This window comes from Fructilactobacillus sanfranciscensis, from assembly GCF_029023685.1.
GTDB lineage: Bacteria > Bacillota > Bacilli > Lactobacillales > Lactobacillaceae > Fructilactobacillus > Fructilactobacillus sanfranciscensis.
This window is the reverse complement of sequence record NZ_CP118925.1, coordinates 1153430-1209882: the sequence shown is the minus strand read 5'-3', so window position 1 is coordinate 1209882 and position 56453 is coordinate 1153430. Positions and strand designations below refer to the sequence as shown.

The 56453-nt window shown below is 36.0% G+C and carries 64 protein-coding genes, 6 pseudogenes and 1 riboswitch (2 of these 71 running past the window's edge); of the genes and pseudogenes, 49 read left to right on the top strand and 21 right to left on the bottom strand.

All coding sequences use genetic code 11. The features are described 5' to 3' along the window. A protein-coding gene (locus tag PY770_RS06370; RefSeq protein WP_275045879.1) for an MFS transporter crosses the window boundary here: on the bottom strand, positions 1-718 show its 5' portion. Its footprint begins 518 nt before the window's first position; 718 of the gene's 1236 nt are visible here — the first part of the coding sequence; the start codon lies at positions 716-718; its stop codon lies beyond the left edge, outside the window. Positions 719-1000: 282 nt separating this feature from the next. On the opposite strand from PY770_RS06370, the gene pyrF reads away from it, so the two are divergent. From pyrF to adhP, 3 genes are all read left to right on the top strand, one after another. Beyond that, the gene (gene pyrF / locus PY770_RS06365; protein WP_056958397.1) at positions 1001-1717 is read left to right on the top strand and encodes an orotidine-5'-phosphate decarboxylase; all 717 of its coding nucleotides are present in this window, start codon (positions 1001-1003) and stop codon (positions 1715-1717) included. Between the two features lie 10 nt (positions 1718-1727). Beyond that, a complete protein-coding gene (pyrE, locus tag PY770_RS06360; RefSeq protein ID WP_056958395.1) occupies positions 1728-2360 on the top strand; it encodes an orotate phosphoribosyltransferase in 633 nt (210 codons plus the stop codon). A 106-nt stretch (positions 2361-2466) separates the two neighbouring features. Continuing rightward, the gene (gene adhP / locus PY770_RS06355; RefSeq protein WP_275045878.1) at positions 2467-3498 is read left to right on the top strand and encodes an alcohol dehydrogenase AdhP; all 1032 of its coding nucleotides are present in this window, start codon (positions 2467-2469) and stop codon (positions 3496-3498) included. Between the two features lie 90 nt (positions 3499-3588). Here the strand turns inward: adhP and PY770_RS07180 are convergent. From PY770_RS07180 to PY770_RS06335, 5 genes and pseudogenes are all read right to left on the bottom strand, one after another. Then, a pseudogene (locus PY770_RS07180) lies at positions 3589-3702 on the bottom strand (IS3 family transposase); the annotation flags it as partial. A gap of 15 nt (positions 3703-3717) precedes the next feature. Then, a complete protein-coding gene (locus tag PY770_RS06350; RefSeq protein WP_275045877.1) occupies positions 3718-4443 on the bottom strand; it encodes an IS3 family transposase in 726 nt (241 codons plus the stop codon). After that, positions 4443-4592 (bottom strand): hypothetical protein, encoded by a 150-nt coding sequence (locus PY770_RS06345; protein WP_202813172.1) that lies wholly within the window; start codon positions 4590-4592, stop codon positions 4443-4445. Before PY770_RS06345 ends, PY770_RS06350 begins: the two co-directional genes overlap by 1 nt. A gap of 12 nt (positions 4593-4604) precedes the next feature. Continuing rightward, positions 4605-4748, bottom strand: a pseudogene (locus tag PY770_RS06340) (helix-turn-helix domain-containing protein); the annotation flags it as partial. Between the two features lie 6 nt (positions 4749-4754). Further along, complete coding sequence (locus tag PY770_RS06335) at positions 4755-4946, bottom strand: hypothetical protein (protein WP_275045876.1); 192 nt, start codon at positions 4944-4946, stop codon at positions 4755-4757. A 182-nt stretch (positions 4947-5128) separates the two neighbouring features. On the opposite strand from PY770_RS06335, the gene PY770_RS06330 reads away from it, so the two are divergent. From PY770_RS06330 to PY770_RS06300, 7 genes are all read left to right on the top strand, one after another. Further along, positions 5129-7303, top strand: a complete 2175-nt coding sequence (locus tag PY770_RS06330) for an SH3 domain-containing protein (RefSeq protein ID WP_275045875.1) — start codon at positions 5129-5131, stop codon at positions 7301-7303. Between the two features lie 74 nt (positions 7304-7377). Next, positions 7378-8556: an ABC transporter permease gene (locus tag PY770_RS06325; RefSeq protein ID WP_103423268.1), complete on the top strand. Its 1179-nt coding sequence runs from the start codon at positions 7378-7380 to the stop codon at positions 8554-8556. Positions 8557-8601: 45 nt separating this feature from the next. Continuing rightward, positions 8602-9486, top strand: a complete 885-nt coding sequence (locus PY770_RS06320) for an aldo/keto reductase (protein ID WP_014082442.1) — start codon at positions 8602-8604, stop codon at positions 9484-9486. A 99-nt stretch (positions 9487-9585) separates the two neighbouring features. Continuing rightward, a complete protein-coding gene (locus tag PY770_RS06315) occupies positions 9586-10443 on the top strand; it encodes a hypothetical protein (RefSeq protein ID WP_056958481.1) in 858 nt (285 codons plus the stop codon). Positions 10444-10493: 50 nt separating this feature from the next. Beyond that, complete coding sequence (locus PY770_RS06310; protein ID WP_041817945.1) at positions 10494-11609, top strand: alpha/beta hydrolase fold domain-containing protein; 1116 nt, start codon at positions 10494-10496, stop codon at positions 11607-11609. A 79-nt stretch (positions 11610-11688) separates the two neighbouring features. Then, the gene (locus PY770_RS06305; protein WP_014082439.1) at positions 11689-11943 is read left to right on the top strand and encodes an acyl carrier protein; all 255 of its coding nucleotides are present in this window, start codon (positions 11689-11691) and stop codon (positions 11941-11943) included. A gap of 20 nt (positions 11944-11963) precedes the next feature. After that, complete coding sequence (locus PY770_RS06300; RefSeq protein WP_014082438.1) at positions 11964-12542, top strand: 4'-phosphopantetheinyl transferase family protein; 579 nt, start codon at positions 11964-11966, stop codon at positions 12540-12542. A gap of 53 nt (positions 12543-12595) precedes the next feature. On the opposite strand, the gene PY770_RS06295 is transcribed toward PY770_RS06300, so the two are convergent. After that, positions 12596-13858 carry an adenylosuccinate synthase gene (locus PY770_RS06295; protein ID WP_056958477.1) on the bottom strand — a complete coding sequence of 421 codons (1263 nt, stop codon included), beginning with the start codon at positions 13856-13858 and terminating at the stop codon, positions 12596-12598. Positions 13859-14137: 279 nt separating this feature from the next. Between PY770_RS06295 and PY770_RS06290 the strand changes: the two genes are divergently transcribed. Then, positions 14138-15523 (top strand): class II fumarate hydratase, encoded by a 1386-nt coding sequence (locus tag PY770_RS06290; protein WP_275045874.1) that lies wholly within the window; start codon positions 14138-14140, stop codon positions 15521-15523. A gap of 48 nt (positions 15524-15571) precedes the next feature. On the opposite strand, the pseudogene PY770_RS06285 reads toward PY770_RS06290, so the two are convergent. Next, positions 15572-16441: pseudogene (locus PY770_RS06285) on the bottom strand (YczE/YyaS/YitT family protein). Positions 16442-16732: 291 nt separating this feature from the next. On the opposite strand from PY770_RS06285, the gene PY770_RS06275 reads away from it, so the two are divergent. The 15 genes from PY770_RS06275 to PY770_RS06205 all read left to right on the top strand — a co-directional run bounded on the left by PY770_RS06275 (position 16733) and on the right by PY770_RS06205 (position 27733). After that, positions 16733-16903 carry a hypothetical protein gene (locus PY770_RS06275; protein ID WP_014082434.1) on the top strand — a complete coding sequence of 57 codons (171 nt, stop codon included), beginning with the start codon at positions 16733-16735 and terminating at the stop codon, positions 16901-16903. 244 nt (positions 16904-17147) lie between these two features. Beyond that, entirely contained in the window at positions 17148-17594 is a 447-nt protein-coding gene (gene fabZ / locus PY770_RS06270; RefSeq protein WP_163615259.1) for a 3-hydroxyacyl-ACP dehydratase FabZ, read from the top strand. Next, a complete protein-coding gene (locus PY770_RS06265; protein ID WP_014082432.1) occupies positions 17591-18571 on the top strand; it encodes a beta-ketoacyl-ACP synthase III in 981 nt (326 codons plus the stop codon). Before fabZ ends, PY770_RS06265 begins: the two co-directional genes overlap by 4 nt. 29 nt (positions 18572-18600) lie before the next feature. Continuing rightward, entirely contained in the window at positions 18601-18855 is a 255-nt protein-coding gene (locus tag PY770_RS06260; protein ID WP_275045871.1) for an acyl carrier protein, read from the top strand. Between the two features lie 14 nt (positions 18856-18869). After that, entirely contained in the window at positions 18870-19787 is a 918-nt protein-coding gene (locus PY770_RS06255; RefSeq protein WP_275045870.1) for an ACP S-malonyltransferase, read from the top strand. Then, a complete protein-coding gene (gene fabG, locus PY770_RS06250) occupies positions 19787-20524 on the top strand; it encodes a 3-oxoacyl-ACP reductase FabG (protein WP_275045869.1) in 738 nt (245 codons plus the stop codon). Before PY770_RS06255 ends, fabG begins: the two co-directional genes overlap by 1 nt. A gap of 25 nt (positions 20525-20549) precedes the next feature. Further along, a complete protein-coding gene (gene fabF / locus PY770_RS06245; RefSeq protein WP_275045868.1) occupies positions 20550-21791 on the top strand; it encodes a beta-ketoacyl-ACP synthase II in 1242 nt (413 codons plus the stop codon). Next, positions 21791-22216 (top strand): acetyl-CoA carboxylase biotin carboxyl carrier protein, encoded by a 426-nt coding sequence (locus tag PY770_RS06240; RefSeq protein WP_056958467.1) that lies wholly within the window; start codon positions 21791-21793, stop codon positions 22214-22216. The genes fabF and PY770_RS06240 overlap by 1 nt, the downstream gene beginning before the upstream one ends. A gap of 1 nt (position 22217) precedes the next feature. After that, complete coding sequence (locus PY770_RS06235; protein ID WP_275045867.1) at positions 22218-22628, top strand: 3-hydroxyacyl-ACP dehydratase FabZ family protein; 411 nt, start codon at positions 22218-22220, stop codon at positions 22626-22628. A gap of 8 nt (positions 22629-22636) precedes the next feature. After that, positions 22637-24007: an acetyl-CoA carboxylase biotin carboxylase subunit gene (locus PY770_RS06230; protein WP_103423276.1), complete on the top strand. Its 1371-nt coding sequence runs from the start codon at positions 22637-22639 to the stop codon at positions 24005-24007. Then, positions 23997-24833 carry an acetyl-CoA carboxylase carboxyltransferase subunit beta gene (locus PY770_RS06225; protein ID WP_056958463.1) on the top strand — a complete coding sequence of 279 codons (837 nt, stop codon included), beginning with the start codon at positions 23997-23999 and terminating at the stop codon, positions 24831-24833. Before PY770_RS06230 ends, PY770_RS06225 begins: the two co-directional genes overlap by 11 nt. Next, positions 24826-25596 (top strand): acetyl-CoA carboxylase carboxyltransferase subunit alpha, encoded by a 771-nt coding sequence (gene accA / locus PY770_RS06220; RefSeq protein ID WP_275045866.1) that lies wholly within the window; start codon positions 24826-24828, stop codon positions 25594-25596. Before PY770_RS06225 ends, accA begins: the two co-directional genes overlap by 8 nt. Positions 25597-25661: 65 nt before the next feature. Next, positions 25662-26423 (top strand): enoyl-ACP reductase FabI, encoded by a 762-nt coding sequence (gene fabI, locus PY770_RS06215; RefSeq protein ID WP_056958459.1) that lies wholly within the window; start codon positions 25662-25664, stop codon positions 26421-26423. Between the two features lie 2 nt (positions 26424-26425). Further along, positions 26426-27178: a biotin--[acetyl-CoA-carboxylase] ligase gene (locus tag PY770_RS06210; RefSeq protein WP_275045865.1), complete on the top strand. Its 753-nt coding sequence runs from the start codon at positions 26426-26428 to the stop codon at positions 27176-27178. Between the two features lie 15 nt (positions 27179-27193). Beyond that, positions 27194-27733 (top strand): TetR/AcrR family transcriptional regulator, encoded by a 540-nt coding sequence (locus PY770_RS06205; RefSeq protein ID WP_014082420.1) that lies wholly within the window; start codon positions 27194-27196, stop codon positions 27731-27733. A 110-nt stretch (positions 27734-27843) separates the two neighbouring features. Here the strand turns inward: PY770_RS06205 and PY770_RS06200 are convergent, their stop codons facing one another. Both PY770_RS06200 and PY770_RS06195 read right to left on the bottom strand, forming a co-directional pair. Then, positions 27844-28047 carry a cold-shock protein gene (locus PY770_RS06200; RefSeq protein WP_041817938.1) on the bottom strand — a complete coding sequence of 68 codons (204 nt, stop codon included), beginning with the start codon at positions 28045-28047 and terminating at the stop codon, positions 27844-27846. A 240-nt stretch (positions 28048-28287) separates the two neighbouring features. Then, entirely contained in the window at positions 28288-28491 is a 204-nt protein-coding gene (locus PY770_RS06195) for a cold-shock protein (RefSeq protein WP_041817938.1), read from the bottom strand. A gap of 230 nt (positions 28492-28721) precedes the next feature. Here PY770_RS06195 and PY770_RS06190 point away from each other — a divergent pair, with 230 nt between their 5' ends. Both PY770_RS06190 and PY770_RS06185 read left to right on the top strand, forming a co-directional pair. Then, positions 28722-29408 (top strand): NAD(P)H-dependent oxidoreductase, encoded by a 687-nt coding sequence (locus PY770_RS06190; protein ID WP_225361235.1) that lies wholly within the window; start codon positions 28722-28724, stop codon positions 29406-29408. A gap of 1 nt (position 29409) precedes the next feature. After that, positions 29410-29586 carry a hypothetical protein gene (locus PY770_RS06185; RefSeq protein WP_014082417.1) on the top strand — a complete coding sequence of 59 codons (177 nt, stop codon included), beginning with the start codon at positions 29410-29412 and terminating at the stop codon, positions 29584-29586. A 65-nt stretch (positions 29587-29651) separates the two neighbouring features. Here the strand turns inward: PY770_RS06185 and thiD are convergent, their stop codons facing one another. Continuing rightward, complete coding sequence (thiD, locus tag PY770_RS06180) at positions 29652-30449, bottom strand: bifunctional hydroxymethylpyrimidine kinase/phosphomethylpyrimidine kinase (RefSeq protein WP_275045864.1); 798 nt, start codon at positions 30447-30449, stop codon at positions 29652-29654. Between the two features lie 117 nt (positions 30450-30566). Here thiD and PY770_RS06175 point away from each other — a divergent pair, with 117 nt between their 5' ends. Continuing rightward, positions 30567-30689 (top strand): hypothetical protein, encoded by a 123-nt coding sequence (locus PY770_RS06175; RefSeq protein WP_014082415.1) that lies wholly within the window; start codon positions 30567-30569, stop codon positions 30687-30689. Between the two features lie 73 nt (positions 30690-30762). Here PY770_RS06175 and PY770_RS06170 read toward each other — a convergent pair whose 3' ends face one another. Further along, on the bottom strand, positions 30763-31203 hold the full coding sequence (locus PY770_RS06170) for a hypothetical protein (protein WP_103423281.1): 441 nt from the start codon (positions 31201-31203) through the stop codon (positions 30763-30765). Between the two features lie 118 nt (positions 31204-31321). Between PY770_RS06170 and PY770_RS06165 the strand changes: the two genes are divergently transcribed. The 7 genes and pseudogenes from PY770_RS06165 to PY770_RS06140 form a co-directional block, all read left to right on the top strand. After that, a complete protein-coding gene (locus PY770_RS06165) occupies positions 31322-32011 on the top strand; it encodes a ribonuclease H family protein (protein WP_275045863.1) in 690 nt (229 codons plus the stop codon). 10 nt (positions 32012-32021) lie between these two features. Further along, positions 32022-32591 carry a sugar O-acetyltransferase gene (locus PY770_RS06160; protein ID WP_041817936.1) on the top strand — a complete coding sequence of 190 codons (570 nt, stop codon included), beginning with the start codon at positions 32022-32024 and terminating at the stop codon, positions 32589-32591. Positions 32592-32724: 133 nt separating this feature from the next. Then, positions 32725-34356, top strand: coding sequence for a BCCT family transporter (locus PY770_RS06155; protein ID WP_163602287.1), 1632 nt, complete (start codon positions 32725-32727; stop codon positions 34354-34356). 164 nt (positions 34357-34520) lie between these two features. Beyond that, entirely contained in the window at positions 34521-34670 is a 150-nt protein-coding gene (locus PY770_RS06150; protein ID WP_202813172.1) for a hypothetical protein, read from the top strand. Beyond that, positions 34670-34948 (top strand): IS3 family transposase, encoded by a 279-nt coding sequence (locus tag PY770_RS07175; RefSeq protein ID WP_395392099.1) that lies wholly within the window; start codon positions 34670-34672, stop codon positions 34946-34948. The genes PY770_RS06150 and PY770_RS07175 overlap by 1 nt, the downstream gene beginning before the upstream one ends. Positions 34949-34960: 12 nt before the next feature. Further along, positions 34961-35524 (top strand): annotated as a pseudogene (locus PY770_RS06145) (IS3 family transposase); the annotation flags it as partial. Between the two features lie 55 nt (positions 35525-35579). Beyond that, positions 35580-35996 (top strand): annotated as a pseudogene (locus PY770_RS06140) (ATP-binding cassette domain-containing protein); the annotation flags it as partial. Positions 35997-36071: 75 nt separating this feature from the next. Here PY770_RS06140 and PY770_RS06135 read toward each other — a convergent pair. After that, positions 36072-36239, bottom strand: coding sequence for an SHOCT domain-containing protein (locus tag PY770_RS06135; RefSeq protein WP_081462423.1), 168 nt, complete (start codon positions 36237-36239; stop codon positions 36072-36074). A gap of 239 nt (positions 36240-36478) precedes the next feature. On the opposite strand from PY770_RS06135, the gene PY770_RS06130 reads away from it, so the two are divergent. Further along, the gene (locus PY770_RS06130; protein ID WP_275045862.1) at positions 36479-36925 is read left to right on the top strand and encodes a universal stress protein; all 447 of its coding nucleotides are present in this window, start codon (positions 36479-36481) and stop codon (positions 36923-36925) included. A 15-nt stretch (positions 36926-36940) separates the two neighbouring features. Continuing rightward, positions 36941-37570 (top strand): DNA-3-methyladenine glycosylase, encoded by a 630-nt coding sequence (locus PY770_RS06125; protein WP_275045861.1) that lies wholly within the window; start codon positions 36941-36943, stop codon positions 37568-37570. Positions 37571-37624: 54 nt separating this feature from the next. On the opposite strand, the gene PY770_RS06120 is transcribed toward PY770_RS06125, so the two are convergent. From PY770_RS06120 to PY770_RS06110, 3 genes are all read right to left on the bottom strand, one after another. Then, a complete protein-coding gene (locus tag PY770_RS06120) occupies positions 37625-38101 on the bottom strand; it encodes a hypothetical protein (RefSeq protein ID WP_275045860.1) in 477 nt (158 codons plus the stop codon). A 164-nt stretch (positions 38102-38265) separates the two neighbouring features. Then, the gene (locus PY770_RS06115; RefSeq protein ID WP_056958291.1) at positions 38266-38466 is read right to left on the bottom strand and encodes an LBP_cg2779 family protein; all 201 of its coding nucleotides are present in this window, start codon (positions 38464-38466) and stop codon (positions 38266-38268) included. A 58-nt stretch (positions 38467-38524) separates the two neighbouring features. Then, a complete protein-coding gene (locus PY770_RS06110) occupies positions 38525-40351 on the bottom strand; it encodes an FAD/NAD(P)-binding protein (RefSeq protein WP_275045859.1) in 1827 nt (608 codons plus the stop codon). Positions 40352-40439: 88 nt separating this feature from the next. On the opposite strand from PY770_RS06110, the gene PY770_RS06105 reads away from it, so the two are divergent. Together PY770_RS06105 and PY770_RS06100 are read left to right on the top strand one after the other, a co-directional pair. Further along, entirely contained in the window at positions 40440-40775 is a 336-nt protein-coding gene (locus PY770_RS06105) for a hypothetical protein (RefSeq protein WP_275045858.1), read from the top strand. 294 nt (positions 40776-41069) lie between these two features. After that, entirely contained in the window at positions 41070-42302 is a 1233-nt protein-coding gene (locus PY770_RS06100; RefSeq protein ID WP_275045857.1) for a serine hydroxymethyltransferase, read from the top strand. A 41-nt stretch (positions 42303-42343) separates the two neighbouring features. On the opposite strand, the gene pepT is transcribed toward PY770_RS06100, so the two are convergent. Beyond that, positions 42344-43576, bottom strand: a complete 1233-nt coding sequence (pepT, locus tag PY770_RS06095; protein ID WP_275045856.1) for a peptidase T — start codon at positions 43574-43576, stop codon at positions 42344-42346. Between the two features lie 121 nt (positions 43577-43697). Here pepT and PY770_RS06090 point away from each other — a divergent pair, with 121 nt between their 5' ends. Continuing rightward, on the top strand, positions 43698-44066 hold the full coding sequence (locus PY770_RS06090) for a hypothetical protein (protein WP_014082404.1): 369 nt from the start codon (positions 43698-43700) through the stop codon (positions 44064-44066). A 53-nt stretch (positions 44067-44119) separates the two neighbouring features. Here PY770_RS06090 and PY770_RS06085 read toward each other — a convergent pair whose 3' ends face one another. Next, positions 44120-44488 (bottom strand): DUF1634 domain-containing protein, encoded by a 369-nt coding sequence (locus PY770_RS06085; RefSeq protein WP_275045855.1) that lies wholly within the window; start codon positions 44486-44488, stop codon positions 44120-44122. Continuing rightward, a complete protein-coding gene (locus tag PY770_RS06080) occupies positions 44488-45333 on the bottom strand; it encodes a sulfite exporter TauE/SafE family protein (protein WP_041817933.1) in 846 nt (281 codons plus the stop codon). The genes PY770_RS06085 and PY770_RS06080 overlap by 1 nt, the downstream gene beginning before the upstream one ends. A 121-nt stretch (positions 45334-45454) precedes the next feature. Between PY770_RS06080 and PY770_RS06075 the strand changes: the two genes are divergently transcribed. Continuing rightward, on the top strand, positions 45455-46120 hold the full coding sequence (locus PY770_RS06075) for a phosphatase PAP2 family protein (RefSeq protein ID WP_014082401.1): 666 nt from the start codon (positions 45455-45457) through the stop codon (positions 46118-46120). A gap of 53 nt (positions 46121-46173) precedes the next feature. Here PY770_RS06075 and PY770_RS06070 read toward each other — a convergent pair whose 3' ends face one another. Continuing rightward, positions 46174-46914, bottom strand: a complete 741-nt coding sequence (locus tag PY770_RS06070; protein WP_275045854.1) for a LysR substrate-binding domain-containing protein — start codon at positions 46912-46914, stop codon at positions 46174-46176. 19 nt (positions 46915-46933) lie between these two features. Between PY770_RS06070 and PY770_RS06065 the strand changes: the two are divergent. Together PY770_RS06065 and PY770_RS06060 are read left to right on the top strand one after the other, a co-directional pair. Next, positions 46934-47788 (top strand): annotated as a pseudogene (locus PY770_RS06065) (APC family permease); the annotation flags it as partial. Positions 47789-47933: 145 nt separating this feature from the next. Continuing rightward, positions 47934-50537 (top strand): SEC10/PgrA surface exclusion domain-containing protein, encoded by a 2604-nt coding sequence (locus PY770_RS06060; RefSeq protein ID WP_163601544.1) that lies wholly within the window; start codon positions 47934-47936, stop codon positions 50535-50537. 54 nt (positions 50538-50591) lie between these two features. On the opposite strand, the gene PY770_RS06055 is transcribed toward PY770_RS06060, so the two are convergent. Next, positions 50592-51149, bottom strand: coding sequence for a cysteine hydrolase family protein (locus PY770_RS06055; RefSeq protein WP_275045853.1), 558 nt, complete (start codon positions 51147-51149; stop codon positions 50592-50594). Between the two features lie 105 nt (positions 51150-51254). Next, positions 51255-51427: riboswitch (Lysine riboswitch) on the top strand. Between the two features lie 98 nt (positions 51428-51525). On the opposite strand from PY770_RS06055, the gene PY770_RS06050 reads away from it, so the two are divergent. From PY770_RS06050 to phnC, 5 genes are all read left to right on the top strand, one after another. Then, positions 51526-52986 carry an amino acid permease gene (locus PY770_RS06050; RefSeq protein WP_103428884.1) on the top strand — a complete coding sequence of 487 codons (1461 nt, stop codon included), beginning with the start codon at positions 51526-51528 and terminating at the stop codon, positions 52984-52986. A gap of 81 nt (positions 52987-53067) precedes the next feature. Then, complete coding sequence (locus PY770_RS06045; protein WP_103468071.1) at positions 53068-53706, top strand: deoxynucleoside kinase; 639 nt, start codon at positions 53068-53070, stop codon at positions 53704-53706. Positions 53707-53964: 258 nt separating this feature from the next. Next, positions 53965-55254 (top strand): serine--tRNA ligase, encoded by a 1290-nt coding sequence (gene serS, locus PY770_RS06040; RefSeq protein ID WP_163600957.1) that lies wholly within the window; start codon positions 53965-53967, stop codon positions 55252-55254. Between the two features lie 226 nt (positions 55255-55480). Then, the gene (locus PY770_RS06035; RefSeq protein ID WP_263850696.1) at positions 55481-55612 is read left to right on the top strand and encodes a hypothetical protein; all 132 of its coding nucleotides are present in this window, start codon (positions 55481-55483) and stop codon (positions 55610-55612) included. Between the two features lie 175 nt (positions 55613-55787). Further along, positions 55788-56453 carry the 5' portion of a phosphonate ABC transporter ATP-binding protein gene (gene phnC, locus PY770_RS06030; protein ID WP_275045852.1) on the top strand. Its footprint extends 96 nt past the window's final position, so only the first 666 of its 762 coding nucleotides appear in the window; its start codon is at positions 55788-55790; its stop codon lies beyond the right edge, outside the window.

Sequence of the window (56453 nt, the reverse complement as noted above, 5' to 3'; positions counted from 1 at the left end):
AACCAGCGATTTGCACAGTTGTCATAATCATTAAACCAATTGAGGTCCATGCAGTACCAAGATCAGCAAACATGTATTTTTTAATTGCATGAATAATGGTGATTTTGCGATTTTCCTTAACTCGGAGAAATTCTGCGGATTCTTTAATGTGACGTCTAACGAAGAAAACTAAGATAATTGGTAGTAAACCAAAGAGGTATAGGGCGTGCCAACCGAGACTTGGAATTACGAAGGCAGCAATAATTGCCGCTGCCACCGCTCCTACTTGACCACCAATAGAAGCGATTGATGACATTCGTCCCAGTTCCTTTTTCGGAAAGGCTTCGGCAATTAAGGTAATTCCTAATCCATATTCTCCTCCGGCACCAATTCCAGCGATGAAACGGAAGATATAAATTGAAGTAATATTATTAGCAATACTCATTAAGGCAGTTGCCAAGGCAAAGACAAAAATAGTATAAGTGAACGTTTTTACTCTTCCAAAACGGTCACCCAGCATTCCAAATAAAACGCCTCCAAGTAACATTCCCCAGTTAGTGATGGTTCCAATTAAACCAGCAGCACCAGCTGAAACGTGTAGTGAAGCGATAATGGAACTCATGGTAAACGATAGAAAAAGCACATCCATATTTTCTAACCCAAACCCTAAACTAGATGAAGTTAAAACTAGTTTTTGATTTCGTGTTAATTGGATGTGCTCGTTTTTTTGATTGTCCATAGAATAATTTTCTCCAAAGTAAGGCTCACAGGCCTTGGTTATTTGTTACTTTTAGTATTGTCCCACAAAGACTAGTTACTAACAAGGTAAATTAAATCAGTTTAGTGGCTTATTAGTTAAAAATAAAATTTGTACAAGTGACAAATTTATATTATAATTCTTGCAACAAATTAATTGGTTCAGAGAAGCCAAATTATTATTAAAGTCGAATTTAATTCTATAGGACTATTCTCTGAAATCAGGGGATAGTCTTTTAATTTTACCAAAATTTTGGAGGTCGTAATGAATAAGCCAATCATGATTGCACTGGATTTTCCGTCAGTCAGCCAAGTTAATCAGTTTTTAGATCAATTTGAAGATCCTAGTCAACTCACGGTTAAAATTGGGATGGAACTTTTTTATCAAGCAGGACCAGAAGTGGTCAAGCAAATTAAACAACGCGGATGCAAGATCTTTCTTGATTTAAAGCTGTTTGATATTCCACATACTGTCGAAAAGGCAATGGAACAGTTAGGAGCTTTAGGCGTGGACTATACAACGGTTCATACGCTAGGTGGACAAGCAATGATGGAAGCTGCTAAACGAGGATTGAAAGCGGGAGCTGAAAAGGCTGGCTTGCCAGAACCTCATTTGCTAGGTGTGACTGAACTCACTTCAATTTCCCAAACAGTTTTAGAAAACGAACAAAATTGTAAATTGCCAATGAACGAACAAGTAGTTGCTTTGGCTAAATTGGCCCAAAAATCGGGTTGTGATGGGGTAATTACTTCAGCACTTGAACTAAAAGATTTAACTAGTGCTTTAGGAACTGATTTTGAATATGTTGTTCCGGGAATCAGAATGCAACAGGATGCAGCTGGAGATCAAAGTCGAGTAGCTACTCCGGCAACTGCCAAAGCGGATGGGGCATTTGCGATTGTTGTTGGCCGGCCAATCACACAAAGTCAAAATCCGATTGCCGCTTATGAAAGATACATAAAAGACTGGAATTTAAAATAGGAGAATAATTATGCAAAACTTAGAAACGCAAATTTTACACCAACTAGTTGAAGATCAAATTGTACAATTAAAATCAGAAGGTTATTTTGAATTTGCTAGTGGGATTAAATCACCAATTTACACTGATTTACGTTTAACCGTTTCTTATGTAAAACTTCGTAACATGATTGCAGAAGCCTTAGCTAAACTAATTAAAGAACAATATCCCGATGTAACTGTAATTGGTGGAGTTGCTACTGCGGGAATTCCGCATGCTGCAATTGTGGCAGATAAATTAGCTTTACCAATGGTATACGTTCGTTCAAAACCCAAAGACCATGGAACTGGTAAACAAATCGAAGGACGGATTGAAAAAAATGATCAAGTAGTATTGATTGATGATTTAATTTCAACTGGCGGAAGCGTGATTCAAGCAGCCAAGGCTGTTGAACGTGAAGGATTTCAAGTAGCTGGAGTAGTTTCAATTTTCTCTTATGGTTTTCCCGATGCAGATCAAAACTTTAAGAAAGCTAGGTTTCCTTTTAGCCCATTAGTTACCTATGCCAAATTAATTGAAGAATTATACAAGACTAAGCAAATTACAGAAGCTAAATACAAATCTTTAAATCAATGGCATCAGGATCCATGGAATTGGGAAGCTTAAAAAACTATTATTATCTTCGTCTTTGATTGCAATGTGAATTATTTCACGCTATAATGAACTTGCTAGAGAAACAATTAATAGTTTCATAAAAAAGAGGAGATTTATTATGGTTAAAGCTGCTGTTGTTAGACCTAATTCAGATGGATATGTTGATATTAAAGATGTTACTTTACGTCCCATTCGTTCAAATGAAGCATTAGTAAAAGTTGAATATTGTGGACTTTGTCACACTGATTTACACGTTGCCTCAGGTGATTTTGGTGAAGTACCTGGTCGAATTATCGGACATGAAGGTGTTGGTCGCGTTACCCAAATTGGTGAAAACGTTACTAACTTAAAGATTGGTGATCGAGTATCAATCGCTTGGTTCTACTCAGCTGATGGTACTTGTAAGTACTGTGTAACTGGTAATGAAACTCTTTGTCGTAACGTTAAGAACGCAGGTTACACTGTTGATGGTGCCATGGCTGAAGAATGTATCGTTGATGCCAAATACGCTGTTAAAGTTCCTGAAGGACTTGACCCAGTTGAAGCTACCTCATTAACTTGTGCCGGAGTTACTACTTACGGAGCTCTTAAAATTGGTGATACTAAACCTGGTGAATGGACTCAAATCGTTGGTGCCGGTGGTTTAGGTAACTTAGGTGTTCAATTAGCTCACAACGTTTTCGGTGCTAAAGTAGTTGTTACTGATGGTGATCCTAAGAAGCTTGAAGCTGCTAAAGAAAATGGTGCTGACTTAGTTGTTAACCGTCATGATGCTGATGCAACTGAACAAGTTATAAAAGGAACTAATGGTGGGGTTCACGATTCAATCGTAACCGCCGTTAGTGCTCAAGCATTTACTAATGCCGTTAACGCCTTAGAACCAAATGGTACTTTAGTTGCCGTTGCTCTTCCTAAAGGTGATATGGCACTTAATATTGATAAAACAGTTCTTGATGGAATTAAGGTTGCTGGATCTCTTGTTGGTACTCGTCAAGATTTACGTGAAACCTTTGACTTCGGTGCTCAAGGAAAAGTTAAACCAATCGTTAGAACTGATAAACTTGAAAACATCAACAAAGTTATCGACGAAATGAAAGCCGGTAAAATTGTTGGACGAGTTGTATTCGACTTCACTGGTGATAAAGACTAATTTTTAATCGATTTATTAAATATTAAAAAACATTATGAGAAACAATTCATTGATGTGAACCCATAAAGTTGGACACATTATTTAGTTTTTCTAGGAGACAAGTTTTCGATATTGAATCGGAGACTTGCCTCCTAGTTTTGTTTTAATACGAAAATTATTGTAATAATAAATCCAATTCCTAACGGAATTTATTAATTCTTCTTTCGTACTAAAATTGTTTCATATTTCAATTTTTAAAAGGTGAAAAAATGATTCAATAACCGCATTATCTAAACAGGTTGCTTTACGTGACATGCTTTGTGTAATGTGGTTTTTCTTTAGAAATTTATTTAATCGTTTATTTTGATAATGAACTCCTTGATCAGAATGGAAAAATCTTTTGAAGTGTGTTTTAGGTAGCTTTAAAATAGCTTCTTTAATTGGTAAAAAGACGGAATTAAAATCAGGATGGTTACTAATACTATATAAAATTATCTCTCCAGAAAATAAATCTAGCACTGGATTTAAATATATACGTTCATTTATACTTTGTTTTCCATACCTTAACTCTGTAGTATCTGATACTAACTTTTGAAATGGAATTGGTGTATTGAATCGACGATTCAATCTATTTTTAAATCTTTTACCAACATTACCCTTATAAGAACTATATTTTCTTTTCTTTTTTCCAAAAGCCGACGATAAAAGATTATATTTTTTCATAATACGAAGAACACGTTTGTGATTAACGTTATATCCATCATTATTGAGAGTCATCGTAACTCTTCTATAACCATAGTTAGGATTGATTTCTTTAATACTATTTATTAACCTAATTATATTTTTATCTTTGTCTATTGATTGCGACGAAGTCGCATAGTAATAGTTACTTCTAGGTAATTTAACAGCTTTTAAAATGAAGCTAAGACTGACTTTGAATTTACGCCTTAGATCATCAATTACCATTACTTTTTCTTTGCTTGTTTTTGATCTAAGGCTTTCAGTTTTTTTAAATATTCATTTTGAATTCTAAGCATTAAGTTTTCTTCTTTAAGCTGTTTAAGTTCATCATCTTTTGATAATTTAGTTTGTTTTGTTACTTTATTTTTATTCATTTTTGGATTACCTCGTTTTCTTGATAATCCGATTATACTTAATTCATCAAACTGGCGCTGCCAAAAATAGATGGTACTTTCTGAATGTATTTTAAATTTGTTACATAATTCTGATAAAGTACAATTGTGCGAATTTTTATAGCTTAATACTTTGATTTTAAATTAGACGGAATACTCTATCCGATGACGGTTTTCACTAATAACCATTTCAAAATTTTCATTTTTAATTCTATTAATCCATCTTAAAATAACTGAATTTGAAACTTTATATTTTTTGGACAACGTAGTTGACCCAGTATCATTAAAATATTCTTTTATAATTTGCTGTTTTAACTCGTAATTTATTTTTGGCATAACAAAAACCCCATAAGTTAGATTTTTGTCCAACTTATGGGATTCATATCATGTTAAATTTTTAATTTATGAAAAAACACTAATTTATGTTACTATTGGGTTATCTGCATTAATTAAGAAAAGATTAATTACATAAATTAGTTACATAAATTAGTTACATACGTATGAAAGGAATAAGATCTATGGATAATAAGTTTACTAGAGCACATAACCGGATGGCTATGGCTACTGGGGAAACCAAAACTAGAACAAAACTAACCAAGTCGAAACATGGCTGGATTAAGATTGCAATGGGAATTACATTTGCATCTACTTCATTATTCTTAATGAGTACTCCAAGTTTTGCCGATGAAAATCCAACTGCAACTGCAGATCAAACTGCAACTCCTGTTCAACCAGAAGTTCAAAATGCAGATCAAACTCAAACAGACCAATCATCTATACAAAATCAAAATAGAGTTGCTTTAAATTTAGCAGCTCAAACACAAAAACAAGCTGATTCTGATAATGTTAATTCAGCAGATAATCAAGTTGATAACCAAGCAGCACAAGCAACTACGGATGCAAATACTAATCAAACAGCAACTGATAACACTCCTAATGCTTTACAGACTGCTAAATCAACTCAATTAGATGCCCAACCTCAATCTGGAATGTATACAGCTACACAACAGCAAGCAATTCGTGATGGAGCTGGACTTGATTCTAATGTTGTTAATACACTAGATCCTGGCGAATCAATTAATTATGATAGTACAAGTAACAACGATGGCTACGAATGGTTACATTATACAAGTTATAGTGGACAGGCTCATTACGTTGCTAAATTAAATGATGCTACTCCAGCTTCTAACAGTTCTACTGGAAATATTAGTTCAGATTATCAAGACTTCATTAATCAATTAGCTCCAGGGGCACAAAATACTTGGAACGAATATGGCGTATTACCTAGTGTTTCAATGGCACAAGCAATTGTAGAAAGTGCTTGGGGTAAATCAGCTCCTGGTAATAACCTTTATGGAATCAAGGGTGATTATAATGGAAATTATACGATGCAATCTACTAAAGAATATTACAATGGTCACTATGTAACTATTCAAGATAAATTCCGTGCATATCCTGATTTGGCTACCAGTGTAGAAGATCATGGAAATTTCTTAGCAGTAAATCCTCGTTATTCAAACTTACTTTACAGTAAGGATTATGCGTACGTTTGCCAAATGTTACAAGCTGACGGATATGCAACTAATCCTAATTATGCCAATACTTTAATTAGTATTATTTCTTATAATAATTTAAACCGGTTTGACAATGGTTCTAGTCAACCAAGTACAAACCAACCAGGAGCAAATACCGGAAACAACCAAAATAATGGGAACCCGGCTCCTGCAAACAACAATGGAAATAATAACCAACCAGCTCCAAATGATACTAACGGAATGATACCAGCAAGTGGTGCATACACAACTTCAACAAGTCAATATGTTCGTAATGGAGCAAGTACTTCAGCTAGTGTAGCTGCTACTTTAGATCCTGGTGAAACCATTTATTACGATGGAACACTTAATAATGATGGCTATAACTGGATGCACTATACTAGTTATTCAGGTCAATCACACTGGGTTGCTAATTTGACTGATGTACAACCTACTACACCAGCCAGTGTCGATAGTGCAATCACACCAGCAAGTGGTGCTTATACAGCAACTGGAACTCAATATGTTCGTGATGGGGCAAGTACCTCAGCAAATGCTGTTGCTACCTTAGATTCAGGCGATACCATTTACTACGATGGAACGCTTAATAATGATGGTTACAACTGGTACCATTACACAAGTTATTCTGGTGAATCACATTGGGTTGCTGATTTAAGTAACGCTCAGCCTGTTCAACCAACTAATACTGCTGGTATGACTACAGCAAGTGGTGCATACACAACTTCAACAAGTCAATATGTTCGTAATGAAGCAAGTACTTCAGCTAGTGTAGCTGCTACTTTAGACGCAGGTGATACCATTTATTACGATGGAACACTTAATAATGATGGTTACACATGGATGCATTACACAAGTTATTCAGGTCAATCACATTGGGTTGCCGATTTAAGTAATGCTCAACCAGAACAATCTACTAGCTACACTGATGGAATGACTGCAACTAGTGGTGCTTACACAACTACTTCAAGTCAATACGTTCGCGATGCGGCAGGTTTAAATAGCAATGTATCAGTAACTCTTAACCCTGGTGAAACCATTTACTTTGATGGAACTAAACAGGCTGACGGATATACTTGGTTACATTACACAAGTTATTCAGGTCAATCACGTTGGATTGCAAAATTAAACTTAGCATTTTAAACTACGTTAAACAAAAAGAGACCCATTCGGGGTCTCTTTTTTATCTGATGAAAATAAAAGGGGAATTTTGGAATATGTCAAATCAGAAATACCACATTGAAATTCCAACAGAAGTTGCAAAAAAAATCAAACTGAAACCAAATGAAAAGCTTGATTTAAAAATTGAAAACAACGCAATTCTGCTTGAAAAACAGATTAATGCAGATAGCATCGGTTGGGATGTTTCATATTGGTGGAGTGTAATTCCGGCTGTGATAATGAGTGTGATATTTTTTGTCTACTTTATGTTGCAAAAAACACGGACCATTAAATTTACCGGTAGTTACTCAATTGCTACGGCTACAATTGTTTTGGGATTGATTTCAGGATTAATTTTGTTTTCGATCTTTTTTATCAAAGCACGTAACCAATCAGTCAATTCGATTTATCGAAATTTATATTGGCGAAATTTTCCAACTATTATTGTATCGTTTACGGCAATTTTATTGTTTAGCTTATTAGGAATTTTTTGGGTTTTAGGACGCGTCTTTATGGGAGTTTCCTTTGGAATCTATACGGCCACCTTACTTTTTTTAATCTTTCAAATGATTATTAATACGGTTATGATTTTGCTTGCTGAAAATATTACACCGACCATGTTAGTAGATGTCTTGGTAATTACTATCTTTGGTGGTGTTATGATTTCGATGCTTTCTAACAGTAATCTGCAATGGTGGAAGCATAATATTAGTTTTTTAGGAACTAATAAAGCAGTTGATAGCTGGCAATTTAACTTAACCTTTATCTTTGCGGCCTTATTAATGATGGCTTTGGTCGATTATTTATTTGTTTCAATAAAGCCGTTAAAACGGCCATTATTACAAACGCAAATTTTGCGATTTTTATTAACTATCTTAGCAATTAACGCGATGTGCGTTGGGTTAATTTCGAACAATCGTCAAATCCCGTGGATGCATTTATGGCACGATATTTGTGCTTGGTCAATGGCATTGGACGTTATTATTTTAATTGGGGGAATAAGATGGTTGTGGCCAGGAATTTCTAAAAACTTTCTACGTATTTCAGATACACTCGGAATTTTAATTGTTTTTGCTAGCGTCTTGTTTAAAGGAGTTCACTACTTCTCGCTCACAGCTTATGAAATTTTTGCGTCTGCCTTAGCTTTTTCTTGGATTATGATGTTATTCCAGTATCTTTTGAAACAAATTAATCGTGGTACTCATGAATTTGTAGTAGAAGTGAAACAAGATTAATGAAAAGTGTAATCGAGAGCCTTATACTCTAACTGAGGTGATCTTATGAAATTAAATTTAGAATCAACCGTTCAATTAAATAACGGTGTTGATATGCCACGTTTGGGATTAGGAGTTTGGCGCAGTGATAATGCTACGGCCTCTCAATCTGTTCGTTGGGCTTTAAAACATGGATATAAAGCAATTGATACAGCAAAACAATACGGTAACGAAGCCGGAGTTGGTGACGGACTTACCAAAGGATTAGCTGAAAATGGCTTAAAACGTGATGACGTCTTTTTAACCACTAAGATTTTTAATGGTGATCAAGGCTATGACTCAACAATTGCAGCTTTTGAGGGCCAATTAAAACGGCTACAAACCACCTATGTTGATTTAGTTTTGATTCATTGGCCAGTAACTGATAAATACAATGAAACATGGCGTGCTTTAGAAGATCTTTATCGGGCTGGCAAGATTCGTGCCATTGGAGTTTCTAACTTTGATATTCAAAGACTCCGTGACTTGATGAAACATGCTTCCATTAAACCAGTGATTAATCAAATGGAATTTAATCCATTAGAACAAGAAACTGATATTAAAGACTATTGTAATCGTCATAATATTCAACTTGAAGCCTGGTCACCACTTGGTCATGGTGATGCACTTAAAAATCCACAAATTAAAAAAATTGCGGATAAATATGGTAAAACAACCGCTCAAGTGATTATTCGTTGGGAATTACAACGAGGAATTAATACCATTCCTAAGTCAACTCACGAAGAGTTCATTAAGGAAAATGCCAATGTTTATGATTTTTCATTAACAGACGATGACATGAATTTGATGAATAGTTTGAATTTAGATAAACGTTCAATTTGGTACGGCGATTTCCAATGGAGTGGTAATCCTGATGGTGGCGTTGATACAGTTGATCAATGGGAAAAATAAAATAACGTAAGTCACTCATAATGAGTGGCTTTTTGCTTGGGTTTAATCAATAGTTAATTTCTGCTAGAATAATAAGTAAACAAAACGGAGGAAGTAAATATGATTATTGATGTATTAAAAGATGGTTTTAAAACTGTCAAAGAACACAAATGGGCCATCCTAGGTATGTGGATGCCAGCATTTATTGTGGGCGTAATTGCTAACTGTTTTTCAAACAACAATGCAATTACTGCAGCAATTAGTAATTTATCAATCGATCCGGTTACTGCACTTAACACTTTGCAATCATCATTTGCGTTAATGTTTATTTTTTCAATTCTTACTTCTTTATTCAGTGTTTCATTAAAAATGGGACTCTTAAAATCTGATCAAGACGGTAATTTTAATTTTAAAAATGCATTTGTAGCTTTTGACGGCATGACATGGGTTGGAGTTATTGTAATTGACTTCTTAGCTGCATTAATTGAAGCAGTATTAATAGTATTGTTTGCGGTTGTAGCATTACTATTTTTCTTTGCTGGTGTAAATCAACAAAATTCATTCTTTTTTGCAATTGCTGCTTTGGTTGCTTTGATTGGAATTGCTGTTTTCATCTACGTTTCATTAGGATTAGCTTTTATTTTCTTAACTTATTATACTGATACTAAAGATACAGATTTAAATAACGGTTTTATTAAATCCTTCCCTGAAACATGGAAATTAATGAAGGGTCACCGTTACGAATTGCTAGGCTTGATTGTTTTACAATTCTTAATTTCTTTTGGAGTATTTTTGGCATTCTTAGTAGTTGTTGTAATAGTTGCAGTGCTATTTTCATTAATGCACGGTTCTATAATTGCGATTAGTTTAGCAACTATTTTGGGAATTTTAATATTTATCGCTGCAATAGTTGCGATTGTATTCCTTGATTTATGGTTTTTGATGAGTCAAATCAAGTTCTTTGAAAGACTTAAATAATTAAAATTTAAAAATCACCTGGTTAGGTGATTTTTTTGGAGGAAATTATCATGAAAAATAATCAAGATTGGGCACCAACCACTGCCGAATATTATCACCGTTTGAAACAAATTTCACCAAATTATAGTTTGGATAACTTTAAACGTAATGCAGATAATATTTTAGTTAATAAAAAATCATTAGCAGTAGAAGATACATTAGACAGTTACACCATTAATTTCGATAAGAGTCGCCATGGTCATCATGTTGCTCGTAGTTTAGCAACTGAACGAGCTAACAATGATACTTCGTCAGCAGAAGCGCAAAAAGCCTTGGCTGAAAGAGAAACAAATGGTTGTTATGATTTAGATCTTTCTTACAATGTTGAAAAAAATGAAATTGATATTAAAGATGCAGTTTTATACCAATATAGCTTTAAAAATGATGCATTAAAGAAACCAGCCTTTATTTATTTTCACGGTGGTAATTTTTACGGCAACACTCCTGATAATACGGAAAACTTTGGAAAGAAGTTAGCCGAATTAATGCAAGGGGAAGTCTTTAACGTTGATTACCCAAGAACTCCAGAAGCAGATGTAGATAGTTTAACCAGTGCCGCTTGGCATGCCGTTGAATATGTTGTTAAACATGCTGAAGAACTTCACGTTGAGCCTAGTCGAATTTTTGTAACAGGTGATAGTGCTGGTGGTAACATTGCGGCAGTCATGAGCAACTTTGATATTCAAAAAGGCACTGGCTACATTAAAGGACAAGTTTTAATTTATCCCATGCTAGATATTGAGACAGTTCCAAATAAACAAAAGCTACCTAGTATGGATGAATTTGCTACGAAGTTAATTGAAGATATGGATGACGAAAATATTGAATCATTAACTACTTTGAAGGCTATTTATCCTGCAAAGCATCAAATGAGTGATGCAATTATTTCACCAATCAATACTAGTGAAGCTGAATTAACTAAAGTACCTCGAACCATGGTGGTTGCAGCAGAATATGACTGCTTAACTCCTCAAGGTTACACATATGCTACAAATGTCGCAAAAACACATGATGATGTTGACTACATTTGGTATGCCGGTATGATGCATGGATTCGTTACTAGAATGGGGATTATTCCTCAAGCAGAAGACCTTGCACGAGAAATGGCATTGTGGGCTAAGCGATAGAATTTTATGTAACGATTGTGGTTGTGTTAGAATTAAGATGTTACATAAGTTTATTATTAAAATAATGGAGTGAATAATTATGGCTGAAAAAGCAAACAAAGAACAAATTTTTGATGAAATTAAAGAAATCGTGGTTGACCAAACTGATTTAGACGCAATTAAAATTACTATGGACGCTAACTTCAAAGAAAACTTGGAATTAGACAGTCTTGATGTTTTCGAAATCGTTGATGCTCTTGAAGACAAATACGACATCGAAATTGATGGTGACGAAGGTATGGCAACTGTAAAAGATTTAGTTGATTATGTTGCTAAACAAATCGACGCCAAATAATTTTTGGGGAGGATTCACACTTGTTGAAATTTAAAAGTGGAAGACTCACTGATTTACAGTATCAACCATACTATCAAGAATTAGGAATTGAAGATCAACCGAAGCAACAACAGACTTTGGTAGGTAAAATTTTACTAGCCAAGTTGTTGGAATTACCAGAAAAGACTTTTCTATCTGGCAACTCAATTGCAGAAGGTGAACACGGTAAACCTTATTTTACGGATCGAAATGAGCACTTTAACATTTCTCATTCTGATAATTTGGTGACCGTTGCCGTTTCTGATCAGCCCATTGGAATTGATATTGAAAAGATTAAACCTAAACAACTCGGAAAATTAAGCCATGCTTTTAACGTAGGCGAAATTGCTTATCTCAATAAGTTGCATGATCCACGTAAATCTGAACAAATTTTACGTTTGTGGACGATTAAAGAAGCTGTCTTAAAGGAATTAGGGTTGGGGTTGACTAGTAAACCTAAAAACATTGAAATTTCGTTGCCACGGATGGATTATGCCACGCGTGACGGTGAAAAATTCAAGATTGATTTTTTAGGAATTGATCATGAATATATTGGTACGATGGCAACTAAAGTTAAGTAAACTAAAAGACAATCATTACTGAAATATCAGTAGTGATTGTCTTTTTTTATATTTTAACGTTTATGGGTTTGTTCCCGATCAGGACCAACTGAATACCAGTCAATCGGAACATTAACTAGAGTTTCAACTGTCTTAATGTAGTTTTGGGCATTTTCTGGAAGTTTATCAAATTTATCACAACTAGTTGTGTCTACTTTCCAACCAGGAAGTTCTTGGTAAATTGGCTTGCATTGGGCTAAGACATCTAAGTTAGCAGGGTAGAAATCAATGATTTTGCCATTTAATTCATAGCCAGTACATACTTTAATGGTATCTAAACCATCTAAGACGTCCACACAGTTCATTGCTAAACCGGTTAAACCAGATACACGAGCGGCATGACAAAGGGCAACTGCATCAAGCCAACCAATTCGACGAGGACGTTTCGTAACTGTTCCATATTCGTGAGCAGTTTCGCGAATGTAGTCTCCAATTTCGTTAAGTTGTTCAGTGGGGAAAGGACCTTCACCAACTCGAGAAGTATATGCTTTACATACCCCAATGACATCAGTAACCTTAGTAGGTCCAATTCCAGCTCCTACAGCAGCACCACCGGCAACTGGGTTTGAAGAAGTTACGTATGGATAAGTACCATGATCGATATCAAGCATGATTCCTTGAGCACCTTCAAACAAGATGTTCTTACCATCAGCTTTGTTTAATAAATCAGAAGTATCGATTACGTATTTTTTCATGCGTTGACCGTATTCTTTGTATTCTTCATACATTGAATCAAAGTCTAATGGTTCTACTTCATATAATTTAGTTAATAATTCATTTTTTTGACGAAGAGTTTCTTTTAAAACCTTTTTAAGGGTTTCAGGATAAATTAAATCAGCAACTCGAATTCCAACTCGTGCGATTTTATCCATGTATGCTGGGCCAATTCCCTTTTGTGTGGTCCCAATTTTGTTAGCTCTGTTCTTTTCATTAAGTTTATCCAATAAAATGTGGTAAGGCATGATTACTTGAGCACGAGAAGAAATGCGAAGGTTATCAGTTGGAACGCCGTTGTCATTTAAGTATTTCATTTCCCGAAAGAGGGCTTTCGGATTTAAAACAACGCCGTTACCAATCATAGCGATTTTGTCTGAGTAAAAAATTCCTGAAGGGAGGAGTTGAAGACTAAACTTTTGATCGTTAAATACGATTGTGTGTCCGGCATTATCGCCACCTTGATAACGAGCGATGATGTCGGAATCTTTACTTAGGTAATCAACAATCTTACCTTTCCCTTCATCACCCCATTGACTACCAACTACAACTGTAACTGACATATGTGCACCTCATTTACATTCTAATTTATTTTTGAACCACAGTTATTTTAGCAATCATCATTAAGAATTTCAAGGGGTTAGCTGAAATTGGTAAAATAAAGTTCGTGTTTTTTAATTATCTATAATATAAGCAACATTTATCAAGATTGATTGACAAAGAATACGAACAATAGGAAAATAAAGTTATTAATATGCGATTTTAGGATAATTTAAAATGATAAATGCACAGATTTAGTAATAATTAGGTCTTTTTTAGAATCATTAGAAGGAGAAAAAAGCATGACAAAGGATTATCGAATCGAAAGTGATACCTTAGGGGAAGTTAAGGTACCTAAAGACGCTCTCTGGGGTGCACAAACGGAACGGAGCCGGCATAATTTTCCGACTGGGCCATTGATGCCAGTCTGGGTTATTAAAGCACTAATTAACGTTAAATTGGCAGCTGCTAAAGTTAATGCAGCAGAAGGCGAATTAAATCAACATCGGGCTGATTTAATTGAACAAGCAGCCGAAAAATTATTAAATTTATCAGACGCTGATTTAATGAAAGATTTTCCATTACACGTTTACCAAACGGGATCAGGCACGCAAACTAATATGAACGTCAATGAAGTGTTAGCCCATGTTGCTAATCAGATTGATCCAGAAGCTAAAATTTTACCCAATGATGACGTTAATCATTCACAAAGTTCGAATGATACTTTCCCAACCGCGATGAATATTGCAGGACTAAAAGCAGTTCAACAACTTTTGCCAGAATTAGAACGATTAATTGAAGTTTTTGATCAACTTTCTCAAAAATATTGGGATGTAGTTAAAATTGGACGGACTCATTTACAAGATGCCACTCCGTTGACGTTTGGACAAGAAATTTCTGGTTGGTCAAGTACTTTGAAACATGACGTTTCCTTCATTAAAATGAACGCAAACGGTTTATTAGATTTGCCAATTGGTGGAACGGCCGTTGGAACAGGGTTAAATGCTGAAATTGGGTTCGATCAAGCGATGGTGACAGAGTTAGGCCAAATTTATGGAGAAAAATTCAAAGTTGAAAATAAATTCTATGGCTTGGCAGCTCACACAGCACTTACCAACACACACGGGGCCATCAGTACCCTGGCAACTGACCTGATGAAAATCTCGAATGACATTCGGTTCTTAGCTAGTGGTCCACGTGCTGGGTATGGTGAAATTAGTATTCCCGCCAATGAACCAGGTTCATCAATCATGCCAGGAAAAGTAAATCCAACGCAGACTGAAGCTATGACCATGGCAGCAACGAGAATCATGGGAAATAATACCACGATTGAATTTGCTAACAGTCAGGGAAACTTTGAAATGAATGTTTATAAACCAGTAATAATTGCCACTTTTATTGAATCAGTTGAGTTATTGATTGGGTTATTGCCTAATTATACTGATAAACTTGTGGCTGGAATTCAAGTTAATGAACAAGAAATGAAAAAATTAGTTGATGAATCACTCATGACAGTGACTGCTTTGTCACCCCATATCGGATACCATAATGCAGCTTCAATTGCCCAACTTGCAATGAAAGAAGGGCTTAACCTGCGTGAGGCAGCCGTTCAATCTGGTTTCCTCAGTGCTACGGATTTTGATAAGTGGGTTGACCCATTAAAAATGACCAATAATCAACGTAAATAATTGCATATAAAAGAGCCCAGCATTCGCTGAGCTCTTTTTGTTATAAATTTATTTTTGTGAATTATTTGCAGTAGAAGGACGATTATTTGTTGGTAGTTCACCGTCTTTATCACGTTTTACTAATTCTGCAATTAACATTCTGTATTGAGTCCGATATTCGTTGTAAGCACGTTGTGATTCTTTCATATTGTGTTCAGTGTCTTGAATTTTCTTCAATAATTCTTGGTTAGTGTAACCAGCTAAATGCATTTGGAAATCTAAAGTTGAATTATAAGCATTTGACAATGAGTTATATCCAGATTTAGTAGCGCTGGTAACCACATTTGCCAATGATTTGAATGATGGTTGTTCACTAAGATCATTAATGTAATCCATAGTAGGAGTACTAATGCTTCGATCCCAATATGAGATTAATGGACCAGCAAAGAATGCTACCACGATGGATGCGAATCCAATTGGACCACCGGCAATCAAGGCAGCAACTAAGAAACAAACATCTTGGCCAACCCGTGCAGTTTTATACTTAATATGGAAACGAGTAGAAATAATTGGGGCAATTGCATCGTAAGGAGCAACCCCTAAACTAGGTGCCATGTAAAGTGAACTACCGGCAGTAAACATTAATAATCCTAAGATTAAGTCAGCGATTAAAACTAAAACAGTGACTTTACCTGGGAAAATAACATGATAAAGAGATGAGAACCATTGAATTTCAAATCCAACAAGGACCATGTTCATAATCGTTCAAATTCCAATTTTCTTGCGATCAAGAAAGAGAATAAAGATGAAGATGAACAAGTTAGCACCTAATTGGTAAACACCAAGGGTTGTATGGAATTTGCTTGCCATACCAATGCTCAAAGCCGTAAAAGGATCAAGCCCTAAAATTGGAGAAGCTTTTAATAAAGCAGCTCCCATTGAAAGAATCACAATTCCGATAAATGCCATTAAAGTTCGAAGGGAAACATTAACAACTTTCCCCCGAGAGACAGGTTCTTAGTTACATCCGCCTCGCTCGTTTGTGAGTCTGTATTTTCCATATTTAATCAAATTCTTTTCACATAAAAGCAAAAGTTAATACTACAATTATAGTACATTTGGCAATTTCAAAGATTTTATTATAATTATCCAATAAACAATGATAAAATTAATCAACTATATTATAATAAAGAATAAGTAAGTTGGAAAATTCAAATAGAAGGTGTTTTTTTGAAGTTTTTTGCACTAGGTAGAAAAGAAATTAATGCTTTAAACAAATGGAGAGCACGTGAGGCACGTACTAGCCAATTACATCGTTTGATGCATCTTGGTAAAGAAACATCATTGAAATTAACCGAGAATCAAATTCATTTGTTTATGCAAATTAAATTAAAATACTAATATTGATTAATCAAAAACGAAGTTTTAATTATTAAACTTCGTTTTTTGTATATTCACAGTTTGCCTCTGTTTGTTACGCTTTAATGCATCTGTAACAGACTATTTTGGAGGGCTGTCTTACCTGATATCAAAGGATTTGACCTCAATGTTACAAACATATTTCAAACTTAAAATTGGTAAATTCAGTTAAAATTGACGAAAATTAGGTTGTTGAGTAAACGAAGAAAAATGTAGAGGTGAAAACATGGCTGTAATGAATGCAAAAGAAATCATGGATTTAATTCCAAACCGTTATCCAATTTTATTTATTGATCGAGTTGATGAAATGGTGCCGGGTGAATCAATCGTTGCTACTAAGAATGTTACAATCAATGAAGAGTATTTCCAAGGTCATTTTCCTGGAAATCCAGTAATGCCAGGAGTTTTGATTATTGAATCAATGGCTCAAGTAGCTTCAATTTTGATTCTTAAAACACCACAATTCGAAAACAAAACTGCTTATTTAGGTAGTATTAAAAACGCAAAATTCAGACGGATAGTTGAGCCAGGAGACGTTTTGACTTTCAAAGTTACGATGGATAAAATTCGTGACCGGACTGGTTCAGTTTCATGTGTTGCCTACGTTGGCGACGAGAAATGTTGTGAAACTAAATTAACTTTCATCGTTGATAAAAACGAAAGAACAAAATAGTTATGAGTAGCTTTAGAATTAAAGCGATTGCTAAGTCAGTTCCCCAAAAGGTGGTTACCAATGATGATTTAACTAAAATCATGGAAACCTCAGACGAGTGGATTAAACGACGGACCGGAATCGCACAACGACACATTGCTACGACAGAAAGTAACACGTCAATGTGTGTTGATGTCGCCAAGCAACTGGTTAATCAAGCTGGAATTGATGTAAATCAAATTGACTATATCATTGTGGCAACGATGTCAGGTGATTACCAAACGCCATCCACGGCTGCTAGTGTGCAAGGTAGCATTGGAGCAAGTCATGCGGTTGCTTTTGATATCGATGCGGCTTGCTCTGGCTTTGTCTATGGTAGTTCAGTGATGAATACCTTGTTAGCTGGGAAAAAAGATAGCATTGGAATTGTGATTGGCGGAGAAAAACTAAGTCGTTTAGTGAATTGGCATGATCGTGGCACCGCGGTGCTCTTTGGCGATGGAGCGGCCGGAATTTTAGTGCAAAATGACGGTAGTGATTCCCAAATTCTAGGTGAAAATCTTAGCACTTTTGGTGAAGCAGGGATGAGTTTAACTGCTGGTCATCATGCCGGACAAAATCCCTTTGGCGAAAATCATGATCAAGATGATCAATTTTTGCAAATGGATGGACATGCTGTTTATAACTTCGCTACCAAACGTGTGCCTGAATCAATTGAACAAGCTGTGAAGGCAGCTGGAATCGAGTTAAGTGATATTAAATACTTCGTAATGCACCAGGCTAACGAAAGAATTGTCAAACGGGTTGCGAAAAAGTTATCATTATCAATGAACAAATTTCCAGTTAACATTCATAACTATGGAAATACTGCTGCCGCCAGTGAACCAATTTTGTTGGCTGAACTAGCGGAACAAGGACGATTACATCGGGGCGACTACCTAGCTTTAACTGGCTTTGGTGGTGGCTTAACGGTGGGAACCATCGTGATTAAATATTAAAAAACTTACATTATATTAGGAGAAAAATTATGACAGACGATAGTCAAACACAAATTTTAGCTAAAATTAAAGAAGTAGTTGCCGATCAATTAGATGACGTGAATGTTGATGAAATTCAATTAAACACTAACTTAAAAGATGGTTTAGACTTAGATAGTTTAGATATTTTTGAAATCGTAGATGCCTTAGAAGATCAATACGACATCGAAATTGACGGTGATGAAGGAATTGAAACAGTTCAACAATTAGTTGATTACGTGCAAAAACAAATTAACGAAAAATAATTTGAGGATAATTAATGAGAAAAATTGGTTATTTATTTAGTGGGCAAGGAAGCCAGTTTGCTAATATGGGAGTGGACCTTTATCAAAAAGCACCAGCTTATCAACAGGCAATTGATGAAGCCTCTGCTGTTTTAGGAATTGATTTAGTAAATCCTGATAATATGGATGATCCTAAAAATGTGCAAATGGCAATTTTAGCGATGAGTTTTGGAATTTATCAAACAATTGCACATGAATTACCACAAGCAAAGGTTATGGCTGGACTTAGTTTAGGTGAATACAGTGCCTTAGTTGCAAGCGGAGCCCTAGATTTTAAGACTGCAATTGCTTTAGTTAAAGACCGTTCGCATTACATGGAACAAGCTGGTTTGCAAAACCCAGGCTCAATGGCCGCTGTTTTAAAACTAGACCCACAAAAAGTTACGCAAATTTGTCAGTCAATTGTAGGAGCTTATCCGGCAAATTACAATACGGCAACGCAAACAGTAATTGGCGGAACAACCGAGGGAGTTACGCAAGCTGGCACAGCCCTCGAAGAAGCTGGAGCTAAACGAGTTGTTCCTCTTAAAGTTGCGGTTGCTTCGCATACGCCTTTAATGCAAGCTGCCAGTGATAATTTGTCTCAGCGACTGGAAGATGTACATTTTGATGGATTTAAAATTCCAGTAATTAGTAATACGACAGCCAAACCATTCGCCGATGAATCGGTTAAAACCACATTGCGAGAGCAATTGATTAAGCCAACTCATTTTGCGGAAGATTTAAAGTATATGCAAGAACATTTTGGCATTGATACTTTAATTGAGATTGGTCCGGGTGACACGCTTAGTAAATTTGCTAAAAAGACCTTAAAGGGCATCGAAACATATCACATTGACAATGTTGAGACTTTAAATGAAGTTAAAACGGCACTCGAAACGGAGGCAAAATAATGACTGATGAAAAAAGAATTGTATTAGTAACTGGTGGAACTAAAGGAATTGGTATTGCTACTGCTAAGCAATTAGCAAAGAATCCTGCTAATTTTGTAGTTATTAATTCACACCGCGAATTAGATGATGCTGCTCAAACTGAACTTGAAAAGCAATTTAATAATCCAATTAAAATTGTGACTGGCGACGTTGCAAAAGAAGACGATGCGAAACGGATGATTGATGACTTAGTTGAAGAATTCGGTCACATTGACGTTTTAGTTAACAATGCCGGAATGACGCAAGATAAATTAATGACCAGAATGACAGAAACATCATTTAAAGACGTGCTTAATACCAATTTAGTGGGAACTTTTAACATGTCTAAATTTGCTTTGAAAACCATGCAAAAGAAACGTTCTGGAGTAATCATTAACATGTCAAGTATTGCCGGAACTCACGGTAACGTGGGTCAAGCTAATTACTCAGCTAGTAAAGCTGGAATTGTTGGATTAACAAAAACTACAGCTCAAGAAGGATCATTACGAGGAGTGCGTTGTAATGCAATTGCACCAGGAATGATTAAAACTGCTATGACAGATAAATTAAGCGATAAAATTATTAAACAATGGGAAGGTCAAATTCCCCTTCATCGTTTCGGTGATGTAGAAAATATTGCCCAAACCGTTGAATTTTTAGTTGAAAATGATTACATCACTGGTCAAGTAATTACGGTTGATGGTGGACTTACCATGTAATTTAGTTTTCTAAAGGAGGAAACAAATGAGTAACAGAGTTGTTGTAACAGGAATCGGTGCACTTTCTCCAATCGGAAATACTGCGGACGATTTTATTAAAAATATGTTGAATTCAAAAGTTGGAATTGCTCCAATTACTAAATTTGATGCTTCCAAAACTGGAATTACAGTTGCTGGTGAAGTGAAAGATTTTAATCCATCAGATCGACTTTCAAAGAAAGACTACAAACGCCTTGATCCATATGCTCAATACGCACTTTATACTGCTAAAGAAGCCATGGACCAAGCTGGCTTAGTGGAAGGTGAAAATTACCAACCAGAAGATCTCGGTGTTATTTATGGAACTGGAATTGGTGGAATTCAAACCATCGAAGAACAAGTTATCAAAGCACACGAAAAGGGACCACGTCGGGTTTCTCCATTATTCGTACCGAAAGCCATCTCAAACATGGCGGCCGGAAATATTTCAATGTATTTTGACGCAAAAAACACTTCGCAAGCCATCGTAACGGCCTGTGCATCAGGAACCAACGCCATCGGAAATGCTTTTGAATTTATCAAGCAAGGCAAAGCTAAAGTGATGATTACCGGGGGTTCTGAAGCTGCAGTTACCAACATGGGAATTGCAGGTTTTGCTTCTTTAACAGCCTTATCAGAATCAACTGATCCAATGGCTGCTTCAATGCCATTTGATGTTGACCGCAATGGTTTCGTATTAGGTGAAGGTGCTGGAACTTTAGTCCTTGAAGACTATGATCATGCCAAAGCACGTGGGGCTAAGATTTTAGCTGAAATCGTGGGTTATGGAACTACTAGTGATGCATATCATCTAACTGCTCCAGATCCTGAAGGTAAAGGTGCCATCATGGCAATGAAACAAGCCGTGGATGAAGCTGGAATTGCAACCGATGAACTTGACTATGTCAACGCACATGGAACTGCTACTCACGCTAATGATGCAGGAGAAAGTGCTGCGATTGGTAAATTATTTGCTGACAATGACCACCTTAAAACAAGTTCAATTAAAGGAATGATTGGTCATTTACTTGGAGCAGCTGGTGGATTAGAAGCCGTTGCTTTAGTTGGAGCTTTAGAAAATGCTCAAATGCCTGTTAACGTGGGAATGAAACATAAAGATCCCGAAGTTAAAATTGATTTAGTTAATGATGATAATAAAAAAGCTCCAATCGAAACTGCCATCAGTAACTCATTTGGTTTTGGTGGACATAATGCAGTAATTGCAATGAGAAAGTGGGAAGATAATTAATGAATGAAGCTGACATCGAACGTTTACTTGAAAAATTTGATCAGTCTGGCTTACAAGAATTAAAGATCGATGGTAACGGTGTTGACGTTTATTTTAGTAAGTTGGCTAACAAAAATGAAGCTACTCCAGTAGTTGGTAGCGATTCACAACCAACTAACCCAGTTGCTTCAGTAAATGATTGCGAAAATTATAAATTAAAAGCTTCAATGGTTGGATTAGTCTATTTTACTCCCGGTCCTGACAAACCTGCTTATAAAGCAGTTGGTGACCACGTTAAAAGGGGTGAAACCATTTGTGCCATTGAAGCCATGAAGTTAATTAATGAAGTGAAAAGTCCCGTAACCGGAACGATTACAAAACGCTTAGTGAACGACGGTGAAATGGTCGAATTTGATCAACCAATGTTTGAAATCAAGGAGGACTAGAATGGATTATAAAGTAAGTGATTTTATCCCCCAACGCTATCCCTTTGAAATGATTGATAAAATTATTGATGTTCAACCGGGAAAATCTGCAGAAGCAGTGAAAAACCTTTCAGTCAATGAATGGTTTTTTTCGAATGAAAATCAGTTTAGTTTGCCGCATCCCATTATTGTGGAAGCATTAGCCCAAACTGGGGTAGTTGCAGTTCTTTCCATGCCAGAACATAAAGGCAAAAACGTCTTTTTTGGTGGCATTAAGAATGCTGAGTTTAAAGCTGATATGCATCCTGGTGATATCCTTCATTTGAAAGTTGAATTGACCAAACTTAAACGAAACATTGGCGTGGGCCATGCGGAAGTGATTCGTGACGGCGAAGTTATTGTTGATGCTAATTTGATGTTTGCGATTGAATAGGTGAGTAGATGTTTAAAAAAGTATTAATTGCTAATCGTGGTGAGATCGCAGTTCAGACGATTCGAGCATTACATGAATTAAATATTAAAGCAGTCGCCGTATATTCAACGGCAGATGCAGATAGTTTATTTGTAAAAATGTCGGATGAAACGGTCTGTATTGGTAGCGGACAACCAACTGACTCTTATTTAAAAATGGGAGCTGTACTTGATGCTGCCGCATTAACTGCTTCGGATGCAATTTTCCCTGGCTACGGCTTTTTATCAGAAAACAGTGAATTTGCAGAACTTTGCCAAGAATATGGCATTAAGTTCATTGGTCCATCAGCTGAAGTGATTAATTTGATGGGAAATAAAGCGAATGCGAAAGCTACCATGAAAAAACTAGGCGTTCCCACAATTCCTGGATCAGACGGCTACCTTAAAGATTTAGATCAAGCCTTGGAATTAGCCGAACAAATTGGTTATCCAGTGATGCTAAAAGCAGCCGCTGGTGGTGGTGGAAAAGGAATTCGTCAGGTTGATGATTCTAATCAATTATGCAAAGTCTATGAAGAAACCAAACGGGAAATTAAACTACCCTATGGTGATGATCATCTTTATTTAGAAAAAGATTTGTCTGATTCCAAACATATCGAAATGCAAGCAATTGCCGATCAACACGGGCATGTGGTTTATTTTCCAGAACGAGATTGTTCCTTACAACGTAATCATCAAAAAATCATGGAAGAATCACCATGTCCTGAAATTTCTGATGAAGAACGTCAACACATGGGTGAAGTTGTCGTCAATGCCATGAAGGGGATTAACTATGAGAATACTGGGACCTTTGAATTCTTAATGGATCGAGATCATCAGTTTTATTTCATGGAAATGAATACCCGTTTGCAAGTTGAACATACGATTACGGAAGAAGTAGCTGGGGTAGAATTAATTAAAGCAATGATTAAAGTTGCGGCCGGTGAAGACCTTCCTTTTAACCAAGCTGATTGTAAAGCCAAAGGTTATGCTCTTGAATGTCGAATTAATGCTGAAGATCCGGCTAAAGTATTTCAACCAACTCCAGGAACCATTGAATTTGTACACTTTCCCTTTGGAACCAAGGGTGTTCGAATTGATTCAGGAGTTGAAACGGGCAGTAAAATTTCACCATTTTATGATTCAATGATTGCTAAAATTATTGTACATATGCCCACAAAAAAGGACGCCGTAGCCAAAATGCTACGAGCATTAAAAGAATTTGAAATTAAGGGAGTTAAAACCAATCGAGAATTTTTAGTTGATCTTTTACAAGATCAACATTTCTTAGATGGCGATTTTAACAATCTTTACGTTGAAAATCATTTTTTGAAAGAATGGGTGAAGCATCATGATAAATAACGATGGAAAGCCTAGTCCACAAGAATTACAAAAGAGAATGGATGACATCCCAGACGTGTGGCTTAAATGTCCTATCTGTGGTCATGCAATCTATAAGAAACACATTAATGAATATCGGACTTGTCCAGAATGTCATTATGGATTTCGGTTAGGCGCCAAAGCCCGGATTGAAATGCTATGTGACGATTTTAAACCGCTCAATCTTGAAGTTAAAGCAGCTGATAAGTTTGATGATCCAAAATACTTAGAAAAATTAAACAAAGCTCGTCAAGTCACCGGCTTAAATGAAGGCGTGCTTTCCGGCATTGGAAGTATTAATGGACACAAAGCAGCCATCGGAGTAATGGATTGGCGCTTTATTATGGGCAGTTTAGGTACGGCAACGGGTGAAATTATTGCCCGTTTGTTTGAAAAAGCAACCGAACTTAATTTACCGGTCATTTTGTTCACGGCTTCAGGTGGGGCCCGCATGCAAGAAGGAATTGAATCACTCATGCAGATGGCTAAAGTTTCTGAAACAGTGGCCAAACATAGTCAAGCTGGTTTGTTATACATCAGTTATCTTTGTGATCCAACTACTGGTGGAGTGACTGCTAGCTTTGCGATGCAAGGGGATTTGATTTTTTCGGAACCCCATTCTTTGATTGGCTTTGCTGGTCGTCGGGTAATTGAACGAACTATTCAACAAAATCCTCCCAAAGATTTCCAACGGGCCGAGACGTTATTAAAACATGGTTTTTTGGATGCCATTATTAAACGAGAAGATATGAAAGCAACGCTTAGTAAAGTTCTCTCACTTCATGAAGGCGGTGACCAAAATGACTAAAAAAGCAGCGTTTGATCGCGTTTTAGAGGCTCGGTCTAATGATAAAATTAAGATTAAAACCTTAGTCAATGAAATTGCAGATAATTTTATTGAATTGCACGGTGATCGTGCCTATGGTGATGATTCAGCAGTTTATGCTGGGATTGGTTCATTAAACGGACAACCAGTGACAATCATTGGAATTCGTAAAGGTGACGATGAAGTTTCTGATGCAGATGTTCACTTTGGTTCTGCGGAACCAGATGGCTATCATAAAGCCATCCGCCTAATGAAACAAGCCGAAAAATTTAATCGGCCCGTCATCACACTCATCAACACTCCGGGAGCTTATCCAGATGTTGAAGCAGAATATCATGGTCAGGGATATCTGATTTCCCAACTAATTTTGCAAGGAATGCAACTAAAAGTTCCTTACATTTCCGTAATTGTTGGGGAAGGTGGAAGCGGCGGAGCACTAGCACTTGCCGTTGGTGATTGTGTGTGGGCTTTTGAAAATAGTATTTATTCGATTCTTTCTCCAGAAGGATATGCTACGATTTTGTGGAAAGACTCAAGTCGAGCTCGTGAAGCCGCTGACGTGATGAAATTAACTCCGGAAGATTTAATTAAACAAGGAATTATTGACAAAATTATTCCAGAAGTTAGAACTTCTGCTGAAATTAAACAGTTTAAAGCACAATTGTTTGATAAAATGGAAGAGTTAAGAGCCATGCCAGAACAAGAAATGCTCCAAAAAAGATTTACACGTTATCGTGGATTTTAAATAAGCTAACTAATGAATTTTCATTAGTTAGCTTTGTGTCTTATATCAGGGAGGGTGTAACTAAAATGGATTTATTAAAAGGTAAAAAAATTGTCGTAATGGGTGTTGCTAACAAAAAAAGTATTGCCTGGGGATGTGCTCAAGCAATCGAAGCCCTTGGTGGTCAAGTAGTTTTGACTTACCAAAATGATCGAATGAAAAAAAGTCTTGATCGCTTTGTTAGTGAAGATACTTTGATGGTTGAATGTGACGTTGCTGAAGACAGTAATGTGGAAAAAGCTTTCAAAGAAATTCATGAACAAGTGGGTAAGATTGATGGAGTAATTCATGCGATTGCCTATGCCGATCGAGAAACTCTCCAAAATGGAGTAATTAATACAAAAAAAGCTGGTTTTAACTTAGCTGAAGATGTTAGTGCTTACTCATTTATTTCTGTTAGCCGTGAAGCTGCAAAAATTATGAACGAACAAGGTAGTATCCTTACCTTAACTTACATGGGATCAACTTATGCAATCCCTAATTACAACATGATGGGAATTGCTAAAGCTTCCCTTGAATCAGCCATGCGTTATTTAGCAGCTGAACTAGGTCAACAAGGAATTACGGTTAATGCACTTTCTGCTGGAGCAGTTCGAACACTTGCAGTTACAGGAGTAAAGGGTCACAACGAGTTACTTAAAACTTCAGAATCACTTACAACTGATGGTAAGAGTGTTTCAAAACAAGAAATTGGAAATACGGCCGCCTTTTTAATGAGTGAATTTGCCACTGGAATTACTGGTGATGTCATCTATGTTGATAAAGGTGTTCATTTATTCAATAGATAAACATGAAAATAAGTGAGAATAAATTATTAGATTTGATTCAGCAACCATTAACTAAACTAGTGGTTTTTGACAAAATTGATTCGACCATGAATTATGCTCAGGCCAATGCTTGGTCTGGGCATAATTTAGTTATGGCAGAATCGCAGACGGCTGGAAAAGGACAACATGGGCATGCTTTTGCATCACCGGCTACGGGAATTTATGAAACTATCATTGTACCTGCTAAGACAGAGTTTATTAAGCAACCAGGAATGTTAACCTTGGGAGTTGGTGTTTGTGTGCGACAGGCAATCAAAGATGTCTTAGACGTTGAGACACGGCTTAAATGGGTTAATGATGTCTATTACCGCCAAAAGAAGTGCGGTGGCATCTTAGTCGAAACTAAAAGTGATAGTTATAATCAAATTCAGAATTTTGTCATTGGAATTGGGTTAAATTTAATGAGCAATGAACAATTAAAGCAAGTTGGAGCCGTTAGTTTAGTTAACGATGATAATTTAAAAAATGAGCTGATTGCCAAAATTTATGATTTAGTGATTAAAATGGTGTGTCAACCTGACTCCAAAATTATTATCAGAGAATATCAAAAGTATTTGATTTGGAAAAACCAATTAGTTTCAATTTTAGTAAATGATAATAAAATCGTGGGTAAGATTACTGGAATTAGTGATGATTTTCAGTTAAGGTTAGTTGATGAAAAGAAACAAGAGTACTTATTAACGATTGAAGAATCACAACATTTACGAATAAAATAATGATAGGGATTTGACATGAGCAAAGAAGTTGAAAATAAAAAATTTAACACCAAACAGCAAATCATTTTTGGATTGTTTGAAATGATGATGGAAAAGCCATATGCAGATATTACTGTAAAAGAAATTTGTGAAAAAGCAGAAGTTTCTCGGATGACTTTTTATCGTAATTTTCATACTAAAGAAGATGTAATTTTTGGTCAGTTTGAAATGGTTTATTCAACTTTCATTAAACAGTTAGTAATTCAAAATCGTTTTACTTTTTATGATGTAGCAACTACTTTCTTTACTACAATTAAAGAAAATCAGTTAATGATGGAAGCCATCGTAAAAAATGACTTATCTAACTTTTTGTTGAATGCTTTAAGAGGTTATATTAAAACATTGGTTGATAATCAAATCTTGGTAACACGAGAAAAATCATCCAAAATGTTAGTTGCCATGATTTCAGGTGGCTTAACGGAAGTGATTATTACCTGGACGAGAGATGGAATGAAACAACCTGTTGATGAACTAGTGATTTTTGCTTCGAAATACATGCACTTTAAGACCAATTAGAACGAAAAAAGAACCGCCAGATTATTATTTCTGGTGGTTCTTTTTAAATTTCAATAAAAAATGGTATAAAAAAAACACCTCAATAAATTGAGATGTTTTTTTAAAAGTTATTAACCTTCAACGGGAGTAACGTTAGCAGCTTGTGGGCCACGATCGCCATCTTCGACGTCTAAAGTAACTTTTTCGCCTTCATCAAGAGTCTTGAATCCGTCTTTGTTAATTGCTGAGAAGTGAACGAATACGTCACCATCATCTGTGGTGATGAAACCGTAACCTTTATCAGCGTTGAACCATTTAACAGTACCTTGCTTCATAATATAATACCTCCATATAATTATTAATGTTGAATGTTTGAATCTAATAAGGAAGTTATCTCATCATAAAATAAAACAAGAAACCTTAGAAACTCGAAACGTTACATACATCTACTATAGAATAACACATCTACAGGTTTTGTCAACAATTAGACATAATAAATTATTCGTTTATTTAGTGTCATTAAAAAAAGGTATAAAAAAACACCTCAATAAATTGAGATGCTTTTTTAAAAGTTATTAACCTTCAACGGGAGTAACGTTAGCAGCTTGTGGGCCACGATCGCCATCTTCGACGTCTAAAGTAACTTTTTCGCCTTCATCAAGAGTCTTGAATCCGTCTTTGTTAATTGCTGAGAAGTGAACGAATACGTCACCATCATCTGTGGTGATGAAACCGTAACCTTTATCAGCGTTGAACCATTTAACAGTACCTTGCTTCATAGTATAATACCTCCATATAATTATTAATGCTGAATGTTTGAATCCAATAAGGAAGTTATCTCATCATAAAATAAAACAAGAAACCTTAGAAACTCGAAACGTTACATACATCTATTACATAATAACATGCCCACAGATTTTGTCAATAATTAGACTCTATTATAAATGTTTTAAAAATTCAAAACCCTTATAATAGAAGAAAAAGAAAACAAGCAATGATTGGGGACAAAATGAAAACTTTAGTGATTGTAGCTCATCCGGATTATCACGACTCTGGAACACAAGGATTTTTGAAACGGGCAACAGAAGGATTAGAAGAGATTACTTGGCATTATTTACCAGAACAGACTGAATTTAACGTTGCAGCTGAGCAACAGTTATTAATTGAACATGATCGCATTATTTTTCAATTTCCCATGTACTGGTATAGTGCCCCAGCGACTTTAAAAAAATGGGAAGATGAAGTATTAACGCGAGCTTTTACGTTTGCTAATGAAAAAGGAATTTTAAAAGGAAAAGAATTAGGAATTGTGACGACGCTTGGTTATCCCGCTAAAGATTTTCAGGCGGGCGCCACAGAAGGTTTTAGTATTTCTGAAATTTTAGTTCCATATCGTGCTTTGGCTCATCGAGCAGGTATGATATTTATGACACCCTTAGTGGTTGATCAATTTGACTACATGACACCTGATCAACAAACGAAACTTTTAATTGATTATCAACAATATTTAACGGCTGCTTTTTCTTTTAGTTTTAGTGTGCGTCAAGACTGGATAATTAAACAATTGAAAAAGATGATGAATTCTAATAATCAAGCTCAATTACAGTTAGTTATTGACCAACTAGAACAAAATAAAATTGATTTAAACGATTTAAAGGATCAAATTAAAATGATTCGACAAGCTGAGGAGGGTTAATGTGGAAAATTTAGATTGGCTGTTACAACAAATTGATGAACTTGAGGCACAGACTACGACATTTGCTAATCAAGCTCTTTTAGAAGCAACTAAAGATATTGCGAAAGAACAGGCGAAACGAATTGAGCAAGCTGAAATGGAGCTAGATGGGCGGATCTGGAGTCCTAATAAATGGTAATTTTGAAAATGAAAAAGGGTAATGACTTTTAAATTAAGCCATTACCCTTTTATTATTTAAGATTTTTATGCCCAGTGATTAATTGCTCCAAACTTATGACCAACATCGATACCATTTTTGATACAAGCATCAACATATTTTTTACCTGAACGAATTGCTTCCTCAACTGACTTGCCTAAACCAAGTTCAGCGGTAATGGCAGCTGACAATGTGTCACCAGTTCCATTTTTGTGAGTAGTATTGAAATAAGGTCCAGTCAATGTGAACGTTGAGCCATCCTCAAGTAAAACGTAATCAGTCACTTCGGCTTGGTCGTCGCTATCATGACGTCCTTTAACCATGATGTTTTTAGCACCAAGTTCTTGTAACTTATGAGCGGCCTTGGCTTGAAAATCAGGATCTTGATCATCTAAACCAGTTAATTTAACGGCTTCAAAGAAGTTAGGAGTTAAGACATCTGCCATTGGAAGTAACCGTTTCACTAAGGCATCGTAAGCCTCTTGTTCCAATAGCATGTTTCCGTGTTTGGTAATAATTACGGGATCAACAACTAAAGGTCCAAAATCATATTTTTCGTAGTTATCTGCCACAGAATTAATAATTTCACTATCTGCTAACATTCCAGTTTTAGCGGCCCGAATCTTGAAATCATCCGCTAAATCTTTAAATTCCTGAGCAATAAAATCAGGCTCCATATTAACGCCTGCATGAATTCCAAATGAGTTACCAGCCACACAAGCGGTAATAACCGTAGCACCGTAGACTTTCTTAGCAAAAAAGGTTAGTAAATCTGCTTGCATTCCGGCACTACCATCGCTATCGCTTCCAGCAATGGTTACAACTTGAGGATAATCATTAATCATATTTAGCTACCTGCCTTTGAATTTGAAATATATTTGATTTTATAGGGTTGGATGTATTATAATACAAGGAGCTGTTAATTGTAAGTAAAACAAGAAAAAGTAAAGGAGCGTTTCGTCATGAGAATTTGTCATCCAAATGGTGTTCAAGGACGTCGTCCAATCGACCAAAAAGGCCGTAAAAAAGAACAAAAAAGAGTTGCAGAATTACAACAATTCTTAAAGAAAACACCTGCTAAATAATTGAAAGTCGCTATGGCGGCTTTTTTCTTGCAAAAAAATAAGGGCTCATCAATCAGATGGGCTCTTATTTTAGTTATTTTGCTTTTGCCTTTGTTGCTTTAGTAATATCTTTCTTCTTAGGTTTAGATAGCGCTCTTAATTGGTCTTTTAAGGTATTAATTTCATCAGCGTGATTTTCTTTCCACTTAGCAAATGAATTGTTTGAATCACTATCAGCAGGTTTTAAGCCAGTATTGAGCCAAAACATTGCTTCAGATAAACTATTGAAATTACGTAACCAAAGTGTTTGCCCATTTTCTGAGTCAAATGCTACGTAAGAACGTGATTTTTTCTTTAAGAAGGTATGACGACGAATCTTAAACGCTTCTCTTTTTCGAGTTAAATAATAGTCTGGTAAAATATAACTACCAGGTGTAATTAATTCTGGGAAACGTTCATTTCGTTTCGCATGCCGATCGCGTAGCATTTTCATAGCTTGATCAGCAGTGATTAGTTTGATGTTAATATCAGGCATCTCGTTTCCTCCTATTTTATTTTATTATTACTATTTTTACATAAAACGGGCGGAAAGCAAAGGATTAAACAGTATTAATAAGCATTTTTTAATAAAATTAAAAGGGGAAAGAATGACCATGGCGAATGTAAAGAAATTTTATGCAGTACGTGTGGGAAAACAACCCGGAATTTACAATAGTTGGGATACGGCTAGAGCACAAGTTGATGGATATCCCAATGCTAAGTATAAAAGTTTTAAAACGGAAGCTGAGGCACAGGCTTTTATGAATGGAAAAGATTCTGAAAAGAAGCAGTCCACTGCAAATGCGGTCCCATCAACTAGTAAAGTAAGACCAGAAATTGTGGTTTTTACTGATGGTGGTTCGCGGAACCATGGAAATGTCGCTGGTGGGCACGTTAAAGCTACTGACCCTGCTGCGTGGGCATATCTAATTGATTACCACGGCAAACAACATTCTGACTCGGCCGGAGAATTTGGCGTTACTAATAATAAAATGGAAATTACGGCCTTGGTTCAAGCTTTACAGTGGTTATGGGAAAATCAATTTAATAATAAGTCAGTAGGAATTGTTTCTGATTCTCGTTACGTTTTGAATGCGATTCAAAAAGGTTGGATTAAGGGTTGGAAAAAACGGGGCTGGAAACGAAGTGCTGGCGAATTAAAAAATGCTGGACTTTGGCAACAACTAGACCAATTATTGGATAAATTCCCTAAAATTCAATATGCTTGGACTAAAGGGCACGCGACTAATCAGGGAAATGTCTTTGTTGATGAACTATTAAATCAAACGATGGATAAAATGTAGGAGGATTTTTATGACCACAGAACGAGAAAAAATGACAGCGGGAGAAGATTTTAATCAATTTGATCACGAGTTAATTAAACGACGGATTTTGGTACGTAAAATGCTTCAAAAAATCAATAATACACCCGATAATGAAGAAAGAAATGCCATGATTAAGGGATTGTTTGCTGATACTGGTGACGAATTCTTTGTAGAAACTGATTTACAATTTGATTATGGCTGGAACATTCATATTGGTAATAATTTCTTTGGTAATTATCGCCTAACTTTAATGGATTCTTGCCCAATTACCTTTGGGAAAAATTGTTACATTGGACCTAATTGTGGACTTTATACCAATATTCATCCGTTGACTGCCAAAGAACGGGTGGCGGATGTTGAATTAGGAGCCCCAATTAAAATTGGTGACAACGCCTGGTTCGGTGGTGGAGTTACCATTCTTCCTGGAGTTACTTTAGGTGATAATGTGGTTGTTGGTGCAGGTGCGGTTGTTACCAAATCTTTTGGCGATAATGTTTGTATCGCTGGAAATCCTGCTCGAGTAATTAAGACGATTGATAACGGTCAATTTGATAAATAAGGATAAGTGGTATAATTCAAAGGAAGCTTAAGCTTTGGCATTTGTACACACTGTATAAATGGTTCGATTTTCGTTCCATTTTGACAGTGCTTTTTGTTAGAATTTTTTTATATTAATCTGAGGAGGATTTTTTATTATTTTTAAACACTTTAATATTGATAAATATGTCTTTATTCCGACGATTCTGATTTTTTCGGTCGTTTCGGCAATTTTGATTATGGGGGGCTCAAGCCTTCAAGGTTTTCTGACAGTTGCATTAGCTTGGATTACTAAGCAAATGGGCTGGGCCTACATGATGATTTACATTGTGAACTTTATTTTCTTCATGTGGTTGCTCTTTAGTAAATATGGAGCTATTCGACTAGGTGATCCGCATTCCACGCCACAATACAGTAACTTACAATGGGGAAGCATGGTTTTTGCTACTGCCATTGATGCTAGTATTTTGATGTTGAGTATTGTTGACCCGATTCGATATGTTTCTTCGCCACCTTTTGGAATTAAACCATTTTCACAAAACGCCTATAACTACGCACATATGCTAGGTCAATTTGACTGGGGTCCAATGGCTTGGATGATGTACGCTCCGGCAGCCATTGCAATTGGTTATATATTATTCGTAAAAAAGGGTCATGTGCAACGCCTCAGCAAGTCAATCACGTTCATTCAAGGTGACGAAAAGTGGAAATACGCCTTACGGCAACTCGTTGATTTCTTAGTTGTTTTTGGAATCATGGGTGGAGTCGGTTCGTCAGTTGGAATGGAAATTCCAATCATTTCTAATGTTTTAAGTAGTTTAACTGGGTTACCAGATAATATGACGCTTAAAATTGGACTTTTTGGAATTTTATTTGTGATCTTTGCTTGGACCGTTTGGCATGGACTTAATGGTGGGATTGATAAATTAAGTGATATACATATTTGGACGGCCATTATCTTCTTGGCCTTTGTCCTTTTAGTTGGACCCACGATTTATATTTTGAGTTCTGAAACTAACAGTTTAGGATTGTTAACCAGTAACTTTGTTTCTTTAAGTACTAATACAGTACCAAACGGAACACCTGATATCGCTAACTCAGAAGTTATCTTTTACTGGGGTTGGTGGTTAGCATACTTGCCCGTGATGGGACTATTCATTGCCAGAATTTCCAAAGGAAGAACCATTCGGCAAATTCTTTTAGGAATGTTGGGTTATGGTTCAGCTGGGTGTTTGAGTTTTTACGCCATTTTAGGTGGCTATTCACTTTGGTTACAAAAAACTGGTGCCATTAATTTAGTGCATATTTTAAATACCAAGGGGCAAGAAGCTGTAATTACGGCCGTCTTATCAAGTTTGCCTTTTAGATCAATAGTATTTATTGTTTATTGTATTTCTTCTTTCATTTTCTTGGCAACGACCATTTCGTCTTCAGCTTACATTGTTTCTTCATTTACTAGTTTGAAGTTGAAGGATAACCAAGAGCCCAGTCAATTCAACCGAATGACATGGGTAATTATTTTTGTGCTATTCTCCTTTGGAATTGTGGTAGTTGGTGGTTTCAATACCGTTGAAACCTTCTGTGCAATCTCAGGTTTCCCTTTGATGTTTGTCTGTATCATGATCTTAGTTTCCATTTATCACATGGTGAAAAATGATGAAGGAATCGTCCTTAAAGCTAAAGGAATGGACGACATGCGGATCGAGAAGAAGAAAGAAAAGATGCAACGAATTCGGGCGAAAAGGATGGCTGCTCGTTTAAATCGTAATATTGATGATGATGATTAAAATAATTTAATAGATTTGTTTTATAAAAGGTAACTGGATTTTTAATTAATTAGGTTACCTTTTTATATATAAAAAATAATGATTTTTTCTTTATTTATTTTTGGCAGCGCCAGTTTGATGAATTAGGTATAATCGGATTATCAAGAAAACGAGGTAATCCAAAAATGAATAAAAATAAAGTAACAAAACAAACTAAATTATCAAAAGATGATGAACTTAAGCAGCTTAAAGAAGAAAACTTAATGCTTAGAATTCAAAATGAATATTTAAAAAAACTGAAAGCCTTAGATCAAAAACAAGCAAAGAAAAAGTAATGGTAATTGATGATCTAAGGCGTAAATTCAAAGTCAGTCTTAGCTTCATTTTAAAAGCTGTTAAATTACCTAGAAGTAACTATTACTATGCGACTTCGTCGCAATCAATAGACAAAGATAAAAATATAATTAGGTTAATAAATAGTATTAAAGAAATCAATCCTAACTATGGTTATAGAAGAGTTACGATGGCTCTCAATAATGATGGATATAAGGTTAATCACAAACGTGTTCTTCGTATTATGAAAAAATATAATCTTTTATCGTCGGCTTTTTGAAAAAAGAAAAGAAAATATAGTTCTTATAAGGGTAATGTTGGTAAAAGATTTAAAAATAGATTGAATCGTCGATTCAATACACCAATTCCATTTCAAAAGTTAGTATCAGATACTACAGAGTTAAGGTATGGAAAACAAAGTATAAATGAACGTATATATTTAAATCCAGTGCTAGATTTATTTTCTGGAGAGATAATTTCATATAGTATTAGTAACCATCCTGATTTCAATTCCGTCTTTTCACCAATTAAAGAAGCTATTTTGAAGCTACCTAAGACAAACTTCAAAAGATTCTTCCATTCAGATCAAGGAGTTCATTATCAAAATAAGCGATTAAATAAATTTCTAAAGAAAAACCACATTACCCAAAGCATGTCGCGTAAAGCAACCTGTTTAGATAATGCGGTTATTGAATCATTTTTTCACCTTTTAAAAATTGAAATAGGAAACAATTTTAGTACGAAAGAAGAATTAATAAATTCCGTTAGGAATTGGATTTATTATTACAATAATTTTCGTATTAAAACAAAACTAGGAGGCAAGTCTCCGATTCAATATCGAAAACTTGTCTCCTAGAAAAACTAAATAATGTGTCCAACTTTATGGGTTCACATCATATTATAAAAATGATTTAGGTTATTTATTTCAAAACTATGCATTACTTGATGAAGAGACGGTTGCTGAAAATTTAAAATTTGGATTTGCAGCGAAGAAAATGGAAAATCCTGCTCAACAAAAAGTAATGCTTAGTGCACTAGCAGCCGTAAAACTAGATAAGCCATACTTGAAAAGAAAAGTTTATGAATTATCTGGTGGTGAACAACAACGGGTGGCCATTGCTAGATTAATGATTAAAAAGCCTAAGGTGATTTTAGTTGATGAACCAATTGCTGCCTTAGATGAAACGACTGCTTTAGATATCTTGAAAAATGTCTTAAAAACCATGGTTGATCAAGATACAATTATGCTCGTTGCTAGTCATGACCCATTGGTTTTTGAATGGGGCGATGAAGTTATAAAAATTACTGATTTGTCAAAAAATAAATAAAAATAAAAGCACCCTTGATAATCACCAACTGGCTTACTGATTATCAAAGGTTCTTTTTCTTATGGTTTTAGGCAATTATAGGCCTAAAATATCCTTCTTCTTTTTATCAAACTCTTCTTGCGTAATAACGCCCTTATCCAGCAACTTTTTAAGGTTTATTAATTCAGTTGCTGAGTTCTTTTTATTATTACGGTGTTTGAGATACAAAAATACTAAAATTATAATTATTGAAATAGTAATCATTATTGGTCTCCTTTATTTATAATCGTCAATCAGCTTGTATGTTTAGCATAGCTGATATTATTTGGTTAATAAAGCTCTAAAAGCTAGACCTATTAAAAAATATCTAGCTTAGGGTTACTACTATTCAATAGTCTTAAGTTTTTTACTAATGAATCATTCATTTTTTATTTTTCATAAAAAAGTAATGGTTTTAACAAATTCTTATGATATTATATTGATAGTCACTGGAGGTGAAAATTATGACAAAAGTAGAACCACTTATTTTCAAACGGATCTTATTAACCATTGATGCAGATGATCCTCAAGCAAACGAAAAAGCATTGAGCTACGCCGTTACCCAAGCGAAAGAATTCGGCGCTGAACTCGGAATCTGTTCGGTATTAGAGGGTGATGATATTAACATCTACGATTCTTTAACACCGAAGAAATTAGACGAGAAGCGTGCTGCTTTAAATGCAGTAATTTTTAAATACGTTGATGCTGCTAAAGACTTTGGAATCGAAAACGTTTCTGCCATCGCAAGTGAAGGTGGAGATATTGACTATCAAATTCTTGATGATATTATTCCTGATTTCAAACCAGATTTACTAGTTTGTGGGGCTGATAAATATGGAGAACATCATTTCTACAGCATTAGTATTAAATTAGCTAAACGTGCTAAAATTTCAGTAATCGTAGTTCGTTAATAAGAGGTAATTATTGTGACAGAACAACTAAGAAAGTTTTTTAGTGATGGGACAACTGACGAAATTGCCAAAAAATTATTGGGAAAATTATTAGTTTATCATTCTGCTGCTGGTGTCATGAGTGGGTATATCACAGAAACTGAGGCTTACCTTGGTGTGAAAGATACAACTGCCCATGCTTTTGCTGGCAAAAGAACACCATCTAATGAACCTTTATATGGTGTTCCTGGCACAGTTTATATTTACTCAATTCATAGTCGCTTATGTTTGGATATTGCTACTCAAGCAAAAGATATTCCAGAAGGAATTTTAATTCGTGGGATTCAACCAGTTCAAGGAATTGAATTGATGGAACAAAATCGAGCTAAGCACGGTTTCGATTTGACCAATGGTCCTGGAAAGTTAATGGAAGCGTTGGACATTACTGACAAGCAAATGAATCTTTTGGAGTTTGGCGACACGAAACTTGATATTGATCTCGCCCACAGTAAAACCTCTGAAAAAATCATATCAACCGGTCGAATTGGGGTCAGTACGCAAGGCTCATGGAGCGAAAAGCCATATCGATTCATTGTGGCAGGTAATCCTTATGTTTCAAAAGTTACTAAACGAGACATGAATTTAACAACATATGGTTGGAAATAAAAAATAGAAGTGAATTTTTAAAAATTCACTTCTATTTTTTATTTTTGTGTTAAATTAATTCCAACGGTTAGCGTATTCTTCTGGATTAGAGTAGACATCCAAGTTAGCACTAGAATTGTTATTAATATTGTTTGCCGTACCATTAGCAGCTGGTTGTGAAGCTTTATTACTTCCTGTTGTTTGGTTAGGGGTAGAAGCTTGGTTTCCAGTTGCAGGGTTAGCAGTTTGTGATGGTGTGTTACTTGAATTATTTCCATTATTTGATGATGCATTAGCATTAGAATTGTTACTATTTGTTGAATTGTTATTAGAGCTACTATTTGTTGAATTGTTATTAGAGCTACTATTTGAAGCGTTGTTGTTGCTTGAATTAGCGTTTGTATCGCTCGTGTTTGCTTTACTTTCTTTAGCTTTTTTATCAACTTTTTCAGTATTAGTCTTTTTATCAGCTGGTTTCTTGGGTGTATTGGAACAAGCAGTTAATCCTAATAGTGAAATTGCAACTGTTGATAATAATAAAAATTTTTTCATAATTTTTTCTCCAATTAATCATTGTTTTTTGTCTTTATTCTCATTTTAAACTTAATCAGATAATTGTTAAGGCTTATAATAATATTTGAGTATAACAATGAGAAAATATAACTAAAAATTAAAAAACTGATGATATTCGTAATGAATATTATCAGTTTCTTTGTTTATTTGTTGTGAACTAAGAAATCTTTGATGTTCTTAACTTCTTCTTCAGTAGGTTTTTCCCACATACTTTTAATGGCATGGTAACGTTCTACAGTCATCATAAGATTTATTGCCATTTTGTTGTCGTCAATATTGTGCTTTTCTTGGTACTTAATTAAGTCAGTTGCAAGTTGACTGAAATTTTCGTCGATGTAAGCCATTTTGAATCCTCCAAAAGTTTATTTAATTTAATTATAAACTACTTTAAACATTTTTGAATTAATGATTTACAATTTGCTTGGCAATTTGGTTAGTAATCATAAAGTTTCGGTCATCTGATAGGGCATGGGGAAGGGCAGTCGTCATCCATTCAACCCCAGTAATTGGCAATCCCCACACAAATAAATGATGATGAAGCTCACCTTGAGAATCAAGGGGATTAAAATTAGGTTCTGCAACATTTACTGCTTGAGTGTTAAATTGTTGACCATCAGTTAAAGGAATTTTATAAGAACTAAAAATATTATCTTTTTGAAGGGAATTCAACAATTTATCATTTGTAAGACTTAAGTTTGTTTTTGGTAACCGAGCTTCAATCAAGGCATCACAGGTGAAAATTTCACCTGGATAGAAATGAGAACGAGCAATGAAGTGATGATTAGCCCCTATAACTTGAAGTTGAGGTGGAACGATGGTTAGAATTTTAGCTTCAAGTAGAGCTTGGAGTTGTTCGTATCGAATTACAGGAGGTCCCGAAGTTAAGAAGCCAGTAAATGAGGTAAATTCTTTGATAAATTTATTAACGTAGTCGTCATTTGTAAAATAATGTTCGGCCACTAATTTTTGAATAGTAGTCCGCATATCTACAAAGATTGTTAAGGCACCAGTAATCGGAGCATGTAATGATCCCAACTTAGCATCATCAGTAATTAATTTTACCCATTGTAATAAGATTTTTTGATAAGCTGCAATGTTTGTGATGCTTGTTCCAGCAACTGGATTGGCTAATAAATTCCAATCGAGGAGATCTTCTTCATTAAAATTACATTTAGCAATCGTTGCCTTTCGATCTTTACTAGTTTGAAATGCTTTGGTAAAACTTTCAGCATTTAAATTAGGATACTTAGCTTTAATTAATAATTGATAGTAGCGATTTTCGATTTCTGCTTGAAATAAATCCCAGAATTTAGCAAATGATAATTTTGGGTCGACTAAGTTGGTTTTAATGTTTTCCCAGTTTAAAAAATAAAGAGGCAAGTGTTGACCAAGTGGTAATTGATTCATTGTTTTAGGATAATAAGGTACCCCACGCCGTGAACCAGCTACTAATTTTGGTTCCTTACCACTAGGTTGGTAGGTTAAATGCTGATTTTTATCATAACTGTATTTCCCCCCACGACCAGTAGTAAAGGTGGCTAAATAATCAAAGAAATTTAAACCTAACCCGCGAAGTAAAACCGTTTGGTCGCTGGTAATGTTAGTTAAATCGGCCTCGTTGACGTAAGATGGGGTTATATAAGTTAAGTTATATTGATCAGCGTAGTTGGCTAACGATTTTTTATCATTAGTGAGCCGATTATTACTCGTTCCCGTGCTACAAATTACTTCGTCATAAGTGATGGTAGTAGTATCAGTCTGTATTTCATAACGATTTTTAGATAAAACTGCGGCTGAATTAACCGTTTGATTAATAAAGTTAATTGAAAGATTTCCAGAAAGATTTTCTCTGATTTCTTGGTAAAACCATTGAGCGTAGACACCAAATAAAGCACGGGGTCCAAAGTCATTAGGCTGAAGTGAATGACAAACTTTACTGAAATCTTGGTCATAGTGTTGTTCTTTAATAAAAGTTTGAGCAGCTTCACTCTGACTCCACTCGTAGAAAGTGGGACCAGTTGTACTTTTTTCTTGATAGTCATTAAATAAAGTCACTAATTGAGCAGTTGAGTTCATCAAATAATAAAGTGGTTGATCAGTTCTCCAAACATGACCACCAATTTGAAATGAGTCATAGAGGTCAATTTCGGCCGGTTGCTTTAAAGTTTTTAGTAAACGATGGAGCATCATAAGTCCTCGAGGCCCCGCTCCAATAATTGCAATTTTCATGGGTTTCATTTCCTTTCACGGCATACATAGTCATGGTAGCACATTCATGACAAAATTAGTTATAATTTAAATATTAGGGGGAATTATAATGAATAATCAACCAATGATTCCAGAAACGATGGAACAGATTCGACAACGGATGGCTGAAATAGAACAAGCTGGTCAACCAATTGCTGAAGATGATTTAATTTACCAAACTATTCAAGACTTATTGCAGGCTTATTTGGATAATGCAGAAGAAGGGCATTATGATTCCGTTAAACCTGTTGATGCAAAAAACTTAGATTTTGTCAGCATTACCGGTCGTAAATTAGGAGAATATCAATCCCACAGTGATAGCTTAGTGAATGATTTTAAAACGAATGATTTTAAAATGTTACTGGATTTAGAAGCTGCTGCTAACCGAATTGCCGGAAATCGATAATCAATTAAAAAAACTGATAGTTTACATGACTTTTTGTGGTTTGGTACGATATCTTCAACTTGAAATTAGTAATTTTAAAATAATATTCAGCGAGTTTTCGATTTAGTGCAAAGGAAAACCATTATTTAAAATGAAGGCAGTCAGGTTTTAACTAATTTAATATAATTCTTAATGCGCATTAAGAGATAGAGGTATCAAGTGTGAGCTTGATACAAAAATAAGTTGGAACAGTGTTAAAGACGCCCTTGTACGAATAGTACAAGGGCGTCTTTTTTGATTGATTAGGGGGAAATTATGTACGACTTTTCTAAACAAGATCCAGAAATTTGGAACGCCATGCAACAAGAAACGAGCCGACAAGAAAATGTAATTGAATTGATTGCTTCTGAAAACATTGCCTCTCCCGCTGTTCGCGCAGTACAAAGTTCAGCTTTGACCAATAAGTATGCAGTCGGTTATCCTGGTAAACGTGTTTACACTGGAAACGAAGCGATTGATAAAATTGATAACATTACCCAAGATCGGGCCAAAAAATTATTTCATGCTGAATATGCTAATGTTTTTCCTCATTCTGGAACGCAGGCTAATCAAGCAGTTTACAATGCCTTTTTAAAACCTGGAGATACAATTTTAGCGATGAGTGAACACGCCGGAGGTCACTTTACGCACGGTCAACCGCATAATTTTTCCGGACAATTATATCAAGCTCACTTCTATGGTGTGGATCCTAAGACTGAATTACTAGATTATGAGGCAATTCGCAAACAAGCGTTAGCAGTTAAACCCAAATTAATTATTGCTGGAGCTTCAGCCTATAGTCATGTCATTGATTGGCATAAATTTAGAGAGATTGCGGATGAAATGGGTGCCATTTTGATGGTTGATATAGCGCATATTGCTGGGTTAGTTGCAGGTGGTGCTCATCCGAATCCAGTTCCAGAAGCGGATGTTGTGACTTCAACGACGCACAAAACGTTGCGTGGCCCACGTGGTGGAATGATTCTAGCAAAATCTAAGTATGCTGACAAATTAGACGAAGCTGTTTTTCCAGCTTCCCAAAGTGGTTCCTTGGAACAAATTGTGGCTGCCAAAGGAATCGCTTATGGTGAAGCCTTACGACCAGAATTTAAAGTTTACATTCAAAACGTGGTAAAAAATGCTAAGTCCATGGGTGATGTCTTTCTTGCCTCAGATAAAATTAGACTAGTTTCTGGTGGCGTAGAAAATCACGAAATGACCCTTGATTTAAATCAAACTGAATTAACTGATGAGCAAGCGGCTGAATTATTGTATACAGTGGGAATTGCTACCAACAAAGAGTTACTACCGTTAGAAAACGGCAACACGATGGAAGAAATTCGAGTTGGAACACCAACTATTACAACCCGTGGCTTTGATGAAAATGAAGCACGTCAAGTTGCTGAACAAATTGTGGCTGTTTTAGAAGACCCAACTAACCCTGAAATTCAAGAACATGCACGCAAAGTAGTTAGACAATTAACCACTAAGCATCCTGCAGAAAAATAAAAAAGATTTCACCATTTGGTGAAATCTTTTTTGCTAATTCGTTAATTTTCAGTTGGCACATCTTGCACGATTTGAATTAATAATTCAACCGCTTTTTTCATTGTTTGAAGGGAAATATATTCAAAACGGCCGTGCATGTTTTCGGGACCAGCAAAAATGTTAGGAGTGGGCGTACATAAGAAGGAAATCTTAGAACCGTCTGTTCCACCACGAACGGGGAAAATGTTGGGTGTAATTCCTACTTTTTGCATGGCAGTTTTGACTAATTCAACTGGCGTTAAATCGTCCTTTAAGACTTCTCCCATGTTGTAGTATTGATCAAAAATGTTAATTTCAACGAGTTCAGCTCCATATTTTTGGTTGAATTCATCCGCTAAGTTTTTGATAAAGGCTTTTCGACTTTCAAAATTAGCGTGATCAAAGTCTCTAATGATGTAACTTAAATCAGCAGAATCGGGGGTTCCTGCCATATCAGTTAGCATGTAGAAACCATCGCGACCATCTGTTTTTTCGGGACGTTCCGCAATGGGTAAAGCTTCATGGAAATCCATGGCCAGTTGGGCAGCATTGACCATCACATCTTTAGCTTCGGCGGGATGCACGTTGGTTCCATTAAAATGGACCGTAGCAGCAGCGGCGTTAAAGGTTTCGTATTGGAGTTCGCCCAATGATCCACCATCAACGGTATAAGCTAAATCAGCACCAAAGTCTTTGGTATTAAAATGATCAGCTCCAGTTCCAATTTCTTCATCAGGACCAAAAGCGACCACGATGTCACCATGTTTGATTTCAGGGTGAGCAATCAAATATTGGAGAGTCTCCATGATTTCAGAGACACCGGCTTTATCATCGGCACCCAATAAAGTTGATCCATCTGTGGTAATTAGAGTTTGCCCCGCATACTTTGTTAAACTAGGAAAAGTGTGGGGATCTAAATTGTATTTACCAGCTTGATCAAGTGCAATCACAGAATGACCATCGTAATTTTCAACTACTTGGGGTTGAATGTTTTCAGAATTGAATTCAGCGGTATCAACGTGGGCAATGAAACCAACTTTAGCACGTGTTTGGTCATCATTAGCTGGTAAATCAGCAAATACGTAACCATCTTTGCCAGTCCGGACATTATGCATACCCATCGATTTTAATTCTTGACTTAAATCTTTTAAAAAGGCGACTTCTTTTGGATTAGAAGGAACGGTCTTTGAAGCAGGATTGGAACGGGTGTTAACTTTGACATAGCGTAAAAAACGCTCTAATAAATCTTCACCCATAATTCTTACTCCTTAAATAGTTTATTTTATATCATAATCTATTTTGACTAATTAGGCATTCTTTTAGTACGGAAAGTTAGTTTAGCTTATAATATAGATAAATGAATAAAGGAGAATGATCATGAAACTTAATATTGAAATTACTGACGGACAAATGGCCGTTACTGGACCATTTAATGTTGAAACGGATGACGGTCGGGAAGAATTTGTTAACTTTTGGAAACAATTTATCACTCAACAAGTAAAGAAGATTATGGATAACATTGGGGATAAAGAGTTTTCTGTGATTGTTGCTAAAGCTGATAACGTTCAACTTGGTGCCTTACCTGCCAAAGTTAATTTGGATATCGAATTAGATGCAAAAAAAGATGATAAAGACGAAACTAAGACCAAAATAACAATTGGGGCTGTAACTGTTTCACCTGACTTAGATGACGCTAAATTTCTCTTCTTATTAGGCTATGTTGACGCCGCCATTACTAAAAAATAAAGCGATAAAATTAAAAATCAGTCAGCCATTGTGGCCGACTGATTTTTTGGTTTTTATAAATGAAAAATAATTCCTAAAAGAAAACTGAAAATTAAAAGGACAAACGTAGTGATATAAACGTAAGTAAAATCTTTTTCTTTATAAAAGGAATAAATTGAAACGACGACTCGTAATACGGGGGTTAAAATTAAAGCAAAAATTCCAAGCATCATGACTGAGTATGGTTTGAGTTGAATTAATCCTTCCCAAATTTGGCGAAATGATTTAGCATAATAACCCTTAGGATATCCGAGTCCACCTTTTAAAATAAAGAGTAACAATCCAGCAATCATAATAGCTGCAGAAATCAGTACACCCCATCGTAGAATATTTCCAATCGTGATTTCAACTCGTTTAATTTCGTTTTTATTGGCGTTTGGCATTAGATGGTCACCCCAAATCCTTTCAAAATCATTTGTAGTCCTAAATAAAGCAAGATGGGAATGAAAATCATCCGTAACATCCGAACGGGCATGATTTGCATAACCCGTGAACCGACGGCTGCTCCGACAATAATGCCTAAGGCCATCGGAACGGCAATTTGCGGTAGAATCGAACCGTTAAAGAAATAAATGGTGGCACTCGCCGCCGCGGTCACTCCCATCATTAAATTACTGGTAGAGCTAGAAGGTTTAAGCGGCATCTTCATGAAGGTATCCATCGCAATCACTTTAAAAGCTCCGGAACCAATCCCAAGTAACCCACTGGCAATTCCTGCTCCAAACATGATTGTAATTCCAGAGGGGACGTTAGTTACTTTGTAGTCGACTTGCTTATGTAAATTTTTATCATAGTAAGAACCGTTTAATTTTAATTTTTTGGCAATTGAATCATCACTATCAGCGTTGGTTGGGACTTGTTTACCCCAAAGCTTTCGGACCATATTGGCACCAGAAAAGAAGAGTAGGAGACCAAACAACAAGTAGAGAAAAACGGGACGAATTACACCAGTTAATAATGCTCCCATGATGGCTCCAATTGACGTGGCAATTTCTAAAAACATGGCAACTCGTAGGTTTAAAACGTTATCTTTTAAATAGGCAATCGTGGCTCCCGAACTGGTAGCAATGACGGCAATGATACTGGCTCCAATGGCATATTTAATATCTAAGCCAAATCCAAGCGTTAACACAGGCGTGATTATCATTCCCCCTCCAATTCCAAGAATTGAACCCAATACCCCGACAGCAATTCCAACGATTAGCATAATCATAATACTATTAAGCATAGCAAGTCCTCGCTTTTTTGTAGTTTACTTTAATTTTACGCCAAAGCTTAGGTTTTTGCTTAGGGAAAAAGTTTTAAAAAACAATATGGTATACTAACAGTATAATATTGGAGGCATAAGTATGATTATTAAAAAGGACCCTAGTCGTCCCTATAAGTTAACCGTTTCATTGATTATTACGGTTTTGTTAGCCATTTCCGTTAAAATGAAATTTGGCTTTATCGACTTTTTAGATACAGTCATGATTGGTGGGGTTCAACACGGCCAATCAGGTTTTGAAGATAAATTATTTACGATAATTAGTTTTTTGGCTAGTCCCAAAATGGATATTGTGTGGATAATTCTGTTGGCATTCTTTTTATGGGGATGTCGATATAAAATTCCTGCATTCTGGGCTTTATGTTTACTGTTTGGTGGAGATGCTTTTGGAACCATTGTGAAACACATTGTTGCACGTCCTCGTCCAAGCTTACATTTAGCCGCAGATGATGGTTATAGTTTTCCAAGTGGCCACGTTTTAGGAACTTTCTTAGTAGTTAGTGTAATTTGGATTGTATTAGTTCCAGTACTTAAGAATAGTACGAATGCATGGATGATTAAAACCCTTCTTGGATTATGGCTTTTCTTAGTAATGGTTTCTCGTGTTTACTTAAATGCTCATTTTCCTACAGATGTAATTGGAGGAGCATTCTTTGCTTATACTTGGCTCCAAATTGCTGAATATCTTTATCTTTGGGTTGCCCCAAAACTTAAAGAGTTTAAATTATTCCATAATAGTTTGGATTAGAATAGTTTGGATTAGAAAAAGGTTTGAAATCAATTGATTTCAAACCTTTTTGCTTACGATAAATCTGCTTTTTGCGACTCTACATATTCTAAAAAACGTTTGCTAGCAATTGATAAATTAGCTGGATCTTGATAGGCAAGGCTAATTGAATGGTTTAAGGCTGGAGTTGTTGGGATTCCTTTGATGGCAAAGGGGCAGTTGGTTAACATCAATTCTGAAACAAAACTGACTCCTAATCCAGCTTCCACCATGGCCATGACAGTATAATCATCTTGAATTTTATCTCTAATCGCGGGGTAAATGTCTAAACAATTAAAAGCTTCCAAAACACTACTATGAGAGCCCGCGGGGATCAAAATGATGTTATCAAATGTTTTATAAATTTCAGTCATACTAACATTATTTGCTTTTGCAAGTGGGTGATTAGCAGGAACAATGGCAAGTAATTGCTCAATTTTCAAAGGACTTGTTTTGAAACCATTTGTATATGGGGGTTTTAAGAAACCAAGATCCACTTTTCCAGAGCGGATGTCTTCACGAATCTCGTCATAGTCTCCTTGATATAAGGTGAAGTGAATGTTTGGGTGCAATCTTTCAAAACCGCGAATCAAACCAGGTAACCAATAACGTGACAAACTATTGATCGCCCCAATTTTAACAATGCCGGTTTCTAGACCATTAATTTGATCGGCAATTACTTTAGTATCGGTATATTGGCGTAAAATATTTTGAAAATGAGGATATAATTTTTGACCAGCAGGAGTTAACGAAGCTCCAGTTCGCGAGCGTTTCAAAATTTTAACGTTAAATTCTGTTTCTAGGCTAGCTATTATTGTAGTTTTCGTAATTTTAGGGGCTTTCTACATTAAAACAAGTAATTATGTGCCATTTTATCCCAAACAATTTCATGGAAGTCCGTTTGGTATGGGTGGAATCTCAACTGCTACAGCCACCGTTTTCTTTGCTTTTATCGGGTTCGATGCTTTGGCAGCTAATTCAGCGGAAACCATTGATCCAAAGAAAAATGTGGTACGGGGAATTTTAGGAACTGTGATTATTGCCGTAATTCTTTATGTTGCGTTCTCACTGGTATTGGTTGGAATGGTTCATTACACGGACTTGAACGTTGATGATCCAGCAGCATATGCTTTGCATACGATTGGACTTGACTCATGGAATAAACTAATTACCATTGGGGCGTTGTTTGGTATTTTTACTGCAATGGTTACCATGTTCTTCGGTGGATCACGTTTGGTTTATGCCTTGGGACGTGACGGTTTGTTGTCAGAAAAAATGGGTAAAATTAACGATAAATATAAAGTACCACGCAATGCGATTGTGGTGGCCACGATTATCCAAGCAATCTTTGCCGTCTTGGTGCCACTAGAACAACTAGCTTCCTTGATTAATGCCGGGACATTGTTAGCCTTTGCTTGCATCTCGTTTGGGGTCATTCCATTGCGTCGCCGAAAAGATATCAAAAACGATGGTTTTAAAATGCCATGGTATCCATATCTTCCGATTGCGGCTGCTTTAATGAGTATTTACTTCATTATCATGTTGCCAGATATGACTAAAGTTTCAGTTGGAATCTGGTTGGTAATTGGTTTGGTAACTTACTTTGTCTATGGAATTCGTCATTCTAAATTACAACAACGACAAAAATAAAAAATAACTCATCCTAATCTATAGGGTGAGTTATTTTCTATTTGTTTGATATAAACTTTATTTTACTGTAATATTTATAAAAAAGATGCGGTGTAATTTGCATAAAAACTAATTACATATTAAAAATCATATAGGAGTGATGCACATGCCATACAAATCAAAGCGCAACATGCGGAATCTCACCACCGAAGAAAAATCAGCCAAACGTTTATTCAAAACGAAAAAGGGCTGGATGAATAGCACGAAAATTTGGGGAGTAACAGTTGCTGGAATTGCCTTTTCATCATTTTTAGTAGCTAATGTCGGCTTAGTTAATCCTGTCTCAGCTGATGTAGTAACTCAGTCACAAACCCAAGTGACTAATAATGCCGTTGCTGTACCTGAAGCGCAAGCAGATCAAATAAAAGCACAATCTGCAAAAGATGACGCTCAAACAAAATCAGACCAAGCGAATCAAGCAGTTCAAACTGCACAAGCTGATGTCACAGCCAAAACTCAAGCTGTAGATTCAGCCCAAAAGGTTGCTGATGAAGCACCAACTCACATTGCACAAGCACAAACTGATGTTGATAACCAAACACCCGTTGCCAATGAAGCTCAAGCTAAGGCAGATAACACGCAAACTGCTGAAAAAGCAGCACAAGCAACTGCAGATACTGCCGATGCTAACTTGGCACAAGTAACTCAAACTGAAAAATCAGCCCAGGCAGCAGTTGACAATAACCAGGCTGACCAAAACAAGGCCAATACTACAATCAGTGATGACCAAAATCAAATTAGCACCGCCAAAAGTCAAGTTGTTGCGGACAAAGCTAAACAAGCTGATAATGCACAAAAAATTGATGACTTAACTAACACGGCTAAAAATGATCAAGCCCAAATCGGTAAAGCAACTGATGAATTGAATTCTTCTAAGCAAACTCAAGCTAAAGCACAAACCGATTATAATAACGCACTAAATCAAAACAATGCTGACAAGTCAGCCGTTCAAGCTGATCAAAACGCCATGAATAATGATTCCGCTCAAAGTACCATTAAATTGCCAGATACTTCTGTTTGGAACGAAGCTAAACCAACTACGCAACAAGGATGGGACGAAAGAACTAAAAAACTCAAACAATGGGATAGCCAAGGTAGTGCATTAAATGAAAATGGATTTGTATTAAATCCAAAAGACTTAATCAATATTGATGTTAATAACTTGACGTCTGAACAAAAATTAGAAATTGATGATTTTTATGGAAATCTAATCAATCAAATTCGTCAACAAGATGGAATGCATCAAGTAGTAGTTGGTGGGCAATCGATGGACAAGTTTGCGGACGAAGTTGCTGCTAACTACGATAAAGACAGCTGGGATATCATGGGAAACAAGGCTGGAGCTGGACATGATGTTTCAGCAATTACCGCAGCCGCAAAGACCGTTGGACTTACAGACAGTCAAGGAAACATTTATGAAGATCTAAGTGCTGGTTACTTAGGTATGGTTTCAAACCCAGGTACTTTAGCTGGATACAAAGAAGCAATTTATGATACTGTAGTTTCAATGTTATTTAAAGATGCATCAGCACATTATGGACATACCATTTCATTATTGGGAGTTAGTGATTGGAAATACGGTTTTACTGATGCAGCGATAAGTATTGATCATATGGGGCAAATTCACTTACTTGGGGCTGATTTATCTAACATTAAGAGTGATTATAACCGGGATACTAAGACTGGATACATGGGTCACACCTCAAACGTAGTTGATCCAGCAAAGTGGTCAAGTGTCGGTTCACATACTCCTGTTTTCGGTAATAACCCTGAATTAGCTAAGCAACTCGCTGCTGATCAAGCTAAAGAAGCACAAAGCGCTCAATTAGTAAATACTACTCAATCAGCACTTAACTCAGCCAACCAGGATGTTGCAACTAAGCAAGCTAAACTTGATAGTTTAAACCTTGCTAATGTGCAACAACAAATCAATGATTTACAAAACGAAAACGATTCATTAGCAAACGATATTAACTTAAACAATAGCAAAGTTGCTTCATTAGAAACAGATATTCAAAACGCTCAAAATAAACTTGCTCAATTACAAGCTCAAGCACCAAAACTTGTATCTGACTTAAACGACGCAAAATCAGCTGTCATTGCTGCTCAAACTGTTGCCGACCAAGCAAATAAAGCCTTAGCAACAGTCAAAGCGAATAACCAAAGCGCTCAAGCTGATGCTAAAGCTCAAGCCGATAAATTAGCCGCATATCAAGCTGTCTTATCACAATATCAAAATGCTGATAAGAACTTACAAACTGCTAAAGACGCCCAAGTTAAAGCAGAACAAGCACTTAAAGACTTACAAGCTAGCCAAGCAACCGCTCACGAAACACTTGAAACTGCTCAAGCAAACCTTGACCAGGCTAACCAAGTTCTAAAAAACGCCTTAGCTAAACAAGCTGTCGATGATGCCGAAAAAGCAGCTCAAGCTGAAAAAGACAAACAAGCAACTCAATTACCAAATTCTAATATGGGTCACAACGGTGAGGTTACTTCAGATCAAACAATTGGTCATAACGGAACTGTTACAACTGGTAGTCCTCTAACAAGCACTTCAACTGACAAAGCAAAAAGTGCATCTGTAGCAGAAACACTTCCACAAACTGGAACTTCTGCAAGTAACTCATTCATGGTTCTTATCGGAATGTTATTATTATCACTTGTTTCAATTTTGGGCTTAGGTAAATTAAACAAAAAACGCAACTAAATTGTAACAACGACAAAAATAAAAAAGTTCTCCTTTTGTGGAGAACTTTTTTACTTATTTAACAATTTCAGCACCAAAGGCTGTTTTCATATGATTTAAAGCGAAAGCTTGATTAGCATCTGTAAAACTAGCTACGGCATTTTCGTGGATAATCACATGATAGCCTAAGTTATAAGCACTAATGGCAGTATGCAAAACACAAATATCACTGGATACTCCCACTAAATGAAGTGTTTTAACATTTCGTTCACGGAGCCGTAAATCTAAATCAATGCCGACAAACGAACTGTAACGCGTTTTGTCCATTAACCAGACGTTTTCGTTTTTCTGATGTTCTTGATACCAAGGTTTTAATTCACCAAACAATTCACGTCCCCAAGTGTTACGTTGATTGTGTGAGGGAAACAATTTGGTTTCAGGATGATATTGGTCGCCCTTGCGATGGACATCTGTCGGTAAAATCACGAATTGATCTGCCGCATAAAACTGGTTGGCTAACTCCAAAATTTTAGGTTCACATGCTTGAGCTGGTTTACCAAGAGTTAGGGCCCCATCGTCTGCAACAAAATCATTAGTATAATCAATAATTAAAAGTGCTTCTTTATCAGACATCATAATCCCCCTTGACTAGTCATCTAGTTAGGTTGATCATACGCTCTTTTAAATAAGGTTGCATTTAGTTTAATAAAATCTTATACTGTGGATACACAAATAAAATATCTAAGAAGAGGAGCGACTATTATCAGTAGTTCTGTGAAGACTAACCAGGTCAGTGAAACAGAACGAAAGGAATCGTCGCCGAAATTAAATGAGTGGTAACCATTTGATTGGGGCTTGATTTAATAAATCAAGCACTGTCGCATTGAGAAATGCGGAGCGCTTTGCAGACTAATGAACGATTGTTTAATTAGGCTCTTCTGGATTAATTTTCAGAAGAGTCTTTTCTATTAGTTTGATGCACTTTCTTGTCTATAGGAGGAGTTTAGTAATGGCTGAAAAGCAAGCAAAAGTTAAGCGTGGCTTAAAGTCACGACATGTTTCAATGATTGCCTTGGGTGGTTGTATTGGAACTGGATTATTTGTTGCCAGTGGGGCAGCAATTCACAATGCAGGACCTGGTGGAGCATTAGTAGCTTACATTTTGATGGGAATCATGGTTTACTTCTTGATGACCAGTTTAGGAGAAATGGCTACTAACTTACCAATTTCTGGATCATTTTCTACATATTCTACTAAGTACGTTGATCCTGCGTTAGGATTTGCGATGGGGTGGAATTACTGGTTTAACTGGGCAATCACTGTGGCGGTTGATATCTCAACTGTTTCATTAGTAATGGCTTTCTGGTTACCCCATGTTCATGCCTGGATTTGGAGTGCAATTGCTTTAGTAATCATTTTCTGCATTAATATTTTGGCTGTTTCAGCGTTTGGGGAAACTGAATTCTGGATGTCATTAATTAAAGTAGTTACGATTTTTGCTTTCCTAGCTGTTGGAGTTTTAACCATCTTTGGAATCATGGGTGGTCATGCTACTGGATTAAGTAACTTTACTTATAAAGCAGCTCCATTTGTGAACGGAATTCCTGGAATTCTAAGTGTCTTCGTGGTTGCAGGGTTCTCTTTCCAAGGGACTGAGTTGGTTGGGATTACAGCTGGTGAAGCTGATGACCCACATCATAGTGTACCTAAAGCTATTCATGAAGTTTTTTGGCGGATTATCTTGTTCTACGTCCTTGCTATTTTCGTAATTGCAGCCGTAATTCCTTATACCAGTCATGATTTGCTAGGTTCATCAGCAACTGATATCGCAATTAGTCCCTTTACCATTGTCTTCAAACGAGCTGGTTTAGCTGCTGCAGCTAGTGTGATGAATGCTGTTATTTTAACATCAGTTATTTCATCTGCTAACTCAGGAATGTATGCCTCAACTAGAATGCTTTATGCAATGGCTGACGAAGGATATGCACCAAAAGTTTTTGGTAAGCTAAGTAAAAGCGGGATTCCCGTTCTTTCTTTACTTGCAACTACTTTAATTGCCTTATTAACCTTCTTAACTAGTTTTGTTGGTCCGCAAATTTATCTTTGGTTAGTTGCTGCTTCAGGATTAACTGGATTTATTGCTTGGTTTGGGATTGCTTTATCTCATTATCGGTTTAGAAAAGCATTTGTTTTACAAGGACACAAGGTTAGCGAATTGAAATATCACGCAACTTGGTTCCCACTTGGACCAATTCTTTGTTTAATTCTTTGTATCATTGTAATTTGTGGCCAAGATGTAGGTGCTTTTGCGAACGGTGACTGGTTCCAAATTGCGGTTACTTATATCAGTGTGCCATTAGTAGTAATCCTTTACGTTGGGTGCAAAATTGTTAAGAAAACTCATATTATTCCGCTTGATAAAATCGATGTTAGCCCAGCTAAAATCGATGGCGAATCAGAAGAAAAATAAATTATTCAAATTAAAATAATCATAAAAATGGTACAATTAGTTTTGCTAGTTGGACCATTTTTTATTAGGGGAGATAATCAAATGATTGTTTTATCAGGAACTATTGGAGCAGGAAAAACATCTTTAACCACCTTATTAGCAGGACATCTAAATGCTCCTGCTTTTTATGAGTCAGTGGACGATAATGAAATTTTGCCATTGTTTTATAAGGATCCTAAAAAATATGCCTTTTTATTACAAATTTATTTTCTAAATAAACGTTTAGATAGCATTAAAGAAGCTAACATCGATAAATATAGTGTTATGGATCGTTCCATTTTTGAAGATTCATTACTTTTCCATTTAAATGCCGATTTAGGTCGTTCAACTGAAACAGAAGTTGATATTTATGATTCTTTGCTACAGAATATGATGGAACCAATTCCTGGAAGTGATTTTCAAAAGAATCCTGATTTATTAATTTACATCAAGGTGTCCTTTGAAACCATGTTGCAAAGAATTAAACGGCGGGGCCGTTCTTTTGAACAAATTGAAAATGATGATAGCCTTTACGATTATTATCGAGAATTAAATCAACGTTACACTAAGTGGTACGCAGATTATGATTTATCACCTAAGATGATGATTGATGGTGACCGCTATGATTTCATGAATGATGATACAGCTCGTGAACAGGTTTTAGCTGATGTTGACCAAAAATTAAAAAAAGTATTGGGATAATTTAGCTTTATATTGTATAATTGAGAAAAATAAAACGAATGCATACCTATAAGTAGATATACAGAGAGATAACGGGGCTGAGAGTTATCATCGAAATTTCCAGTATGCGAAGAGGGCAGTTAATCCTGCACGGCGATTCCGTTACTAATCAATAATTAAGGGCCTATCTCATGATAGGAACTTGGGTGGTACCGCGAAAAAGCAAAGACCTTCGTCCCAATTGACGAGGGTCTTTTTATATACAAGGAGGAAAAAGTTATGCTAGATATGAAAATGATTCGACAAAATGCTGAATGGTTCAAACAAAAAATGGCTGATCGTGGAGTTGATGGTGCAAGCGTTGATCATTTAATGGAATTAGACCAAAAACGGCGTGATTTAATTGTGAAGAGTGAAGCACTTAAAGCTGAAAGAAATGAAGTTTCAGAAGAAATTTCACAACTTAAACGCAATAAAGAGAATGCTGATGCACAAATTAAGCGTATGCGTGAAGTTGGAGCCGAAATCAAACAACTTGATGCTGATTTAGAAACTACTAAGGCTGAACAAGATAACTTGGAAGCCCATCTTCCTAATATCCCTAATGATAAAGTTCCTGTTAGTTTAACTGAAGAAGGTTCAGTTGAACTTCGCAAAGTCGGAACTCCACGTAAGTTTGATTTTGAACCAAAGCCTCATTGGGAAATTGGAGAAAAACTTGATATTTTAGATTTCAAACGCAGTGCAAAAGTTGCTGGAAGTCGTTTTGTCTACTATATTGGTGCTGGATCAATGCTTGAAAGAGCCGTTTATAACTTCTATTTAGATGAAAATGATAAGGCCGGTTATACTGAAATTTTGCCACCTTACATGGTTAACTCGGCTTCAATGTTTGGAACTGGTCAATTCCCTAAATTTAAAGAAAATAAAGCTGGTTTTGAAATTGCAGATAGTGATTTAACGATGATTCCAACTGCCGAAGTACCTTTGGTTAACTTTTATCGTGATGAAGTAATTCCTGCTGAAAAACTTCCCGTTAAGTTTACAGCTTTAACTCCAGCCTTTCGTTCTGAAGCTGGTAGTGCCGGACGTGATACCAAGGGATTAATTCGTCTTCACCAATTTAATAAGGTTGAAATGGTTCAATTTACGAAACCAGAACAATCATGGGATGCTCTAGAAAATATTACTGCTCAAGCTGAATCGTCATTAAAGAAGCTGGGAATTCCTTATCACGTAATTACTTTAACTAGTAGCGATATGAGTTTTACAGCTGCGATGACTCATGATATTGAAGTTTGGATGCCATCACAACACTGTTATCGTGAAATTTCAAGTTGTTCTAACACCACTGATTTTCAAGCTCGTCGTTCTCACATTCAATATCGTGACGAAAATGGTAAGTTGCAATATGTCCACACCTTAAATGGTTCTGGGCTTGCAGTTGGTAGAACTGTGGCTGCAATTTTGGAAAACTTCCAAAATGAAGATGGTACAGTTAATATTCCAGAAGTCCTACAACCATACATGCACGGTAAAACTAAGATTACTAAACAAGATTTATTTTAACTAAACGAAAGAGGTAGCTCATTGAGGTACCTCTTTTATTATGTGAATGTTTACGCTTTAATGTTCGCGTTTTAGCGACCTAACTATTTGTATGTACTTTTATTTTATAAAATCGATATTTTTTTTTGCAAATTACAAAACATTTGCATTTTTGACTTGATAATGTTCATTTTTAACGGTAAAATCTTAAATAATAACTAAATTAAGTACCCAGAGGAGAATGGATATGAAGTTTGGAAAAGTTGTAAAAACCGTGGCAGTAGCCTCAGCAATGCTTGTAATGGCAGTTGGATTAACTGCTTGTGGTAAAAAAAGTGCCGATACTGGCAACTATCAACCTAAAAAAATTAGTTGTTGAATTTAAGCCTGCATCAAATGCCGGATCTGCAGATTCACAAGTGAAACCTTTGGAAAAGTTGCTTACTAAGCAACTCCACATTCCAGTAAAAGTTGTAATGCAAACTGGTGGTAATTCATTAGAGAGCATTTAAAAGAAGCAAAAAATATCGACAAATAGTTAGGGGATAAAATCGTTGGAAAACCAAATAGTTTTAGAGTTTAAACACGTTAATAAAACTTATCAAAGTGGAGTAAAAGGATTAGAAGATATTAATTTTAAAGTTAATCGTGGTGAATTTGTGGCTGTGGTTGGGTTATCAGGTGCTGGTAAAAGTACGATGCTTAACTCAATTAACAAAATGATTGATATTACAGACGGTGAAGTTTTGGTAGATGGCGTTGATATTAGTAAATTAAAGGGGAAAGCCCTTCGTCAAATGCGTCGTAAAATTGGAATGATTTTCCAAAACTTTAACCTAGTTGAAAGAACTACTGTTCAAAAAAATGTTTTAGCTGGTCGTTCAGGTTATTACCCAACCTGGAAAACGATGTTAGGTCTTTACAGCAAAGCAGATAAACAAAAAGCTGTGGAAGAACTTGATAAAGTTAACATGGTTAAAAAATTATATCGTCGTGCCGATGAATTATCTGGTGGACAAAAGCAACGAGTTGCAATTGCAAGAACTCTAATGCAAGATCCAACTTTGGTTCTTGCTGATGAACCGGTTGCTTCACTAGATCCTAAAACTAGTAAAGGGGTAATGGATGACCTTTACCATTTGAAAAAGTACGAAAACATTACCGTTTTGGTTAACATTCACTCTGTTGAATTAGCATTGCAGTATGCTGATCGAATTATC

Bases quoted from the DNA above. Each gene is read 5' to 3' on its own strand.
- pyrF (WP_056958397.1), top strand. From the start codon at position 1,001: ATGAATAAGCCAATCATGATTGCACTGGATTTTCCGTCAGTCAGCCAA.
- pyrE (WP_056958395.1), top strand. From the start codon at position 1,728: ATGCAAAACTTAGAAACGCAAATTTTACACCAACTAGTTGAAGATCAA.
- adhP (WP_275045878.1), top strand. From the start codon at position 2,467: ATGGTTAAAGCTGCTGTTGTTAGACCTAATTCAGATGGATATGTTGAT.
- PY770_RS06350 (WP_275045877.1), bottom strand. From the start codon at position 4,443: ATGGTAATTGATGATCTAAGGCGTAAATTCAAAGTCAGTCTTAGCTTC.
- PY770_RS06345 (WP_202813172.1), bottom strand. From the start codon at position 4,592: ATGAATAAAAATAAAGTAACAAAACAAACTAAATTATCAAAAGATGAT.
- PY770_RS06335 (WP_275045876.1), bottom strand. From the start codon at position 4,946: ATGCCAAAAATAAATTACGAGTTAAAACAGCAAATTATAAAAGAATAT.
- PY770_RS06330 (WP_275045875.1), top strand. From the start codon at position 5,129: ATGGATAATAAGTTTACTAGAGCACATAACCGGATGGCTATGGCTACT.
- PY770_RS06325 (WP_103423268.1), top strand. From the start codon at position 7,378: ATGTCAAATCAGAAATACCACATTGAAATTCCAACAGAAGTTGCAAAA.
- PY770_RS06320 (WP_014082442.1), top strand. From the start codon at position 8,602: ATGAAATTAAATTTAGAATCAACCGTTCAATTAAATAACGGTGTTGAT.
- PY770_RS06315 (WP_056958481.1), top strand. From the start codon at position 9,586: ATGATTATTGATGTATTAAAAGATGGTTTTAAAACTGTCAAAGAACAC.
- PY770_RS06310 (WP_041817945.1), top strand. From the start codon at position 10,494: ATGAAAAATAATCAAGATTGGGCACCAACCACTGCCGAATATTATCAC.
- PY770_RS06305 (WP_014082439.1), top strand. From the start codon at position 11,689: ATGGCTGAAAAAGCAAACAAAGAACAAATTTTTGATGAAATTAAAGAA.
- PY770_RS06295 (WP_056958477.1), bottom strand. From the start codon at position 13,858: ATGTCAGTTACAGTTGTAGTTGGTAGTCAATGGGGTGATGAAGGGAAA.
- PY770_RS06290 (WP_275045874.1), top strand. From the start codon at position 14,138: ATGACAAAGGATTATCGAATCGAAAGTGATACCTTAGGGGAAGTTAAG.
- fabZ (WP_163615259.1), top strand. From the start codon at position 17,148: ATGGCTGTAATGAATGCAAAAGAAATCATGGATTTAATTCCAAACCGT.
- PY770_RS06260 (WP_275045871.1), top strand. From the start codon at position 18,601: ATGACAGACGATAGTCAAACACAAATTTTAGCTAAAATTAAAGAAGTA.
- PY770_RS06255 (WP_275045870.1), top strand. From the start codon at position 18,870: ATGAGAAAAATTGGTTATTTATTTAGTGGGCAAGGAAGCCAGTTTGCT.
- fabG (WP_275045869.1), top strand. From the start codon at position 19,787: ATGACTGATGAAAAAAGAATTGTATTAGTAACTGGTGGAACTAAAGGA.
- fabF (WP_275045868.1), top strand. From the start codon at position 20,550: ATGAGTAACAGAGTTGTTGTAACAGGAATCGGTGCACTTTCTCCAATC.
- PY770_RS06240 (WP_056958467.1), top strand. From the start codon at position 21,791: ATGAATGAAGCTGACATCGAACGTTTACTTGAAAAATTTGATCAGTCT.
- PY770_RS06235 (WP_275045867.1), top strand. From the start codon at position 22,218: ATGGATTATAAAGTAAGTGATTTTATCCCCCAACGCTATCCCTTTGAA.
- PY770_RS06230 (WP_103423276.1), top strand. From the start codon at position 22,637: ATGTTTAAAAAAGTATTAATTGCTAATCGTGGTGAGATCGCAGTTCAG.
- PY770_RS06225 (WP_056958463.1), top strand. From the start codon at position 23,997: ATGATAAATAACGATGGAAAGCCTAGTCCACAAGAATTACAAAAGAGA.
- accA (WP_275045866.1), top strand. From the start codon at position 24,826: ATGACTAAAAAAGCAGCGTTTGATCGCGTTTTAGAGGCTCGGTCTAAT.
- fabI (WP_056958459.1), top strand. From the start codon at position 25,662: ATGGATTTATTAAAAGGTAAAAAAATTGTCGTAATGGGTGTTGCTAAC.
- PY770_RS06210 (WP_275045865.1), top strand. From the start codon at position 26,426: ATGAAAATAAGTGAGAATAAATTATTAGATTTGATTCAGCAACCATTA.
- PY770_RS06205 (WP_014082420.1), top strand. From the start codon at position 27,194: ATGAGCAAAGAAGTTGAAAATAAAAAATTTAACACCAAACAGCAAATC.
- PY770_RS06200 (WP_041817938.1), bottom strand. From the start codon at position 28,047: ATGAAGCAAGGTACTGTTAAATGGTTCAACGCTGATAAAGGTTACGGT.
- PY770_RS06195 (WP_041817938.1), bottom strand. From the start codon at position 28,491: ATGAAGCAAGGTACTGTTAAATGGTTCAACGCTGATAAAGGTTACGGT.
- PY770_RS06190 (WP_225361235.1), top strand. From the start codon at position 28,722: ATGAAAACTTTAGTGATTGTAGCTCATCCGGATTATCACGACTCTGGA.
- thiD (WP_275045864.1), bottom strand. From the start codon at position 30,449: ATGATTAATGATTATCCTCAAGTTGTAACCATTGCTGGAAGCGATAGC.
- PY770_RS06175 (WP_014082415.1), top strand. From the start codon at position 30,567: ATGAGAATTTGTCATCCAAATGGTGTTCAAGGACGTCGTCCAATCGAC.
- PY770_RS06170 (WP_103423281.1), bottom strand. From the start codon at position 31,203: ATGCCTGATATTAACATCAAACTAATCACTGCTGATCAAGCTATGAAA.
- PY770_RS06165 (WP_275045863.1), top strand. From the start codon at position 31,322: ATGGCGAATGTAAAGAAATTTTATGCAGTACGTGTGGGAAAACAACCC.
- PY770_RS06160 (WP_041817936.1), top strand. From the start codon at position 32,022: ATGACCACAGAACGAGAAAAAATGACAGCGGGAGAAGATTTTAATCAA.
- PY770_RS06150 (WP_202813172.1), top strand. From the start codon at position 34,521: ATGAATAAAAATAAAGTAACAAAACAAACTAAATTATCAAAAGATGAT.
- PY770_RS07175 (WP_395392099.1), top strand. From the start codon at position 34,670: ATGGTAATTGATGATCTAAGGCGTAAATTCAAAGTCAGTCTTAGCTTC.
- PY770_RS06135 (WP_081462423.1), bottom strand. From the start codon at position 36,239: ATGATTACTATTTCAATAATTATAATTTTAGTATTTTTGTATCTCAAA.
- PY770_RS06130 (WP_275045862.1), top strand. From the start codon at position 36,479: ATGACAAAAGTAGAACCACTTATTTTCAAACGGATCTTATTAACCATT.
- PY770_RS06120 (WP_275045860.1), bottom strand. From the start codon at position 38,101: ATGAAAAAATTTTTATTATTATCAACAGTTGCAATTTCACTATTAGGA.
- PY770_RS06115 (WP_056958291.1), bottom strand. From the start codon at position 38,466: ATGGCTTACATCGACGAAAATTTCAGTCAACTTGCAACTGACTTAATT.
- PY770_RS06110 (WP_275045859.1), bottom strand. From the start codon at position 40,351: ATGAAAATTGCAATTATTGGAGCGGGGCCTCGAGGACTTATGATGCTC.
- PY770_RS06105 (WP_275045858.1), top strand. From the start codon at position 40,440: ATGAATAATCAACCAATGATTCCAGAAACGATGGAACAGATTCGACAA.
- PY770_RS06100 (WP_275045857.1), top strand. From the start codon at position 41,070: ATGTACGACTTTTCTAAACAAGATCCAGAAATTTGGAACGCCATGCAA.
- pepT (WP_275045856.1), bottom strand. From the start codon at position 43,576: ATGGGTGAAGATTTATTAGAGCGTTTTTTACGCTATGTCAAAGTTAAC.
- PY770_RS06090 (WP_014082404.1), top strand. From the start codon at position 43,698: ATGAAACTTAATATTGAAATTACTGACGGACAAATGGCCGTTACTGGA.
- PY770_RS06085 (WP_275045855.1), bottom strand. From the start codon at position 44,488: ATGCCAAACGCCAATAAAAACGAAATTAAACGAGTTGAAATCACGATT.
- PY770_RS06080 (WP_041817933.1), bottom strand. From the start codon at position 45,333: ATGCTTAATAGTATTATGATTATGCTAATCGTTGGAATTGCTGTCGGG.
- PY770_RS06075 (WP_014082401.1), top strand. From the start codon at position 45,455: ATGATTATTAAAAAGGACCCTAGTCGTCCCTATAAGTTAACCGTTTCA.
- PY770_RS06060 (WP_163601544.1), top strand. From the start codon at position 47,934: ATGCCATACAAATCAAAGCGCAACATGCGGAATCTCACCACCGAAGAA.
- PY770_RS06055 (WP_275045853.1), bottom strand. From the start codon at position 51,149: ATGTCTGATAAAGAAGCACTTTTAATTATTGATTATACTAATGATTTT.
- PY770_RS06050 (WP_103428884.1), top strand. From the start codon at position 51,526: ATGGCTGAAAAGCAAGCAAAAGTTAAGCGTGGCTTAAAGTCACGACAT.
- PY770_RS06045 (WP_103468071.1), top strand. From the start codon at position 53,068: ATGATTGTTTTATCAGGAACTATTGGAGCAGGAAAAACATCTTTAACC.
- serS (WP_163600957.1), top strand. From the start codon at position 53,965: ATGCTAGATATGAAAATGATTCGACAAAATGCTGAATGGTTCAAACAA.
- PY770_RS06035 (WP_263850696.1), top strand. From the start codon at position 55,481: ATGAAGTTTGGAAAAGTTGTAAAAACCGTGGCAGTAGCCTCAGCAATG.